Origin of the sequence: Lactiplantibacillus daoliensis, from assembly GCF_005405005.1 — a bacterium.
GTDB classification, from domain to species: domain Bacteria; phylum Bacillota; class Bacilli; order Lactobacillales; family Lactobacillaceae; genus Lactiplantibacillus; species Lactiplantibacillus daoliensis.
Genome location: NZ_BJDH01000010.1, coordinates 1 through 57,671, shown reverse-complemented (window position 1 = coordinate 57,671; position 57,671 = coordinate 1). Strand labels below are relative to the sequence as shown.

Genomic DNA, 57,671 nt, shown 5'->3' with positions numbered 1-57,671 from the left:
ATCAACTATCGAAGCTAACGCACGTTTCTTTGCTAGCGAAAATGATGTTCCTAAGCAAGCCTTCTCAATGGGCTTAGCTTCAATCATGAAGAGCAAGCATTTGATTCTCGAAGCTTTTGGCGACAACAAGGCTGACGCAGTTAAGGGTATGATCGAAGGGCCTGACACAGTTGATTGCCCAGCTTCAATTTTGCAAAATCATCCTGATGTTACGGTTATCATTGATGAAGCCGCAGCCAGCAAGTTAAGCAAAAAATACTAGAATTTAAACTTAAGCAAATTAATGACTCTAAAAAGCCAATTTGAAATCCGACGATTTCAAATTGGCTTTTTTTCGTTTCCTGAGGGTATTTCCATGCTAGCTACGAATTTATGTGGTACTTATAGGATATGAAACGGAATTAATTAATATATTTTGCTGAAATAACCGCGTTTAATTTTTTTCATTGAAATTCAGTTGACTGTAACGTTAGGACATAGTTTAAACTGGAGGGATACTGAAACAAAGCGATATAAAAAAGTGTAGAAGAAGGAATTTGAAATGTCACATCTTAATAAGAAGTTTAATAATGTGCAAGAATGGCTCGGAGTCCCTTATGGTACTGCTGATCGGTTTCAAAAAGCTCAAATTGTTCCGTTTGACCCTAACCACGACTATAGTCAAAGTGGACCAGCATCAATGCAATTCACGGATCCTGCTTTTTTAAGTTCCGACAAAGGTGAAAGTGAAGATTGCTTAAATCTTAATATTTGGGCGCCAGATAATGTTCAAGAAAAACTGCCTGTGGTTGTGTATATCCATGGGGGTGGTTGGACTTATGGGGCTAATTCTCAAGATACTTCTGATCTATCTGGGTTGGTTGCTAGCGGTAAGGTAGTCGGTGTTTCCATTAATTATCGTCTAGGAGCGCTGGGGTGGCTTGAACTATCTCAATATGGCGGGAAATTTAAGGATGCCAGTAATTTAGGACTGCAAGATATGGTCCTAGCTTTAAAGTGGATTCACCAATATATTGGGTCATTTGGTGGCGACGCCAATCAAGTGACACTTACGGGTCATAGTGCCGGTTCATTTTCACTTTTAACACTTTTAGCGGTACCAGAAGCTGATGGATTATATCGCAAACTAGCAGCGTTCTCTGGCTATGCTGCCCGTTATATTCCAGCATGGTGGGCTGAAGAATTAGCGGATAAAGTTTTAAAAACACTAGAACTAACGTCACCAGAGCAGTTGTTAACGGTTGATGCTAAATCACTAACGGCTGCGGTTAATCAAGTTTTACCAACTGACGTTTTGAAACGTGGCAATCTAAATACCATTTCAATTGGCATTGTCGAAGATGAATTTTTACCAAATGGCGTTTTGAAGGCCAATCCTGCTGATGTGATTAAAAGTGGGGAACATAAAGATGTTGATTTAATCATCACTTCAACAACGGCCGAAGCAAGCTGGTATGCAGCTAATGTTCCAGATAATGTTGATCCCAAAACCATTGAAGCTGTGGTTGATGAAATGGTTTATGATTGCCATATTCCACGCAAACAAGCCGAGGCAATTGCATTACATTGTGGTGCTGGCAAAGCGTCACCGCTTGATGTTAGAACCCGCTTCTTTACAGATTATAATTTTACCTTACCAGCGATTCGGGAAGCCCACGATCATGCTCAAGCAGGTGGCCACGTTTATCAACTAAGTGTCGGTCCAGTCGAAGGTTCTCCCGCTTATCATGGGACTGATATGTACGGTATTGTCGGCCAAGTTGCACCTGATGCGAGTCAAGAACAACTCGAACGTGATGGGTTTATTAGTCGAACATTACTCGATTTTGCGACTGATCAACATGAAAAGTTATGGTCACCAGTGAAACCAGATCAAATAATCATCAAAGATATTGGTCAGAGACCTTATAACGGAGTTGAACATGCCAAAACTGTGCTACAGTTATTCAAAGGCATTGCTCGGCCATAGTAAATATAAGAAAGGTGGTTATAGCCGCCTTTTTTATTTGGTTTAAACAAATTTTAAAGGAGCAGAATTTGACAAAGAAATTTTCATTTTTTTCAAAAGATATTGTTTGCGTGATGTTAGCAACCTTTTTTTACCAGTTTAGTATTCAAGCGGTCAACCCTCTAATGAACGGCTATGCTCGTAATTTAGGGATTAGTAGCACTTTTGCCGGTATTATTGTGGGCATTATGAGTCTGACGTCAATGGTATTAAGACCTTTTGCCGGCAATTTAACTGATCGAATTTCTAAATATCGATTAGCACTAATCGGTGGTAGCTTATGCGCGATTAGTGATTTTGGTTACCTTTTTTCCTTAGGTGCACCCTGGTTATTATTTTTCAGAATCATCAATGGGTTAGGCTTCGTCCTATGTACCGTTTGTTTAGCGACTTGGATGGCTTATTTAGTGCCACGACAACATCTTGGCGCCGCGATGGGATATTATGGCTTATTAAACGCGCTGGCAATGGCGATTGCGCCAGCGCTAGCAATTAGTATCTATCAACTTTTAGGCTATAAATTCATTATCGGCTTGGCAGCCTTGAGCGCTGTAGCAATGGTAGTTGTCATACAATTGATCGATAATCGTGCCAAACCGTCAGTCGACTTAAAAGACCAACATTTTAAGATTATTCAACGCGATGCCTTGCCGGTAGCCATGATTTTTTCACTATTGTCTATTCCTTATTTTGTGACTCAAGCTGATATCGTCATGTATGTTCAAGAACGTCATTTAACTATTACTGTCAGTCTATTCTTCCTATGTTACTCACTTGTTTTAATCGTTATTCGGATGCTGTTAAAAAATTATTTTGATACAATTTCATTTGGCATTTGGTTTGCTATCTGCATAATGGCAACGATTGGTTATATCATCCTATTAACGATCATGCAAAATAACTTCGAGATGATCTTGGCAGCCGGGTTAATGGCGGTTGGTTTTGGGGTGATGGTTTCTGTTTCTCAATCAACAGAGCTCTTGTTAGCTCCCATGAAAGAACAGGGACTCGCTAATGCGACTTATTATTTGGGAAGCGATATTGGGATGTCGATTGGACCGATCATTGGTGGTATTCTATCGACTATTTTGCCACTAAAGTTCTTTTACCCAGTGATGTTACTCGTCGTTCCTTTAACAGCAATTATCTATTTATTTAATCGTCGTAAACTCAACGCCGCAGTGCAATACAATTAAAGTGGCATTGTGATGAAATTGCTTGGCAGTGCTTAAAGTAAACACAAAAAATAGGTCACTGTCATCGTTAAACTCACGATGACGGTGGCCTATTTGCTAAATAAACATTTTGACACCAAAGTAAATAATCAGTAGACCAAGAAATGGCGTTAATACCCGATTGACTTTGTCTAAGTCCAATCGACGGATGACTAGCGGCGTGATGACTGCGCCAATAATGGCACCAATCATCAATAGCCAACCCGCTTGCCAAGCAAAGGTACTGGTGAATAGGTGACTGACCAGACTAATTGCCGACATAGTTGTCAGCACGTAGGTGGCAGTACCAGCTGCTTCGACTGCGGTTAATCCTAAAATAGTCAGCCCGGCCGCCGTTGTGGCCCCACCACTTAGGCCACCGATACCGACCATTAGGCCACTGAGTAGGCCAAAGCCGCGGGCAATCCAGATTTGCTGAGTCGTTTCACGAGATTTCTTTTGACGCCGGATGGCTTTAAGCAACACCATGCCACCCATCACGATAAAGATTGTGCCAACGATCCAGTTATACAATTTTTGTGGAATAAATTGGGCACTGATTGTTCCCACCAAGATGCCAGGAATAGCAGCGAGTATCATTTGATTACCAACGTGAAAATTAACATTCTTAATCCGAGTTTGCGTTAAAAAGCCGAAAAACAACGCGGGTAGTGCAACTAGTAGCGAAGTCGGAACAGCCACTGCGGTTGCTAAACCAATCTGACTAGTGAGGACACCGAGATAAAGGGCAGCACCGCCCCCGCCGATTAGGCTGACAAAAATACCGATAATTAAACCATAGCTGAAAATGAGCATATCCTTGACCTTCTTCACAGAGTAAAAGCATGTTAACTATAAACGGAGCATGCTCCACTTGTCAAGAAGGCATGGTTAGCGTAAGCTGATAGCAAAGCTGGAAGCGGGTGTAAGAAATGCGTAAAGATGCAGAACAAAATCGTGCCAAAATCTTGGCTGCGGCCGGGCAGTTGTTTGAACAACGATCAGTTCAGGTGGTTAGCATGAAGGACATTGCCAGTGCGGCCCAGATTGGTACCGGCACCCTGTATCGCAACTACCCTAATAAGAGCGAGTTGTGCCTAGCTCTAGCAGTAGACTTTATTCAGCAGTTCATCACGACAAGTCAACAGTATTTAGCTCAAACGACGGCAACGCCAGTGGAACAATTTCAGCAGATCTTAGCGCAGTATTTGACTTTTCGGGAACGACGCCTGCAGTTGCTAACGGCATTTGAAAATGGGCCAACGGTCATGGCGACTTATTATCAAAGTGCCTTGTATCAGCAATTAGTCGACCTATTCAAACAAGTTTTGACACCGGTTAATGAGAAAATTGATGAAACAGAACTTACTTTTCGGGCGGATATGCTGATTGCCATGTTAAAAAGTGATAGTTATGCCCATCAGCGACAACAGCAGGGATTGTCGTCGCAACAAATTGCGCAGTTGATTAGTCATTTAATGATTCGTGGTTGAGTCAAGCTAGTCAGACAAAAAGCGTGTGTTTACTCGAGATTAATGAGTAAGCACACGCTTTTATTGATGAAATGGTATCATAATTTAATTATAGATTTTGGCCTTTTTCCCAACTTGTTTTTGATAGTAACAAGCCGTGTTTAACGAGTTCGTCAAATAATGCATAGGTCCGCTTGGAAATTTCACCGGCAGTTTCAGCGTTGGCTTTCGTTAAATAGTCGGTCACATCACCAGTCACATTGACATCAGTTGCCGCGACACGACCGCGAGCATAAGATTGACAGCCGTTGCGATAAGCGTTGACGGCTTCGGCAAATTCATGCCAATGTGGTTCGATCAACGTTGATAACGTTTTGTTGAGCCAGTAAACATTATGCACATCGACGGTTGCCGTCGTATTGCGGTAATCAAGTGGGGTGTCGTTGATGTTGGTAAAGAATGGCACTGATGGCGCATAGGCAAAGAAACCCATCGCAACCCATTGGATGGCAGCTTGTTCAGCAGGCACATCGTTACGTATCTGCAAAATCGATTGACATTGGTTACGATCCATGGCGATCGACCGGTATTTCTTTTGGTCATTGGCAGTGCCGGAAGCATAGGTGTCAAATGGATCATAGGGTGTGCCATTATAATGGGAAGCTAAGAAGAATTGCACGTCTTCGATGGCTAATAACTTGCTAGGCTTGCGGCACATCGGCATCGTTTGATCGGTCGGCTGTTGGTCTCCAATTTCGGGATTGAACAATTTCTGACCGTACCAAGTCCGCGGCGTGTTGTAATAAGCATCGTCTTCGCCGTGCGTGCCAAAGATTTCACGGAAATTAAATTGGCCTGGTGTGGGATTTAAATGATACTTTTCGACAAATTCTGCTAGGTCAGTTGCACCAAGATAGTTGTCAGCGTCGCTCAAATCTAGGTCTTCGACAACAGTCTGGTTAGGTACAATTGCATAAGTGTCGTCAGGTAAGCGCATAGCGCCCCAATGATGACCACCAGCAGTTTCTAGAATCCAGATGTCGTTATGGTCGTTAAAGGCGATACTGTTACTTTCACCAGTCCCATATTTTTCAATCAAAGCACCAAGTCGTTGGACGCCTTCTTTGGCAGTCTTAATATAGGGAAGAACGAGTGTTAGCATTGCTTCTTCATTAACGCCGTCATCGACTAATGGATCGTAGCCAAGAACACGTGCATTTGTCGCGGTGGTTTCGGTTGCGCTCATGCCGACGTTTAACTCATTAATGCCGGCTTCCTCATATTGGCCATCGCTCTGGTCAGCCTGTGGTGTCGCCGTGTAGCGGTAAGCGTGATCTGGTAATGGGACAGTCACGCCAGTGGTTACAGATTTAAATTCAGCTTTGGTTTGATCCTTGGCTGGATGAACCACGAATTTAATTGGATTAATTGGGCCGTAACCATCTTCGTTACGAGCCACGATCGTCGAGCCATCAATGGTAGCAGCTTTGCCGACGAGAATTTCGGTACAATCAGAACTTTTTTTCAACATTAGTTCTGCCCCCTTTGTACTTCCAGTATAAGAGTCCACTGAGGGAATACAATGTCGAATCACCACAATCGGTCTAAACCGCTTGTGAAATTACCGACAGATTCAGTATAAAATTAGTTATTGAGATGTTTTAAATCTTAATATAACAATATTTATGCGCGTTGTGCCAAAAGATTGATTTGTGAATCGGTGAGTTTAATTTTGGCACAACTTCCTGTGCCACGGGTCTGCCTAGAACTTCTTGAAACCGTTTTCTTTAGCCGATATGATAGAGACGTTAAGAAAACGGAAGGAGCTTTGATCATGAGTGAAGCAAATGTAAATAAAAATACGACGTCACCCGCACCAAAGAAGAAAGTGGGACTGAAAGCCCGCGTTCAAAAATTTGGTAGCGCTTTAAGTAATATGGTGATGCCAAATATCGGCGCCTTCATCGCTTGGGGGTTAATTACCGCGATCTTTATGGCCGGTGGTTGGTTCCCAAATGCTGATTTAGCCAAAATGATTCAACCAATGGTGCACTACTTACTACCATTATTAATCGCGTTTACCGGTGGGAATATGATTGCCGGTCATCGTGGTGGGGTTGTTGGGGCCATTGCCACGATGGGTGTCATCGTGGGGTCATCCATTCCAATGTTTATCGGTGCCATGATTATGGGACCTTTAGGCGGCTGGGCAATCAAGAAATGGGATGACGCCATTTCTGATAAAGTCCACAGTGGTTTTGAAATGTTAGTTAATAACTTCTCCGCTGGGATTATGGGGATGTTATTAGCAATTATTGGTTACTTTGGAATCGGCCCATTAGTTGCCGGTGCCAGTGCTGCTATGGCTGTAGGTGTTAACTGGATTATCAAAGTTAACTTATTACCATTAGCCAATGTCTTCATTGAACCAGCTAAGATTTTGTTCTTGAACAATGCGATTAACCAAGGTATTTTGACGCCACTTGGGATTCAAGCGGCGGCTAGTGCCGGCAAGTCAATTCTGTTCTTGCTTGAACCAGATCCAGGTCCAGGTCTTGGGTTACTATTAGCCTTTGCCTTGTTTGGTAAAGGAACTGCCAAGGCTTCTGCACCAAGTGCGATGATTATCCATTTCTTCGGTGGGATTCATGAAATTTACTTCCCATACGTTTTAATGAAACCAGCTTTGTTCTTAGCTGTTATCGCCGGTGGTGTTACTGGGACAGCAACGTTTAGTTTGTTAGATGTCGGTTTGAAATCAACCCCATCACCTGGTTCAATCATCATGTTATTTGTTATGTCACCACGTAGCGTTTCTAACTACTTGGGCTTGCTCTTAGGGGTTACCTTAGCGACCTTGGTTTCATTCTTGGTTGCCGCGGTTATCTTGAAGCGTGACAAGACCATGGTTGACGACTCATTAGCCGCTGCCCAAGGTCAAATGAGTAATATGAAGAATGGCGGTGCCACCGTTGAAACGAGTGACGCTGAACCAGCTGATGTGATTGCTTCTTATAAAGATGTTGACCATATTATCTTCGCTTGTGACGCTGGGATGGGATCATCCGCAATGGGTGCTTCCTTACTTCGTGACAAGGTCAAGAAGGCTGGCATCGATATGTCTGTTACCAATACCGCGATTAGCAACTTGAAAGATGAACCAGGGTTGTTGGTCATTACGCAAAATGAACTCGCTGACCGAGCAGAACAAAAAGCACCACATGCCTTACGTTTAGCAGTTGATAACTTCTTGAGCAGTCCAAAATATGATCAAGTTGTTGTGAACTTGAAGGCTCGTGACCAAGTTAGTTCTGAACCGGCACCAGCTTCTGCCGCACCACAAGCACCAGCAGCCGATGCCACTGATTTGCCAGCCGGCTTGAATTTATCAGTTGTTAACCAAATTGTCTTTGTTCATCACGATGGTCATTTAGGAACTGCCACAATGGCAACTTCTCTGATGAAAGATCGGATCAAGAAAGCCAATAAGCAAGTCACCGTTAAGAATGTTGGTATCGATGAACTTCAAGACGAAAATAGCTTGTTAGTTGTTTCTAGTCCAGAAGCTGCCAAGAATCTCCGTACTCGTTATACCCAGGTCCAAGTGCTAGTCACCGACGACCTTCTGAACTCACCTAAATATGATAAGATGGTATTAGCGCTAAAATAAACCGTTATCATACGAGGTGGCCCCATGGTTAAGTTCACACAACGTCAAGACGACCTATTACAACTATTACTGGCAACGCCAGCTGGCTTGAGCATGAGTCAGATTGAAACCGCCATCAATAGCAGTCGTCGGACGATTTACCGCGAATTTAGTAACTTGGAATTAGTCTTAGCTAATGCCAAATTACAGATTGTCAATCAAGATCATCGTTTTCAATTAAGCGGAACAGCCACCGATTTGGTTGACTTTCAAGCTCAATTGTCAGACAGTCATGGCATTGCGCCGGCGTTTGATTCGCAAACGCGACAGAATGCCCTGGCTTGTCGGATCTTGATGGCGAATCGATCCATGAAGCTCAAAGAATTGGCATTGGATTTCGATGTCAGTATTGCCACCATCTCTAACGACTTGACTACCTTAGCGGCGCCGTTTGCCGATTACGATTTATCGATTGAACGGCTCAAGTCGCGGGGAATTCAAGTTGCCGGCACCGAAAGCAATGTTCGCAGTCTCTTCGCTACTATTTTGAATAACGCAATCAATGATTACGAATTCTTCAAAACGATTGGTAAGCTACAGCGGGGACTCGCGATTGCGGCGACGGATGAACAATCCTACTTCTTACAACAGTTAGATCCGACGGTGTTATTACATTGTTATCTGGCTGTGCGCAGTTTAAAAAAGAAGTATTTTTCATCGGTACCGGATGGGCAACTACAACAGTTGATCATTACGTTAACTACCGCAGTCATGCGCATCCAGCATGGTCAGCAAGTGACATACTTGCGCGGGATTAACCGCGATGATTTCTTGAAGTATCAACGCTTGGCCTTAGCCATCTTGACACAGTTGCCTGATACGATTAAAAGTCAGATTACTGGTGCCGAAATTGATTTTCTTGCCCAACAAATTAAAGGATTGACGTTTCGAATTGAGCAAGAGTCAGCGTTATCTAATTATGATTTACAACTCACATACCGCGTGAAAAAGTTGATTGACGCGGTTGCGACGAACTTTGATTGGTCATTTGGAACGGATGATCAGTTGTTGAATAATTTAACGGCCCACATGCAAGTTGCGCTACAACGTAATGGCATGCCAGGACCAGTGCCACCAAGTCCAGAGTTACAAGCGGTCCGCTCACAATATCCAAAGTTATATGCGGCCGTAGTACGAGGCTTTGCGGCAACGTTCCCCGATCAGAACTTTCAAATTGATGAGTTAACGTATCTGTTGATTCATTTTGCCAGTACCTATGAGCAACAGTTGAGTCATCAAACGTTGAAAGTTTTGGTCCTTTGTCCCAACGGGATGACGACCGCTCGTATTTTAAAAATGCGACTAGCACGGTTGTTACCAGAAATTACCACGATTGAAGTTGCTCGAATTGGTAGTCTTGGGCAGATTGACTTACAACAATTTGACATGATTCTTTCGACGACTCAGTTGCCAGGTTTCAAATTGAACTATCGGGTGGTTAGCCCGTTGTTACTTGAAAATGAAGTCAGTTCGTTACGTGAGTACATTCATCAGTATTTTCCAAGTACGCAAATGAATGACCCACAACCGGCCCCCCAGCCGGTTACGACACTGGATTTCGACACGGTGTATCAACGGATGACGATTGCCAAGCAGATTTTAAATCGTTTCACGATTTCTGCAATCAATAATGAACATGAAACGATGGCGGAAACGCTAGTCAAAATCACGCGGCATATTGATCCAAACTTGATTCGCGATCCCCTAGAAGTTGCGGGTAAGTTATTACACCGGATTGGCCTAGCCCCGGTTGGAATTCCGAATACCAACTTGGCGTTAGTCCATACCTTGAGTCAACAGGTGACCGCACCGTATTGCGCAATCTTTGAACTGGCAGTGCCAATCGAGTTTAAAAGTATGGATGCTAAGACGATCCGTTTACAACGAATTGTTTTGATGCTTGGTCCTGCAGACATTAGCGATTATGAAAATCGACTAATGGGTAAGTTGAGTGCGTTAGTCATCGAGAGTCAAGAAAATACTGAGACTTTCATGGCCGGCAGTCACCAACAGCTTTATCAGTTAATTAGCAGTGCGTTTTTGAACGAACTAACGAAATAGCGTAGGTGAATAAAATGGAAGCTTTAGATAAGAAAATGATTGCGTTAAACCAACAAGTGGCAACGCAGGCAGAAGGCATCCGCTTAGCCGGTCAGTTATTGGTCGACGGCGGTTGTGTTGAACCGGAATACATTGATGCGATGCAAGCACGGAACAAAGATGTTTCTGTTTATATGGGTAATTTCATTGCCATCCCCCATGGTACTGAAGATGGCATGAAGTATATTAAGAAGACTGGTATCTCAGTCGTCCAAGTACCAATGGGTGTGAGCTGGGGTGACCCAGAAAATGATGATGACGATAAGACCGTTACCGTGATTTTCGGGATTGCCGGCTTGAATGGTGAGCACTTGAACCTTTTGTCTCAGATTGCAATATACTGCAGTGACGTGGCAAACGTTGCTAAGTTGGCGGACGCTCAATCTGAAGATGAAATTATTAATCTATTAAAGGAAGTTGATTAGCATGTTAGACGTACATTTTGGTGCAGGTAATATTGGTCGGGGTTTCATTGGCGAAACTTTGGCTGACAATGGCTTTAAGATTACTTTCGTTGATGTTAACGAAACGTTGATCGATGAATTGAACAAACGCAATGGTTATACCATTGAATTGGCTGCAGAAGGTCAAAAGCATATCGAAGTTCATGATGTCAAAGGGATTAACAATGGTAAGGATCCAAAAGCAGTCGCAGCAGAAATTGCTAACGCTGATATGGTGACAACCGCTATTGGTCCTAAGATCTTAAAGTTCATTGCACCCTTAATTGCTGACGGGATTAAGTTACGCCAAGCTAACAACAATACTACGCCGATTGACGTGATTGCTTGTGAAAATATGATTGGCGGGAGTCAATCATTGAAGAAGTCTGTTTATGAAGCTTTGAATGACGATGAAAAAACTTGGGCTGACCAATATATTGGTTTCCCTAACGCCGCAGTTGACCGCATCGTGCCTTTACAAAAGCATGACGATCCATTGTTCGTTTCCGTAGAACCATTTAAAGAATGGGTTATCGACAAGTCACAAATGAAAAATCCTAAGATTGAACTCAAGGGTGTCGACTATGCGGAAGACTTGGAACCTTATATCGAACGGAAGTTATTCTCCGTTAACACTGGGCATGCGACCGTTGCCTACACTGGTAATATGAAGGGTTACAAGACTATCGGTGAAGCGGTCAAAGATGACAGCGTCGTTGAACAAGCTAAGCATGTCTTGGCTGAAACGGGTGACTTACTCATTCAAAAGTGGGGCTTTGATCCCGAAGTTCACCACGCTTACCAAAAGAAGATTTTGAGCCGGTTTGAAAACCCTTATATCTCAGATGATATTGAACGGGTTGGCCGGACCCCAATTCGGAAGTTGGGATTTGACGAACGTTTCATTCGCCCAATTCGCGAATTGAAGGAACGTGGTCGTGACTACAGTGCCTTGGTTGACACTGCTGGTATGATGTTCTTCTTCAACTATCCAAACGATAGCGAAAGCGTTAAGTTACAACAAATGCTTAAGGATGAACCAATTGACCAAGTGATTCGTGAAACCACTGGGTTGAAAGATGAAGATTTGATCAAAGAAATTAAAGCCGCTTACGAAAAGCACTTAGCTGAAAAGTAAGGCTGGTTAACAAAAGGACTGATTAGCGATTTGCGCTAATCAGTCCTTTTGTGTCTATCTGCTGGTTTTGTCGATCCCAAATGGTTCTTAGTAGCGCCAGAATTGCCACCATGGATGCTGTGGCTTAGGAGCCGCCTGTTGGTCTAGTTTGATTAGAACTTGATTTAGACGCTGGCTCAGGGAGTCTAGACGCCGAATTATAATCTGTTGTTGCTTGTAAAGTTCTTCGTTAGACGGTTCAGTTGATTGCGGCACTTTGACCGTTGTCTGTGGTTTTGATGAAGCCGCCGGTTTACTTGGCATGGTATGTTCAACGAGGACTTTAGGCTGTGGCTGATCAAAACTTTGTTGTAGCGCCTCAGCCAAGGTTGTGCCTTGTTCAGTTAAGACAATTGCAGCTTTAAAAGCCGCTAAATCTGCGGCAGTATAGAGTCGGTGACTGGTCCCGTTCGTTCTAAATAAATCCTCATTGTTGAGCTGCTTTTCAATCATCGTGCTATATTTTCGCAATGTCACGGCCTTGATACCAAGTTGTTCCGCGGCCACGGAAGCGACTAGTTTAGTGTGTTGTTCTGGTTGCATGGTTGTGGTTGGCAATTTAAATTCCTCCTTGCAAATATCGTTTCTATAACGTTATTATAGCGAACTTTTGTCTGCTTGCGTAGGGAATTGATTGCTACAGGTCATTATCCGTCGTTGATGAAAACTTTAAGTATGCGGTGGTTGGGAAAAACGTGCTATCATAAAACCTAAATAGCGTTGAAATGAGGAATTACAATGATTGAACCAGTCAATGGGGCTGAATTTGATAAGGTGGCTGAAGGCACCGACTTAACTGTCGTTGATTTTTGGGCGGATTGGTGTGGCCCTTGTAAGATGCAGACGCCTGCGTTGGAAGCTTTAGACGAAGAATACGACGGTAAGATTAAATTTGCGTCACTGGACGTAGATGCTAATAAAGCCATTGCCGAGCATTTCGAAATTATGAGTATTCCGGCGTTAGTCGTTTTCAAACATGGCAAACCGGCTGAAAAAGTAGTTGGGTTCCACCCCCAAAGTGCGTTAAAAAAATATTTAGATCAAAAATTAGTCGAAGTGACGGCTGATTAAGTGGAAGAGACTGCCAGGCTGGCGGTCTCTTTTATTATTAATTCCGTAATAAGATAGATAAATGCGAGTTACTGTCAAATTAAATTCCAGTGAAATGGTGAAACATTATGGCTTGATTGAATGGCCTTTAACCTGGAGCTGTTATTAATAATTAAACCCGTTCCCAATGACTAAATATAAATCAAAATTCGATGGTATCCTTAATTAACTTGTGGACGATTGGGTTTGAATAGAGGGGGACACATGAAGCGATTGATGTTAGCGGTTGGTGTTGGGATTGTCGGCTTGAGTGCGATTTTAATGTATCAGCAGCGGCAAGCTTCTATTGTGCTAGTTGAACAGGCACAAGTTGCGCATGACGTGCCAGGCACAAAAAACGGTGAACAGGCTCGTTTGACTGAGGGATTACCGGTGGTGGCGCCATTACCAGAGAATAAACTTGTCCAACTAGCTGGATAGTAATCATTAAAAATCGCTCCTAGTCAAGGGTTGCTTACATTGACTAGGAGCGATTTAGTTTTGTCAGATAATGTTTTAAAACTAACGGTAACTGGTTTAAATTATAGATGGGTATACAAGGCTTCAATTAAATCATCGCTATTAGTAATTAACTGTCGATTTAAGGAAATCAAGTAGCTCGGTTGGAGCGGATTCAAGATGTTGTGGAAGCTGTCTTGAATAATCGTGCCAGTTATCATAAAAGTGGTTTCGTGGGATTGAACGATAATTGTAAAAGTTTGGTGATCATTGGTGACGACAACATCCGCACCGATTAAATAGGTCAAATTGAGACCTAACGTTGCAGCCGAGTCGGTTAGTCCTAGAACACCAGTCTTAGTGATCAGGCGTAAGCACTCATCAACGCGTTCTGAGGCGGCGTACATTGAATAGTGATTAGCTGATTGTTCGTGTGGTTTGCGTAAAAACGGTCCGACAACTAAGTTCATCATGATCCCCCCAAATCTTTATTTGATAACTTAATCATACGGACTTAGCGTGTTGGACACGAACATTGCGACTTTTCTAGCAAGTTAGTTACGTCACTTTACGGGAGGGCTTTGTAAGACTGATTAACAAGAGCGTGTTGATTAAAGGTTACTGTGAACACCGTCTATGTCAGTTACCGCGGTTGTTTCTGAAAGTACTCCATCAGTCAAAATCGGTGTGCTGTGGGGGACGGTGCCAGCCAAAGTACGGTCTGGCGCCTCACTTCAAAGCCGAAAAACCACGTCTTTGAATTGCCCCGCGAGAATAGTCAGCCAAGAATGCCGACTATTCTCGCCGACACTGCACACCGATTTTGACTGACTCCGCTAAGTGTAATTAAATGATTTATCCCCTCAAAACCACTGATTAGTTGGAGCTTGTTGCTGGTAGCATCGGACGTGCAGGTGGCGTTTGCCCGGCGTTTCTTTGCCGGACTTACACCACGGACGGTTCGGGAGATTTGCGGTTTTTGCAAAGCTTTCGGGCGAGGCGCAAGACGTCCCTAAGGCTTGCGCCGGTCCCTCGTCCGCATGTTATCGGCAACAACAGGAAACGGCAGTAAGCGACTAGTTTTCATTACCTGATTGTTGCCGTCCTCGTGCAGACCAGTATTTTTTAACTTTCAACCTTTAGTGTTAACTAAAAAAACACATTGGCCAGTAAAGCACCAATGTGTCTGATAGGTTATTTTTTAGCAGCCTTAGTGGCTTCATCTTTGCGCGCTTTTACCGCTAGTTCGGGGAACCAAATTGCGATTTCGTGGTGCGCATTTTCACGACTGTCGGAAGTATGAATAATGTTACGCAAGATACCATCTGGATATTCATGAGCAAAGTCGCCTCGAATCGTTCCAGGTTGCGCATCATTTGGTCTGGTTTTGCCGGCCAAGTTATGGACAGACTTAACAACGCCAGTGCCACTCACAATAATGGCAACAAGTGGGCCTTCCGTCATGTAAGTTTCAATTTCGGCAAAGTAAGGTTTTTCAACCTTTTCACGATAATGTTGCCGTAGTTGCTCAGGGGTTGCGGTGATAACTTTCAAAGCGGTAATCTGATAACTTTTACGTTCTAAACGGGAAATGATATCCCCAATATGTCCTTCAGCGACACCATCGGGTTTAACTAGTACTAAAGTTTTTTCTGAATTTGCCATAGTATGAAATTCCTCCTTAGTTTTAGAAAACGCTTCCATTCCTTGATAACTTAAATTGTAGCTGAATCCGCGACGGGCGTCAATGGAAGACCGGTTTAATTGATGACTGCTGACAATTAATTTAATGAAATTGTCGGCGTAATCCTTTCGTTTTGACAACATAAATCGTTATAATGGAAACAGTTTAAAACAAAGGATTGATGTTCATGCCACCACTTGATTTATCACATATTCGCCAACATCATACCGTGGCCGAACTGATTGCGTTAGGCAAAGCACGCCGGTTAGTCACGTCGTTTGAACAGCTCGGGACTTTCAAGCCAGTAGAACGAGACGCGGCGGGCTATTTAAAACGGGTCCGTGAGATGTTAGTGCCAGAATTATTACCACTACGCCAAGAACGGATGTCCACGTCTGCGTTTGCCTTTTTTCGTGGCTCCGTTGAATTAATGGATTATGATTTAGATTATCAAAACTCAACTGAAATTCCCGCCGTTGTGTGCGGCGACGCGCACATTGGGAACTTTGGCTTCTATGCCTCACCAGAACGTCGCTTAGTTTTCGATTTGAATGATTTTGATGAAGCAGGTGTACATCCATGGGAATGGGATCTACGGCGGCTACTAGTCAGTGTTATTCTAGCGGCTCGAAATTCTGATTTTAAGCCGAAAAAAGTCGATGCCCTGGTCCACGAAGCCAGCGCAAGCTACCGTGAAGCCATCAAGCGGATGTTTAATCAGACGACGCTTGAACGTTTTTATCGGGATAATGAAGTTCAAGCAGTCTTGAACTTTGGTGGTGAACCGGCAGATACAGCTGATTTCATTGCTGATTTAGTTAAAAAAGCGACGAAGCGAAACTCGGAACAAGTGGTCCGGAAGTTTACTTGGACGAATAGCCAAGGCGAGCGTCAATTTAAGGATAACGCGCCACGATCGGTGCATATTGATGAAAAGACTTATCAAGCCTTGAAGCAAGGAATTACCCAGTATCTTCAGACGGTACGGACGGATGTCGCCTTACTTTTGTCACAATATGAAGTCACAGATATTATCCGCCATAGTGTGGGGGTAGGAAGTTTTGGATCGCTGTGCTATTTAGTCCTACTTACCAGTACAGATGGTAGTCACATGGTGCTTCAAATCAAGGAAGCTTTGCCCACTCGTAAAGTCGGGAGTCAAGCACGGCAAGCCTTAACTGCGGCAATGGAACTCACCGAAGGCCAACGAATTGTCAGTTCACAGCGAATTTTACAATCGACCTCAGATGTCTTTTTAGGCTATTTCCAGATGGCCGACAAGAGTTTTTATGTTCGGCAGTTCCGTGATATGAAAGAATCAATTGATATTCCAACGTTGTCATGGGGACGGTTCCAAGCTTATGCTAATACTTGTGCAATGATTTTGGCACAGGCGCATGCACAAAGTCCAACTGCTGCAATGATTCGCGGCTATATTGGTAGTTCTGCTAAGTTTGACGATGCCATGGCTAACTGGGCCGAGGCTTACGTGACCCAGGTGGAGAAGGATTATCAGACTTTTTTGGAATTAATTTAAATACAGTGTTTGTCTCACAATTGCCAGGCGTTTAACACAAAAAAGTTCCGTTGACATCAATTGTCAGCGGAACTTTTTGGTTTTATTTCAATAAATATTTAGCATCAAAATCATGATCGTAAGAGGATAAAATCTTAGGACCATCATCTGTGACGACTAAAGTATGTTCATATTGGCAGCTTAAACTACCGTCCATCGTGCGAACCGTCCAACCATCATCGGCGGTTTCGCCAGAACGCCAGTCACCAACGTTAACCATTGGTTCAATGGTGATGGTCATGCCGGCCTTTAAGCGTGTCCCATGACCAGCTTCGCCGTAATGAGGAACGTCAGGCTTTTCGTGCATCGTCGGTCCGATACCATGACCGATGTATTCGCGAACCACGCCATAACCCATTTGGTTTTCAGCGTAGTTTTGAATGGCCCAGCCAATGTCACCGATCCGGTTGCCAACAACGGCTTGGTCGATGCCAAGGTATAAGGCTTTCAAGGTCACGTCCATTAATTTTTGAACTTCTGGTGAGGTCTTACCAGCAACAAAGGCGTGGCAAGAGTCGCTTAAGTAGCCGTGATAGTTAATGACGGTATCGACTTTCAACAAGTCACCGTCTTTAATTAAGATGTCTTTACTTGGGCAACCGTGACAAATCATGTCATTAACGCTGACACAAGTTGAGTATTTGTAGCCTTCAAAGTTGAGTTCACCAGGAGTGGCATCGTGTGCAATGATGTATTCATAGGCAAAGTGATCAACATCCCAGGTCGTCAACCCAGGCTTAATGTAATCTTCGAGTGCATGGAACAAACCGACCATGATGTCGCCGGCTGCTTGCATGCCCTTAATCTCTCGATCTGATTTAAGAGTTATCATATTTCCTCCAAAAAAATTTGAATATTGTAAGTAAAAAAGTTTCCATATCTAGTATACTCCAGGCGACTAGTTCCGACAAAAGGCAATGTTTGCGAGCGGCGATTAGTCAGAATAAGTCCCAATTTGAGTCTTGGTGGTAACGGCGGTTAATTTGAAAAAAATTCAAAAAAATTCGTCCGCACAAAACCACCGTGCTGACGGGAAGTAACCGGATTCGTTGCTTACAACTGAATTAATATTTGAAAATTAGTCCTTTCCATCCAAAAAGATAATGATACAATATATAGTGTTGTTTCAAACAGAAAACACTATATATTGTGGTGTGAAACGTGATAGTTGGCCAACTATGATGACGCAACGTTATCTTGATAGACGGAAAGAGGAAGTTGATTTTGAGTAATTATTTTAAATTTTTATCGCACCAATTAAAAGGTTGGCCACAACAAAACTACTATTTGTTCTACTTTAGCTTAGGTTGCCAAGTGATGACTTTGGTCAGTGCACCAATCACGGCGTTATCTATTCTAACATTTATTGGGACCACTTTGGGGGTTCTATGTGTTTTAGCAATCAATGCTGCAAAATCAGTTAACGGTTTATTAGGGGTTATCTCGGCAGCTTGCTTTATTGTGGTGGGCTTTTCAGCTAAAAACTATTTAAGCATTGGTGAACAATTGGCCTATGTGGTTACTTTGGATATTCCAGTGTTACTGAGTGCTAGCTGGAATGTCAACATGGTTTCAAAAATCCGGAAATTCACTGGTAAAACTTGGATTGTTGCCATTGTCTCAACGCTAGTTGTTTATGGTATTTCTGGTTACTTAATCGGGGCGCTAACTGATGATCCACGGCCATGGGTCGATGCGATTAGTTTTGCGATCTGTTTAACGGCGGGGGTTATTTGCTTCTTACGCTACAACAATCAGTACTTCTGGTGGATTGCTTCAGGATTAGCACAAATGGTGCTCTGGTTCATTTCATTCCGTCAGGGTTCCGCAACGTTAGCAATGTTCATCAACAGTTCAGTTTATTTGATGAATGATGTGTTAGCTTTCACCGTTTCACCTTGGTATAACAAGCACGAACGGGCCCGGTTAATTGCAGAAGAAAAGGCTAGTGCGGCAGCTGAGAAATCAACTGAAGCTAATGTTTATGGCCTAAATCACCAAGCCTAAAAATAAATCACTCGGAATCAACTTTCCGGCAGTTGGACCAAGTCAAGCAGACTTGGTCTTTTTTGTCGCGTTTTTATGTCAACCTGTATAGACTTGTTATACAAGTCAAAAGATTTGACGAATCGTTGTGATAGCGCAGTTTTAAGCGGTTAAAATTCAAATATTGACAACTTGTCTAAACAAGTTTAAAATGAATCCTGTAAGCGATTACTGAATGCTAAGGAGGCTAGTTTGAATGGTGAATAAATCAGCACTAGTTTATGATGACTTGCGACAAAAAATTGATCGAGATGTTTATCAGCCTGGCACGTATTTGCCAAGTGAAAATCAGCTCTGTCAGCTCTATGGCATCTCGCGTGAAACTGGCCGTAAAGCCTTGGCGGAATTAGCTGAGGATGGCTATATTCAAAAAATTCGTGGCAAAGGGTCGATCGTTATTGAACATCGACAATACGAATTTCCCGTCTCAGGCATTGTGAGTTACAAGGAATTAGCAGAAAAGATGAATGTAACCACTGAAAATGTGGTGTATGGATTTGAAGAACACGTCAGTTTGCCCGTTCAGATGTTTACTTCGTTGAGGGTGGAGATGACGGCAGAACCAGTCACGGCAGTTAAACGGCTACGGGTCATTGATGGTGAACCAGATATTATTGATAAAGATTATATTTTAACAGCAATCGTCCCGAAATTACCTAAGGCGGCAGCGCAAGATTCTTTATATGCTTATTTTGAAAATGATTTAGGCTTAGAAATTGCGTATGCGACGAAGGAAATTACGATGGAACCGGCGAATGACGAAGACCGTGAGCAGCTCCACCTCGATCCTGGCGCCTATGTTGCGGTGGTTCGTAGTGTTACGAGCTTGGCAGATGCCACGCCGTTTCAATTTACCGAATCACGGCATCGCGCCGATAAATTCCGCTTTCGTGATTTTGCACGCCGGACTAAAAAGTAACGAGCAGAGAGGGAAAGAGACATGAAATTATCGCAACAAGTGATTTATCAGATTTATCCAAAATCTTTTTACGATAGTGATGGTGATGGTATTGGTGATCTGCGCGGGATCATTGATAAGATTCCGTATATTCAAAAGCTCAATGTCGATATGATCTGGTTTAATCCATTCTTCGTTTCGCCACAAAATGATAGCGGTTACGACATTGCCGATTATTACCGGATTGATCCAACTTTTGGCACCATGAGTGATTTTGAAGAATTAGTCGCCAAGTTGAAGGCGGTTGGTATCGGGGTCATGCTAGACATGGTATTTAATCATACTTCGACCGAACACGCTTGGTTCCAAAAAGCATTGGCCGGTGACCAGAAATATCAACAATTTTATTACTTGCGACACGCCAAGCCAGATGGCAGTCTCCCGACTAATTGGGAATCTAAATTTGGCGGGCCAGCCTGGAGTCCGTTTGGCGAGACGGATCTGTACTATTTACATTTATATGATCCGACGCAAGCCGATTTGGATTGGCATAATCCAGCGGTACGAGCAGCCTGCGCTGAAGTGGTGAATTATTGGCGGGGGAAAGGTGTCAAAGGCTTCCGTTTTGACGTCATAAATGTCACTGGGAAAGCTGATCAGTTGGTCGATGCGCCTAAAGGTGTTGCTAGCAAGACACTTTATACTGATACGCCGATCGTTCAAGATTATTTAAAAGAATTGAATGCTAACAGTTTTGGTCAGGATGCAGCTAGTGTCACGGTCGGTGAAATGTCATCGACGACGATTAAAAATAGTATTGGCTACACGAATCCAGCCAATCACGAATTGTCGATGGTCTTCAATTTCCATCATCTGAAGACGGATTATGTTGATGGGCGTAAATGGTCGCGAACCGCCTTTGATTTTCCACGCTTGAAACATTTGCTGGATGGTTGGGCGACTGGAATGGCGGCTGGCGATGGGTGGCAAGCCTTGTTCTGGAATAATCATGACCAACCACGAGCGCTCAATCGCTTTGGTGATGTTGGTCATTATCGGGTTAAATCCGCAGAGATGTTGGCTACAGTGATTCATTTATTACGTGGCACGCCGTTCATCTATATGGGTGAAGAAATTGGGATGACTGATCCTGATTATGACTCAATGGCAGATTACGTAGATGTTGAGGCACTGAATGCCTACCGTGCCCTGGTTAGAAGCGGTTACAGTCATGCCGACGCGTTTACGATCGTTAAAACGAAGGCCCGCGATAATTCCCGGACGCCGATGCAATGGGATGCGAGTGCGACCGCTGGCTTTACGACTGGGCGACCATGGTTACGGCCAACGAATCAGGCCAAGATTAATGTGGCGGCTGAATTAGCACATGGCGAAATTTTTAAGTATTATCAGCAATTAATTAAATTACGTCAGACGATGCCAATTGTGGCGGATGGCAGTTACCAGACTTGGCGTTTAGATGATGATCAAGTCTTCGGTTATTGGCGTGAGCTCGGAACCCAACGACTACTCGTTTTAAATAATTTTTACGCCACGACAACCACCGTTGAGTTGCCGGCAGAGATGCTAGATGCAACCGTCTTATTATCAAATTATGATGACGTTAAGGTTCAACCGAAGTTGGTACTTAAACCCTACCAATCGGTGGCCTTGCTACTTGAGCAAAAGTAAGAGGAGGAAATCAGGACAAGCATTTTCAACTTGCAGCCTTTAGGCAATGATTAAAAGGAGGTCGAGACTTGATGGTCTCAACCTCCTTTTTTGTGTGCCTGCATTAGGCTTGATTTTGAATAGATGCCGATTTAACGTTTCGCGGCTGTGTCAGACTAGCTGAGCTAAAAAGCTGGTCAATTAAGGCAGCGGGCAATAAATTTTCTTTTAATAAAAGGGCTTTGACGGATTGGTGCTGTGCCACGGCCTGTTTGATTAATTTGGTCGTTGCCATGTAGCCTAAATAAGGTGTCAATACGGTAGCAGTGATGGCTGACTGCTCAACTGCAGTGGCACAAGCAGTCTCGTTAACCGTCAAATCACGAAGACAGTTCTTAACGAGGGTGTGCATGGCTTGCTGCAAATAGCGTTCATTGGCAAGTAAGTCACGAAGCATGATTGGCTCGAAGGCATTCAATTCTAGTTGACCAGCTTCAGCGGCCATGGTCACGGTAACATCATTGCCGATGACTTCGAAGCAAACTTGATTGACGACTTCGGGAATAACCGGATTGACTTTGCCTGGCATGATTGAAGAGCCGGCTTGTTTGGCTGGCAGATTGAGTTCACCTAAACCAGCTTGAGGGCCACTCGACAATAAACGTAAGTCATTACTGAACTTCGATAAGTTGACAGCGAGCGTCTTCATGGCGCCTGAAAATTCAACGAAATTGTCACAGTTTTGTGTGGCATCGATCAGATCGGGGGCTGTTTGCAAATTAAGCTTGGTATTTTGATTAAGCACAGTTAAGATATGCGTTTGATAGTAGCGGGTGGCATTAACACCAGTGCCAATTGCTGTTCCGCCTAAATTAACAATCTGTAGGTGTTCGCCGGCCGTTTGAAGCCGAGTTAAATCTCGTTTGAATAAATGGTAATAAGCCAGGAAGGTGCGGCCATAGGTTGTTGGCACAGCGTCTTGAAGTTGTGTTCGGCCCACCTTAATTGTTTCACGATAACGGTTGGATTGGACGAGTAAGGTTTGAACCAGCTGACCAACAGCGCCTAATAAACCGGGTAATTGCTGAAGCAAGGCCATCTTACCAGCGGTTGGAAAGGTGTCATTAGTCGATTGTGATTGATTAACGTCGTCATTGGGTTGCAACTTGACTGCTGGATTTAACCGATGTCCCAAGTTAGCAACGACTTCATTGACATTCATGTTTGCTGAAGTTCCGGCGCCACCTTGAATCGCGGGAACGATAAAGCTATCGGCATGGCGGCCAATTAATAATTGGTTGCAGGCTGCAACGATGGCAACCTGCTTTTCAGCTGACAACGTTCCGGCGGCTTGATTCGTCATCGCCGCAGCTTTCTTGATCTGAATTAAGCTTTGAATGATCAATGGATCCAGTGGCTCGTGACTAATTGGAAAATTTCGTACCGCCCGCACCGTGTGAATACCGTATAACGCCTGTTCATCAATTGGTAATTTGCCAATGCAATCCTCTTCAATCCGCATGTCATAACCTTCTTATTTAGATTTCATGTTAGAACTTCTTACATGAATGACTAGAGTTTAGACCATTACGGTTTTAATACAATACTTGATCACTAACTCTGAATAATATTAAGTTATCGAGATAAATGACTGAATTATTGATTGTCAAAGCCAATCCAAACTAACTTTTATATTGTAAAAAGCAAATGAGTTAACATAGACCAATTGACGATTGTGATGGCAGTTTATCAACTGGGTGCATATTTAGGCCATAAAAAAGACGCTTGAGTTTAATTGACCAACTCAGGTGTCTTCTAAGTCTTAAATCGCCTGTAACTGTGCCTGTTGCTGAATGGCCTCTACATAAATACGGACAAAATCGGTGCCATACGTGGCTGCGAGTTGCTGTTCCAAATGTGGCGTTGGTGGTAACTGGCGCAACAACGGTCGAATCCATTGATTTGTCGGTAATAAACGTAACAACTGGTGACTCGTGAACTGTGAAAATAGCAAGTTGCGGCCAAAATATTGACCCAACCTGGCTTGAAATGCTGATTGCTTAACTGGCACCAGCTGTAAACTGCTATTATTCATATTTCCTAACAATAATTTAGCGCTGGGAAAGTCATCATGCAAATCCAATCGCTGATTTTTGTAAGCTTTAGCAATGTTTGGCGAGAGCTGAACTAACCAAATCAATTGATGTTGTTCCAAATGTAAAATAAGACGCAAGGTGACAATATCAAGATTGCCTAACTCGTAGCTGTATTGACGTAACGTGGCTGGTGTCAAGCGCTGGCGTAACGTCTGTTGAATCGTCGTGAAGTTGCCGGCTTCCCAAGTAACCGCTAACTGGTCATGATTGCTCAGCCATAAGCTATGGTCGGCGATACGTAAGGTTAGAAACCGTGGCATTGTTCCTTTGATTGGGTCAAGCATTAAGAGCCAATAGGAACTGGCGCTAGAGCGGGCAAAGTTACGGGCCAAGACATGCACGTTTGTCGGCAACGCCGTTTGGACTGCAAGTTGCAGCTGTCGGCGATGGTCGTCAGTATTTACGAATTGATTTGGATCATGATTAATTCGTCGTTTTGCCATTGGCCGTCCCTCCTTCAATGATAAACTGCCTTAATTATAGGTCAAAATCGTGTTGGCAACACAGATTAGTTCCAAATCGACTATGATTTTAGGGAATCGGTGGTGAAAGGCGATATTGAGCCGGTTTTCGGGGTATAATTAAAAGTAACTGTTAGCGCTTTTAAAGCTAATTGTAAACGGAAACAAAAATCAATGAGGGGGTCCAGCATGGATTTATGGAAAATTACCGCCACGCAACCAACGCATGAGTTAGCGTCTAAGCTAACGGTCAGCAATGGTTTGGTAGGCGTCAAGGATTTGACCGAAGTCCCACAATTACAAGAGGGGCCACAAACGGCATCGGTGGTTTATGTCAACGGCTTCTATGATTATGAACCAATTCAGTACGGCGAGGCACAATTTGGTTTTCCGCAACGCAACCAAACGATGATTCCATTGCCTGCACCAACGCGTTTTGATTTGTGGCTGGATGATGTCCCAGTTGACTTGGAACAAGGCAAGCTAGTTTCACAAGACTATGCGTTGTCGATGCAGACAGGTCAGTACACCCATAATTTAGTCTGGGAAGAAACGGCTACTGGTCGACAGTTAGCCATTACGATTACGCGGTTGACCAGTTTGAAAACGGCAGCGTTATTGATGCAACAAGTTGCCGTCACGGCGCTTAACTTTAAAACGGGGAAACTTCGGGTGATTTCTGGAATGCAGACACCGGTGACCCACAAGTCCGCTGACTTTGACCCCCGATTAACACATTATGATGCTGCAGAAATTTTAGACAATCAGCAAGTGACACAATTATCACCAACCGTTCGCAGCCTGACTTTTAAAGCACCACAAAGCGAGCAGCAATTAAGTCTATTGACGAGTTATGATCAGGCCGGTGATTGGGTCGCTGATGGCAACTGGATGGGTGAATTCGACTTAAGTTCAACGCCGGTGGCAGTGACGAAGAAGATTTGGGCCGAATTAGGTGCTGCTGAGCTGAACGTGGATGCGCAAACTAATTTGACGGCAACTTTCGATACGATTACGACAGCTCAATCGGCAGCCTTAGCTGACTTTTGGGCGACAAGTGATATTGAAATTACCGGTGATGCTGAATCACAACTTGGCATTCGATTCTCCCAATTTGGTTTGTTACAAGCAGTTGGTCTGCACGCCGGTGGTCGCGGTATCGCCGCCAAAGGGCTGACTGGTAGTGGCTATAATGGTCATTACTTCTGGGATACCGAGATTTATGAAGCACCATTCTTCTATTGGAATCATCCAGAATTAGCCAAACGGCTTTTAATGGTCCGGTATCAACAATTGTCTCATGCCAAGGCTTATGCCCAATCACTTGGATTAGATGGGGCATTGTTCCCTTGGCGGACGATTAACGGGGAAGAAGCTTCGGCCTATTTCCCAGCTAGCACCGCGGCCATCCATATTGACGCTGATATTGCTTATTTGGTCATTCGCTACTATCAGATCACGCATGATGCGACCTTTATGCGAGACTATGGACAGGAGTTACTAGTTGAAACGAGCCGTTTTTATCTGAGTTACGGGAACTTTGATGATGATAAAGGGTTCGTTTTAAATACGGTTACTGGTCCTGACGAATATACGGCTTTGGTTAATAATAATGCCTATACGAATTATTTGGTTCAATTTGAATTACGTTATTTGACGGATCATTTCACGCAAAAAGATATTGGTCGTTTCAAGGTCTCACAACGGGAATGGACGAGTTTCAAAGCCGCTGCGGATCAGATGTACTTTGAAACGCACGGTGAGTTGATTGCGCAAGACGATAGTTTCTTATCCAAAAAACGGCTTGACTTGAGTCGGATTCCCAAAGACCAGTTTCCATTACTGACTCATTTTCATCCATTAGTGCTTTATCGTTTACAAGTTTTGAAGCAGGCGGACTTGCTCTTAGCCATGGTCTTATTGTCAGAACAATTTAGTGATGCGCAAGTCCAGACGAACTACGATTACTATGAACCACTGACAACGCATGACTCTTCGTTGTCGCCAGCGATCTATGCGATTGCGGCAGCACGTTTGGGCAAACATGACGGCGCCATTGATTTCTTCAAGCGGACAATTAATACTGACTTGAAGAACAAACAAGGCAATACCGCTGATGGGCTTCATTTGGCCGCGATGGGTGGCAGTTGGATTACGTTTGCTTGGGGAATGATGGGATTAATGGTGAATGATGATGCCGCTGAACTCAAGCCTTATCTGCCAACTGGTTGGACGCAATGTCGCTTTAAGCTTTGCTATCGCGGCACGATTTATACCATCAATGTGACTGCAACCGAGTTAACAGTTACCGGTGCGATTGATGATGAAGTGACGATTGATCAGGAACAACGAACAATTATCATTAAAGCAGCGAAATAACTGAAACCCAGTAAGTGACTTGCCAGGGATTAACTGGTGATGACTTGCTGGGTTTTAAATTAGATTGAAAAGTTATTGTCAAAATTTATTAGTCCTAAAAGGAATAATACTCAGTCTGAATATGAGTTGTTCGGCCTAATGGTTGTCGCTAGAATGGGATTAAACATGCTGATGACTGTTAAAAAGTGAGGGTGACAAAATGAAGCGACTTATTGTTGGAATTACAGGAGCGTCCGGAACTGTTTATGCAGTTGATTTGTTGAAAAAATTGCACGAAATACCAACAGTCGAGGTCCATTTAGTAATGAGTACTTGGGCTAAGAAAAATTTAGAATTGGAAACGACCATGACACTCAAACAGTTACAGGCGTTGGCTGATTATACTTATCATATCAATGATCAAGGGGCGACCATTGCGAGTGGGTCCTTTTTAAATGATGGTATGGTGATTGTTCCCGCCAGTATGAAGACTGTGGCTGGGATTGCCTATGGTTTTGGAGATAATTTAATTTCCCGAGCTGCGGATGTGACCATTAAAGAACAGCGTAAGCTAGTGATTGTGCCACGTGAAACTCCGTTAAGCGTCATTCATCTGGAAAATCTGACGAAGTTAGCTAAATTAGGCGCACAAATTATTCCGCCAATCCCGGCTTTTTATAATCACCCACAGACGATTCAGGATTTGGTTGATCATCAAACAATGAAGGTTTTGGATGCTTTCCACATGCCAACTAAAAATGACCGACGTTGGGAAGGGGATTAGCCGATGCCGACTTTTAAAACTGAACAGGCTGGGTATGCGATGACTGCCGTGTTACAAGTGATCGGACGTGATTTATTGATCGTCGTGACCGGCGGAACGAATCCACACATTGGCGATGTGACAATGGTAACAGCTAAGACCAGTGCCCAGACGGTAAGATTTCCTAGTCATGATGGACGGCTGCATAAAGATAATTTTATTTCCGAGCGTATGGCGGCGGCCTTGAAGCCATACTTACTTGGTAGTTGTACGATTACGGCGGGTATTCATGTTAATCAAATTACTAAGGCTCAAATTGCGGCCGCTGCGCCGATGACCATGACATTGAGTCAACAAATTATTGAGTGGTTGACTGCAAACCCAATTATTGTCCCTAAGCCAGAATATTATGGCAATGATGAAAGCCCAAAATAAAATAAGCGTTGTAATTGACCTTAAAAAATCAATTACGACGCTTATTTAGTTAACTAAAGATTGAAAGGCTCAAAGAAACGGTACGAACCAAATACCCTTTACGTCTAAACCGAGCACTCCGTCAGTCAAAATCGGTGTGCTGTGGGGGACGGCGCCAGCCGAAGAACGGTCTGGGAGATTTGTGGTTTTGGCAAAACTTCCAGGCTTGAACCGGTCCCTCGTCCGCATGTTATCGGCAACAACCGGAAGCGACACAAATATACCAGTAACCGAAATAGACTGGTTCAAATTTAGCACGCTGTCGGTGGATAATTCCTGTAATTCAACTTTAGTCAGTAGCGCACTGATATTAGTGAATGGCGTCTTTTTTCGCTTGTTCGACGAGCAGATTATCCACGATATCTTGCAAACTGGTTTTGGCTAATCGTGCCTCTGCGGCAGTCTGGGCGTCTTGATAGTATTGTTGTAAGACGGTTTGGATGTTGCCACCTACAATGCAGTCCGGATTGGTTTTTGGATCAACCGCGAATAATGATTTGTCACCTTCGACGGCGTAGAAAACGGTCAAGAGTGAGATTTCATTCAACGGTTTGGCTAGAATCGGTTGGGCTGTCCCTGGTGTTGTCGTAATAAGTCCGGCATGACGGAGCTTACCCATTAACCGCCGGACAACGACTGGACTGGTTTCGATGCTGCTAGCAATTAAGTCACTAGTCAGATGCGCGCCAGCATAAATTTTTATGAAGGCGAGTAAATGAATTGAATCACTGAACCGAGTAGAAACACGCATGTCAATCACTTCCTGTAACTAGATTAATTACCGTGATTATATCTGATTCTTTTAATTAAAGCAATTATCCCCTTTTACCCGAAATATCATGTAACTTTTCATCAATAATAATTGCTTATTATCATAAAATCGGTTATCTTAGTGATGATGAATTGAGCAGTTACTTCAAAAAGGAGCTAGTGACATGAGTGAAATTGAAACCATCCAGGCGTATTATGCCGCCTCATTGGGGAAGGATGGCCAAATAACTAAAACGCAACAAAAGATTTTAGCGGCTGCTTTGGCACTGTTTGCTGAGAAGAGCTACGAAGAAGTTGGAACACGTGAAATTGCGGATCGGGCCGGGGTAGCCGAGGGGACGCTCTTCCATAATTTTGTTAATAAGAATGGAATTTTGGATGCGATTATGCAACCAATCATGCAGAATATTTTACCCACGATGCTGAATACTTTAGATCAAGCAGTCTTAGATGGTGACAGTCAAACGTTAGATGCGTTCATTGTTGCGCTAGTCACGGACCGAGTGGCTTTCGCGGCGCGTAACCAAGAATCGCTGGCCGTGATTTTGTCACAATTTTTTAATAATGAAAAAGATCGCGCAGCCGTCATGGGAATGGTCTCCCCAGAAATTTTGACCCAAGCCAATGTGGTGATGGATCGCTTGAAAACTGCTGGTGAGCTAGTAGATTGGCCCAATCGAATGATTTTGCAATTATTATTTTCAACACTTGGGGGCTATTTAGTTGAAAAAGTGCTGTATCCGGATTTAAATCAACTTGATACCAAACAAACTGTCCGTTATCTCAGTGATTTCTTAGTAAATGGATTGAGCCCACGTCGAATGCCCTTACATGTGGATTAAATCAGCGGTGACACAGGTTTAGGACTGCCAAACAATAAAATAAAAATAGTTGACTATTATCTCATGGATGATATACTACCAATTGGAATTGAAGCAAGCGCTCAATCAGCAAGAACGAGTGTTGGCTGTTGAGGATCACACAGTAGTCCACAACCTGAATTCTAAACCAATAGAAGAGAGGGTTTCATTATGAAACTAGCAAAAACGAAGGACCGTTCAGCGATGTTAGCCACCAAAGGGAGTACCGGTAGTGGGATACATTCGACTGGGACCGATAGTAAAAGCTTGGACGAAGTGAATGGGAGTGTTCGGGTTCCGAAAAATGCGAGTTTCTGGCGTACGCTAATCGCATATACGGGACCGGGTGCTTTAGTCGCAGTCGGGTACATGGATCCGGGTAACTGGATTACATCGATTGCTGGGGGTTCACAGTATAAGTACGCGTTGCTATCTGTAATCTTACTTTCAAGTTTGATTGCGATGCTGTTACAAGCCATGGCGGCGCGGTTGGGAATTGTCACTGGGAAAGATTTAGCCCAATTGACCCGGGAACGGACGTCAAAGAGAATGGGTATCTTCCTCTGGATTATTACTGAATTAGCCATTATGGCGACTGATGTGGCTGAAATTATTGGTTCTGGGATTGCGTTGAAACTGTTATTCGGTTTCCCGCTGATTGTCGGTATCTTGATTACGACCGCTGATGTATTGATTTTATTGTTATTAATGAAGCTAGGTTTCCGTAAAATTGAAGCCATTGTTGCAACGTTGGTGGCTGTGATCTTATTCGTCTTCTTATACGAAGTGATTATTTCACAACCGAACGTCCCTGAAATGTTAAAGGGGTATGTGCCAACAACTCAAATCGTCAGCAATCAGTCCATGCTCTACTTAGCATTGGGGATTGTTGGAGCGACGGTTATGCCACATAATTTGTACTTAGGTTCTTCCATTTCACAAACTCGGGCCGTTGACCGGAGTGATGAAAAAGAAGTTGCCAAAGCCGTTAAATTTACCACGATTGATTCTAATATTCAATTGTCCGTGGCCTTCGTCGTTAACAGCTTGCTTTTGATCTTGGGGGCAGCGTTATTCTTCGGGACGAAAGGTGACTTGGGTCGATTCGTTGACTTGTATAATGCCTTAGGGGATAGCAAGATTGTTGGCTCGATTGCGAGTCCAGTCTTGAGTATGTTATTCGCTGTTGCCTTGTTATCTTCCGGTCAAAGTTCAACGATTACTGGGACGTTATCTGGTCAAATTATCATGGAAGGTTTCATTCGGTTGAAGATGCCATTGTGGGCACAACGGTTATTGACCCGTTTGATCTCGGTCGCGCCAGTGCTAGCTTTTGCGATCTATTACCATGGTAATGAAGCGAAGATTGAAAGTCTCTTAACCTTCTCGCAAGTCTTCTTGAGTATCGCGTTACCATTTGCAATGATTCCACTGGTTAAGTTTACCAGTGATTCAAAACTGATGGGGAACTTCAAGAACCGACGCTGGGTTGAATGGACAGCTTGGATTATTACGGCTGTCTTGATCATCTTGAACATTTATCTTATTTTACAAACGGTCGGCTTAGTTTAAATTGAATTGAAATAGTAAAAAAGTGCTGAATTAATTTTCAGCACTTTTTTTGTTGTTTAGATGGCTGTTGCTAGTGAAAAAGGGGTGGGGTTAAGTAGATTTGCGAGTAGCGGCAGAATGCCGTTTTTTAAATCATATAAATTGCTAATCGTGGCTGGCCAAGTTTGAGCAGTGACTGCCGTGAGTAAGTCGTCTTGTGAAAGTCTGGCCTGATGGTGTGGCAGGATTAGGGCTGTTGGCGATGTCATCATAGCGGTTGGCGCTAGATCATGGACGAAATAAGCAAAGTCTGGTGCTGTGTTTAGTAGTAACGTGAGGTGGCTCACTTGTTGTGGATCAATCTGCTGCATGAGTCGCAGCGTTTGTGGTACGGAATACACCATCGCGGCATAGCGTTTCAATGGCAGCTTGGGCTCTTCAGTTGTTGGTGGTGTCAGGGTTATGGTTAGTCCTAGTTGCCAACTAGCGAGTAAGAGGAGGGGAATGGGCGCCAGATTAGTCGTACTGATTAAGATGGACTGCCCAGGTTTAAGGGCTTGTTGCTGTAAGCTTGTCCGACATAGCGGCAGGTCTTCCAGAAGGTCGGCACCCGTGTACCAGATGCCCTGACTTTGGTTTTGCAGCAGGGGTTGTTGGTAGCTTCGGCGTAGTTGGGCTTCAATTTTTTCGGTCAGTGTCGACATCTGGTCACACTCCTTTCGATCACATCAGTATTGGCTATTTAGTTGGTTGGTAGCGCAACTTGTCTAAATTTTGACTACTGGTGTCAATCGTGTCGATCACCTGATTTTGCATCGTTTTGGTAACTAATTTAGTTGCGTGGGGGGTTAGGTCATTGGCAGGATTCGGTTGTGTTGGCCGCGTCGCCAAGCTCGTACCTTTGTTTACATGGCTAACTAAGGCGGTTGAAGTGGGGGTGGGTTTAGCGGCGGTCGTGTCTGCGAGGGCCGTTCCAGTAGTTGCGAATAAGGTTCCGGCGGCCATCAGGGTAATCGTTAATTTTTTTAAAGTGTTTTTCATAATAATCGGACTCCTTTTAGTTGTGTGTTAGTTAGGCGACCGGGACAAGCCAGTCGTTTGAAAGTAGTTGGTGGAATTTACGACCAAGGGGCACCCATAATTCGGATTGGCAAATGTTACGAGCCGTGTCCCAAAACAACGGATCGTTGAGTTGGTCATTACTTAATTTAACCTTGACGTACTCGCCTTGTTCCGTTTTCGCAATGATCAGTGGATAAAAGACTTTCACCAAATGGACTGCGGTAATATTTTTAATTTTAGGATCGGTATCTAATAACATATTTCCAGCTCCTTAGTAACTTGCTTGACTTGAATGACTTTAGTTTACCGGCAAATTGACCGCGTAACTATCGACTTTTTGTAAATCTAATCTAAGAATTTCTTAGAAAGTTACTTATAGTTTTGATAATCGTTGTTTGGAACCCGGGGTTGCTTAAAAATACGTTAAGTCAAAAAAATTTTGAGCGTTAGAATCGTCATAAAGGTTTAAAAATGCTTACAATAGAAAGTAAAGCAAACTGAGGGGGCTTACCAAGATGACCGAACGGGACTTATCACCGTTAAAACAAGGCTTAACGACTGCCGAGGTTCAACAACGGATGGCGGCGGGTCAACACAATGAACCACTACCGCCACTGACGAGAAGTGTGCAGCAAATTTTTCGAGATAACTTATTGACCTTATTTAACTTAATTAATGTCTTGTTAGGTTGCTTGGTCTTCCTGACAGGAAGTTACAAAAATTTACTATTTTTATTTGTTGTGATTATGAATACGGCGATTGGTATTTTTCAGGAAATTCGAGCGAAACGCCAAGTGGATAAATTGACGATTTTGTCAGCGGCCAAGATGAATGTTTGGCGTGATGGGCAGTTGGTTGCTGTCGATCAAGCTGACTTGGTGCAAGATGACTTGATTAGCGTGACTCGTGGGGATCAACTGCCGGTGGATGTTGTCGTTCGCGAAACTACTGGGTTAGAAGTAGACGAATCGCAAATTACCGGTGAGTCTGAACCGATTATCAAAGGCAACGGAGATAATCTGATTTCTGGGAGTGTGCTATTAGGTGGTCATGGAACCGTACAAGCTACGGTGGTGGGCCACGGGAGCTATATTAAGCAATTAGCGCGTTCGGCCAAGTCGGATCATCGGACGCCCAGTCAATTGCTGACGATTATTAATCGGATTATCAAAATATTAACGTTCACCATTATTCCGTTAGGGACCGCCTTATTTATCTCCACCCTAATGCGTGGGGCTGGTCAAAATCGAGCCATTCTTGGAACGGTAGCTGCGATGGTCGGCATGATTCCAGAAGGCTTGGTGTTGTTGACGTCGGTTGCCTTGGCTGCGGGGGCCTTTACGTTGGGGCGTCATCAAGTTTTAGTGCGAGAATTACCTGCAATTGAAGCTTTAGCGCGGGTTGATATTTTATGTCTCGATAAAACGGGGACCATCACGAGTGGTAATTTAAAATTTGAACGGATTGAACCTTGGGCCGATATTGCAGCGGCAACGGTTCAGGACACCCTTGCTAAATTGGTGAGTGCGATTAATGACGATAACGAAACGGCTCAGGCGATTCAGTCGGGATTAGGCAAACCAGTCGTGTCACCGGATGAAGTCATGCCGTTTTCGTCTGGTCGTAAATGGAGCGGTGCGAGTTTTGATGGTCAAGCGTATGTCATGGGCGCTCCTGAATTCATTTTCAGGGAAGTCTCACCAGCTTTAAAACAGCGAATTCACCAACTCGCACAACAGGGGTTTCGTGTCTTAGTACTAGCTAAAGTAGCACAATTGACGACACCCAAGCCGACTGAACCAGAAGCGTTAGGGTTGATCTTAATTACGGATGAGTTGCGGCCAAATGCGCAAGCAACTTTTGGCTTTTTTGCCAAACAAGACGTTGCGTTGAAGGTCATTTCGGGTGATAATCCCGTCACGGTTGCAAGTATCGCTAAGCGTGCGGGCATTGCTGGCGCGGATCAGTTAATTGATATGAGTCAGGTCGGGACAACACCAGACTATGATCAGTTGGTCGCAACCTATAATGTTTTTGGCCGAGTGACACCCCAGCAAAAGGCTGGCTTGATCAAAGCCTACCAAACTGCGGGCCATACGGTAGCGATGACTGGCGATGGGGTGAATGATTTGTTGGCCATGCGTCAATCTGATTGTAGTATCGCGATGGCCAGTGGGAGTGAAGCGACAAAGAGCTTGGCTGATTTCGTGCTATTGGATTCTAATTTTGATGCGATGATTCAGGTTTTGAACGAAGGTCGCCGAGTAATTAATAATATCGAACGGGTTGCCGCGTTATATTTGATTAAAACCATGTATTCCGTCGCATTGACGGTCATCTTTATTTTTATGCCCCACAGTTATCCATTTGAGCCCATTCAGCTGACACCAATCTCGTCACTAATGGTTGGGATTCCAACGTTCTTCTTAGCACTGCAACCGGACTATACGCGAATTACCAGTCGTTTTATGAAGCAAGTGATGGAAATTGCGGTACCGGCCGCGATTGCTGTTGTTGGTTATATCGTCGTAATTGATTTGCTTGGCGCAGAATTCCAGTTGGATTTTGCAACGACCTCAACGCTGAACGTTTTACTGACCGGAATTATTAGCTTAAATGCACTTTTGATTGCGGCGCGGCCATTAAATCGATTTAAGATTGGTCTCGTTTCGTTGATGGCAACGTTGTTCGTTCTCGCTTTTCTGTTTGGTGGGCGAATCTTCTCATTAGTCAATTTGCTGGATTGGCATTTGGCGATGATTTATCTCCCGTTAATGTTAAGTGCTTATCCGGTCTTCATTCTGTTACAAAATGGTCTTGGTCACCGCGTGCTGAGTCGGATTCGATGGAAATGATCACTAAACGTTGAAAATAGGAAAAACATCACAAATGTCCCAGTACCAGTGACCGTCACATCTAAAGTAGACTTACCAACTTTAGCGCGCCGTCAGTCAAAATCGGTGTGCTGTGGGGGATGGCGCCAGCCAAGGTACGGTCTGGTGCCTCAATTCAAAGCCGGAAAAACACGTCTTTGAATTGCCCCGCAAGCTTAGTCAGCTAAAAACGCCGACTAATCTTACCGACACTGCACACCGATTCCGACTGACTCCGCTAAACGTAAATAACGAATTTAGCCAAAAAAACCACTGACTTAGCTGGAGGTTGTTACTGATAGCATCGGACGTGCAGGTGGCGTTTGACCGACGTTCTTTGCCGGCCTTACACCACGGACGGTTCGGGAGATTTGCGATCTTAGCAAAGCTTTCGGGCGAGGTTCAAGACGTTCCTAAGGCTTGAACCGGTCCCTCATCTGCATGTTATCAGTAACAACTGGAAGCGGCGGTATTCGACTAGTTTTCATTACCTGATTATTGACGTAGTGTTGTAGGTCGCAATTTTCTACTTGCAACTTTTAGATGATAACTTAATAAATGACAAAACAACCGTGTTCAAGTTTAGCCCGAATTGGGTGAACTTGAACACGGTTGTTTTACTTTTTCCAAATCAAAGTAAAGACGCTCCCTTGGGGGTTGTTATCAGTCACTTCAATTTTGGCATGATTCAAAGTGACCAGTTGTTGCACAATGGCTAATCCTAAACCACTGCCTTCAACTTCTTGCGAGCGTGATTGATCGACTCGATAGAACCGTTGGAAAATGGCAGCTTTTTGGTCGTCGGGAATGCCTTCGCCAAGATCGGCTACTGCTAAACGTACTTCCTGTTCGGTTGCATGGAGACTCAACGTGATTAGTTGATCAGCTGGCGAGTATTTGTGAGCGTTATCCAGCAGGGCAACTACGATTTGCTGCAACATTTCGGCATTACCCGCGACGTGAATGTCTGGGTCAATGGCTAATTTGAGTGGCTGTGATAGTGATGGCTGGTAATGTTCACCAAGTTGCAACATTAGGAATGATAAATCCTGATCGGTGAGGGTTAATTTGGCACGATCTGCGCGCGATAAATGGAGCAAATTTTCAATTAAATGCTGCATACGTAAGGATTCTTCGTCGATAAAGTTTAGTGATTCTGGAATGACTTCTGGATGAGCCGTCCCACGACGGCGGATTAAACTCAAATTGCCACGAATTGCGGCAATCGGCGTACGGAGTTCATGGGAAGCATCAGAAATAAATTGCCGTTCATGTTGTAATCGTTGATTTTGTGCGACCAGTAATTCATTGAAGGCTTGGCCGAGATCGTTAATTTCTCGTGGACTTGTGGGCACTGTCAGCGTTGGTTGATCCGTATCGGGATTATTGGACGTGTATTTCGTTTCGTGAAGCAGACTAATGGTTGGGGCACTAAGACTTGCAGCCAAGCGGTGCGCCCACCAAGTACCGGCAGCTAATGTCAGCAGGGTCACGAAAATAATGAGACAAATCAAGATGACTAGGCTATTTATCAGGCGCCGGAGACTAACCCATAATTGATAAGTGTTTTGCCCATCGGTTTGTGTATAGGATAGAAAGAAACCAAAGCCCCGTACGTGGACTAGGGCGCCTAAAACGTGGGTTTGTGGACGTGCGAAGAAGGCTTTCGACGATGGCGATGTCAAAATCGTCTGTTTAGTTTTGGTGGCCGTCGTCAGGGTCGCCTTTTTAGTGGTTACCCGGATAAAAGCCGGTTGCTTGCTGTTGCGAGTCGTGGTGTTGTTCCATTGAATAAAGCTAGGGACATCTTTAATGTTTGCTTGATGCAGACTACTCATCAAGGAACGAGCCTCATGCGACGTGTTCACCGTTTGCTGCGTGCCAACGACAATCAAAATAACAGCACTGATGGTCAGCGTGATAGTCAGTACTAACCGTTTGATAGCTTGGTTGATGAGCTGTTCATACGTTGGAATCGCCTTATTTTTCGCCATTCGCAATCGACTCCCTTAATTTGTAACCGACGCCGCGGACGGTTTGAATCAGTGGTCCCGCGTTCGGAGTGGCTAATTTATTGCGCAAATAACCGACATAAACGTCAACGACATTTTGTTGTCCGAGAAAATCGGCGCCCCAAACTTGGTCAAGGAGATCGTCGCGCGTGAAGACTTCGTCAGGATGAGCTAAGAAAAATTGTAACAAGTCATATTCACGGTGGGTCAGTTGGACTTCAGCATCAGCGTTCGTGACGCGATGGGCTTTGGTATCCAGCGTGATGTCATCTAGTTGATAGATCTGATTCGGGTCAAGTTGGTTTTCAGCACGTCGTTGAATAACACGAATTCGTGCCAGCAGTTCCTCAATTTCAAATGGTTTAGTGATGTAGTCGTCGGCGCCGTTATCTAATCCGGCGACCTTGTCACCAATATAGTCGCGGGCGGTCATGATAATTACGGGAACCTGATCGTGTTTGCGGATGCGTCGCAAGACTTCCATCCCGTCTAATTTAGGTAACATCCAGTCGAGTAAGATTAGAAGTAGTTCGTTTTGATGTTCAGCGTACATGTCCATTGCGGCGAGACCGTCATTGGCCACGAGCACATTGAAATCTTCAAATTGGAGTTCTTTCGTGAGATAGCCAGAGAGGCTTAGTTCGTCTTCAACAATCAGAATCGTCTTTTTCATAATGAAAATAATCCCTTCTATATAATCTAAGTTATGACTATTATAGCCAATAGTTGTGAAAGGTTGACGATAAAAGGTGTTATTTTTACAAATTCATCTCGTAAATGTAAGCGCCTTAGCGAAATATGGTAAACTTGGGTTAACAAATTTGAGGAAGTAGGGATAAGCATGGGAATCTTTAATGACGCGATGCAAGCGATGTATCACAGTGGGCACTATGGTTACTCAATTAACGTGAAAAAAACGGCGGCAAAGGTTGATCCCAAAGATGTACCTGCGATTGTGGCTTTGGGAACGGTGAGTCGGACCCCGAGTTTTCGAACTTGGCATATTGATTCACCATACAAAACTAAAGAATTTATGGCGAAGTTTACGACCGCTTTGGCTGATTGTTCACTCGAAATGACTGATTTAGACGTTAAACCAGAAATGGATGGTCGTTGGGGCGATCGTTAATTGGAATTTGTTCCTACAAATTATGGTTGTAGTCATCAATTTATGATTAGACCAATTTAAAAGTTTGGGAGGTGTGCCGCGATGTTTTCATATGATCAAGTTCAGCAACTGAATCGCCTAGAAATTGAGATTTATAAGTATATCATGGGGCATCCGGCCGAAGTCAGTACGATGACGATTCGGCAACTGGCAAGTCAAAGTCATGTTTCCGCCACGACAATTTTGAGATTTCTGAAACGGATGGGGTATGACGGTTACGCGGAATTCAAGTTCACACTAAAGGAACAATTGCGTAAGGATGCGGCCCAACCGGTTTCACAAACCGTCGTTTCAATGCGAACCTTTTTTGATCGGATGGATGTGCCGACTGTCACAAGTGATATTCGGGCCGCTACGGCGTTGATTCGCCAAGCGAAAACGGTCGTCTTGATTGGGGCTGGGACAAGCAAAGGTCTCGCCAGTTATGGCACCCATTTATTAGCCAACTTTGGTGTTTATGCCTTGCAGATCAATGAAACGGCGCAGCCCTTGCCAGTAACTGCAGTTGATTTATCAGATACTGCGTTGCTATTATTATCTGCTTCGGGAGAATCTGAAGATGTGATGCAACAGGGCATTTTCTATCAACAGAATGGGGCGAAATTAGTTGTGATTACGGCTAGCAGTCATTCAACGGCCGCCGGAATTGGCGATGTGGTGCTGACATATGATACCCCAGAAGTCCAGGCAATTACTGGTGGTAGCACACTTTCACAGTTACCGGTCATTTATTTTTTGGAGCAAATGGCTATGGGCGTTCAGAAATTGGGTTAGACCTTTTTACTAAAATAACCAGGAATATGTTCCTTAAATGGAACATGTTTCTTTATAGGAAACACTACACAATATGTTTTGAAAGGGTATACATTACCACAATGATGGGTATAATAGAATTTATAGAAAGCGCATTCAGTTGTTGCGTGAGCTAGAACAGCCACTGACAAGAAACATGCTATTATTCAATCAATTGCATTAGCGTCAAATAATTGGCCATTATTGAAGTGGGCGTTGATGCAGTTGGTCTTGCGATATCCAAGACGTTGATTTTAGAGCAATGCGTTTTTAAATTATTCTAGGGGGTCAACGACATGAGCGAAGACAATAAATCTAGTTTCGTTAATGACCGACTCGTCCCATTATTTGGTAAGATTGCTGGTTCTCGTCACTTAATCGCGTTACGTGATGGGATGACATTAGCCGTACCAATGATCATCATCGGGTCAGTCTTCATGATCATTGCTCAATTCCCAATCCAAGGTTATCAAAACTTTATGTTAAATACCTTTGGTAAGAACTGGGCAACCATTGTTCAATATCCAACCAACGCATCATTCCATGTCATGGGGTTAATTGCCGTTATTGGGATTTCTTATAACATGGCTAAGAGTTACAAAGTCGATCCAATCTCAGCGTCCATTGTTGCTATGAGTGCTTGGTTATTAACAATTCCGCTAAACACTGATAAGGCAGGGGCCTTATGGGTACCATTAACACAACTTGATTCGGCTGGTTTGTTTACTGCTCTTCTTATTGGTTTATTTATTACCGACCTGTATGTGTTCATGGTTCATCGCAATTGGACGATTAAGATGCCTGAAAGTGTGCCACCGGCAGTCAGCAACTCATTTGCTGCCTTAGTCCCTGGTGCCATTATCTTAGTTTTGATCTGGGTATTACGTTTACTGGTTGAAGCTACCCCAATGGGCAGTATTCCTAACGTGATCTCATTTGTCTTAGCTAAACCATTAGGCTTATTGAGTAACACCTTACCAGGTGCCTTAGTTGCTGAATTCTTGATCTGTTTACTTTGGATCTTCGGGATTCATGGTGCCAACGTCGTTTCCGGCGTTATGTCACCAATCTGGTTATCAGCAATGTCACAAAACGCGCACGCTGTTAGTGCTGGTAAAGCTATTCCTAACATCGTTACGTCACAATTCTTCGATAACTTCATCCACATGGGTGGTTCTGGTGCGACCCTTGGGTTAGCATTTATGATTGCCTTTGTTTCACGGAGTGCTGAATTTAAGACTTTAGGTAAATTGATTATTGGACCTGCAATCTTTAACATTAACGAACCAATCGTCTTTGGTTTGCCAATTGTTATGAACTACCGGATGGCGATTCCATTTATCTTGGCCCCATTAACCAACGTTGTTACAACTTATGTTGCGATGTCGACTGGCTTGGTTGCTAAGACAATGGGTGTCATGGTTCCTTGGACCACGCCGCCAATTATCTCTGGTTACTTGGCAACTGGTCACGTTTCCGGTGCCGTAATGCAAATCGTTAACATCGTTCTTGATGGCGCGATTTACTACTTCTTCTTCAAGGCTTTGGATCGTGATAAAGTTAAAGAAGAAAAGACTTTCGCTGCAAAAGAAGCTGCTGCTGCAGCCCAAACTGCTAAAGCTTAAGTTGAACTTTGAAAGGACTCACTTCGGTGGGTTCTTTTTTTGCCGATTTTAGATTGGCAAAACCAAGATAATATAATAGAATGGCTAAAAGATTAAAATAAAATTAGAACGAGGCATGTCAATGGAAAAACCAGTAGCGTTAAAACGTGGGGATCGAGTTGCAATTGTGAGTTTGTCTAGTGGAGTATTAGGAGAGTCGAGCAGTGAACATCAATTGAACCGCGGGTTGGCACGCTTACAACAGTTGGGCTTAAAACCAGTAATCATGCCGAATGCGTTGCAAGGTTTGGCGGCGTTAAAGACGCATCCCGAGGATAGAGCTGCCGATTTGAAACGTGCTTTTTTAGATGATCGCATTAAAGGAATTATTTGTGCAATCGGTGGCGATGATACTTATCGGCTTGTACCAACGTTGATGGCTGATCCCGAGTTCGTTCAAGCGGTACGGCAGCATCCCAAGCTGTTTACTGGTTTTTCAGATACAACCGTTGACCATTTGATGTTTTACCAACTAGGCTTGCAGACCTTTTATGGCCCAAACTTTTTAAATGACTTCGCTGAATTAGGACCCATGTTGTTACCTTACACAGCGACCACGATTTCCCATTATTTTGAGAATCCGGCAACTACGGCTATCAAAAGTAGTCCAACTTGGTATGATGAACGTACTGACTTTAGCTCAGCCGCGCTAGATCAGGAACGTGTCAGTCATGTAGAAAGGCGGCATTACGAGGTGTTACGTGGTAGTGGTCAGGTGACTGGTCGTTTACTTGGTGGTTGCTTAGATAGCATTTACGATTTACTCACGACGACGCGTTATCCAGATGAAGCTCGGGTGGCGCAACAATATGGGCTGGTACCGGCGGCAAAAGACTGGCGTGGACACCTCTTATTCATCGAAACTAGTGATGAACAGCCTAGTCCGGAACTTTTCTCAACCATGTTGACCAAGCTAAAAGCAGTTGGTATTTTGGATGCGGTTGCTGGAATCATTGTCGGAAAGCCACAAAATGAGCGCTTTTATGAAGAATACCGGTTGTTATTATTGCAGGCGACGGCGGATGCACAGATCCCAATTTTAATGAATGTTAATTTTGGTCATGCCTATCCAAGAACTGCACCGCCTTATGGAGCAGCCACAACGATAAATTTTGACGTGGGAACGATTACGATTAATGAACCGTATTTTAGCGGACCAGTGACCCCATAATCAGTTGGCGAAGTTTCCTTACAAATCGGCGATTAAAAAAGGAACTCTAAAATCGAGTTCCGTTGCTATCTTCATTATTAAATTGATGATCAACTTAGCGTGTGTGGAAACGTGGGTGTAACATCGTTGGATGTTGGTGATCCGTGCCAATGTATTGAATTAACCAATAATCATTCTGCGGCAGTGAGTACCGGGCAATCACGTGTGAGACTACATAGCGAATGGTGTCGGCATTTTCGTCAGACCAGAGACGCCAAGTTGGCAGTTTGGCGGAATAAACGCGTTCCCAATCGCCCAGTTTTTGCTCATCAGCCGAGAGTGAGGCGAGTAAATCAGTATGGATATCACCGGTTAATTCAATTAGGTAGCAAAATTTCTGCTGATGAACTGGTTCAGTCTTAATCATGGTGGGCAACTCCTTTAACTTGAGATAACTTGCACGATTAGCAAGCCAGTGAATTAACATTTAAGTATATAGTACAACCATTTGACTAATAAGCCTAGTACTTTAAGTAAGTGTTATTAAAGTGTAACAATTAAAATTTCAGTTTAAATTTTTTAATCGTTTTTGCTTGACCTGAAATGCGTTTCATCCCTTATCCTAATAATAGGAATTAAAGGAAATGGGGCGTGCGTGATGGAAACGGGTATTTTAAAACAGACTGATCTAAAAACGGCACTGACACAGTACTTTTACGTTGTCGCTGACCATCGTGCGAATTGGATCAAGGTTAGGTCAACTCAAACTTTCAAACCGTTTGAGCTGACGCTACGGATGAGCGATTTACGAATTAAACATGATTCGGCTATTGCCGCCACGAAAAATAAAAAATATGAGTTTAATGATAACACGGGCGGTTTAATTACATTATTCAAAAATTGGCAAGGATCGTTAATTGCTTGAGCGTGGCTTCGATCGGCTGCCTTGAACTTCAAAAATAACTATGTCTGTTTTGAAACAGATACGGTCAGCGGGCCACTTTAACTTAATTGAGAATACAAAAACACACGTTCCAACATTGTGACTGCTAAACAATGTTGGAACGTGTATTTTGATTAATAATTGCCGGTCTGTGCCACTATGTCAATAATCAGGCGTTGAAAACTAGTCGATTACTGCCGCTTCTGGTTGTTGTTGATAATATGTGAACGAAGGACCGGTTCAACCCTTAGTTAATAAGTGCCGTCTGTATAGGTAATCGTGTCTAAACCATTGGTATTGTAATTCTGATTGTTGATGCCGTCGTAAGTTGGATTGAGTTTATTGAGCTTTGTTTCCATGTTACTCAAGGATTCTGTTGATAGTCCTAATTGTGTGCGCATGTCATCGGATGCCGTTTGAAGCTTTTTCGTGCTTAGAATCTGATAGGAACTCGTATTGATCCAGGCACCAGTTCCGACGACTTGGGTCGATTTGATATTTTTCATATTTGCACGATCATGAGTAGCCAATGTGACTAAATCGTCAAAGCTAAGGTCGGTTTTAAGGTTTCCTTTGAGTGAACTTAACAGCTCACTGTAATGCGAAACGGTGCTCGTTTTAGCCAATTTAGTTAAAACGGCACGCATGACTTGTTGCTGCCGAAGCTGGCGACCATAATCGCCACGGGGATCTTGATACCGCATTCGTGTATAGCTCAATGCTTGTGTCCCGTTTAAATGATGAGTTCCTTTGGTCGTGGTGATGTGGTCAAAGGTAACGTCCATGTCACTCGTAATAGTGACACCACCCACGGCATCCACGATTTGTTTTAAACCGCCCATGTTAATGGTGGCGTAATAGTTGATCGGAACGTTGAATAACTTGCTTACGCTAGCCTTCGCCATCTTAGAGCCACCAATATTATAAGCTGCGTTTAGTTTTTGGACGTTGGTTTCTTTCGTGCCCACCATTTCGGCCAACGTGTCACGCGGAATACTGGTAATCACGGTCTTTTCAGTCTTAGGATTGATGGTGACAATCATGATAGTATCTGAATTGCCTTTGTCAATACGACCATCAGCCCCAGTGTCGACACCTAGCAATAAGAGACTGATTGGTTGGTTGGCCTTAATCGTCTGGCTGGCATCTGACCCCGTATAGACAGACTGGTAGCGTGCCTGGGCTTGACGAATAATGACTCCCACGGTAATGAGTGCAATGAGCGCGATTAAGCCCCCTGCGATCACCCACGGTCGTACTCTTGAATGTCCCATATGTCGCATAGTGTCCTCCTTTTGAATCTACAGCTGTAAGCATACCTTTTTAGCGGCCGACTTAAAAATACCTATTTTGAGTGTACTTAATTCAAAAAATAGATACCATCACGAACACTTTGAAAGGAAAGTGTGCAAATGGATTTGAAGACATATATGCAGCTAATTATAAAAAGTTAGCTTATACTAATCACGTAGAATAATTTGATGAATTGGAGATGTTAGTTTGACAACATTTAAAGCGTTTTCGGACGCGGATATTTTGGCGGATTTAACCGCAGCAGTGCCAGTTGAGCATGTTTTTACTGATCAAGACACGTTAAATAAATTTTCTTTTAGCAAACGGCTTACGGATGATGATAGTGGTTTGGCGTTAGCGTATATTGAAGCACATTCCACCGCAGACATTCAGGGAACTTTGAAGATTGCTCGTAAATATCATTTGCCAGTGATTCCGCAATCACAAACGACCAGCACTGTCATTGGATCAGATGGTATTACGGGTGGGTTGATTCTATCGACCGCTAAAATGAACCACATCTTGGAAATCAGTAAAGCTGATTCTTTGGCTGTCGTGGAGCCCGGTGTTATTAATGGTGACTTGGATCAAGCTGCGCGTAAAGAAGGCATGTTCTATGCGCCAGATCCTGGCTCGAAGCCAATTTCTGGTATTGGCGGCAATGTCATGACTAATGCCGGTGGTATGAGTACGGTGAAGTATGGTGCCACTAAAGATAACGTCCTCGGTTTGAAGGCTGTGCTGGCAGATGGCCGTGAAATCAAACTCGGTGGTCGAACGTTGAAGCAAGCATTTGGCTATGATTTGACACAGTTGATGGTTGGTTCTGAAGGAACGCTGGGCATTATCACGGAAGTTATCGTCAAATTAATGCCAATTCCACTTGGAACACCAGTCATGGGCATGGCGTTCTTTGATAACATGACTAAGCTAGCTAAAGCTGTTGCGGCAATTCGGATTTCTGGCGTTTATCCAACCATGCTGGAAGCATTGGACGGTCAAACCGTGGCTGCATTGGATCGCTATGAAGACACCCACTATGCGTCAGATAGTGCCGCCATGTTAATCTTCAAGCTCGACAATGGCGGTGAAGCTAGCATGCAACTTGTGCGTAAATTGTTGGCGGAAAATGATGCCAGCAACGTCACGATAACGACTAAGCCGGAAGAGCAAGCTCAATTAGAAAAATTGCGGCGCGATATGCTACCAGCTGTCTTTGCCGGCCAAAATCATATTATGGAAGACATGGCCGTGCCGTTGTCACAGTTGGCGCCATTAATGGATTACATTTCAGATTTGGCAAAACGGTTAGACGTTAAGATTTACACGGCGGGGCATGCCGGTGACGGAAATGTGCATCCAACGTTGGTTTGGCCAAAGGAGGCCACCAAAGTGCCAGATAACGTGATCGTTGCCTTGCAAGAAATGTTCCACAAGACTTTAGCACTCGGTGGGACGATTACCGGTGAACACGCCGTTGGAATGTTAAAAAATCAATGGAACAACGCTGAGTTAGGTGAAGACGTCGATCAATTACAACATCAGATCAAAGCGTTATTTGATCCAATGGGTATTTTAAATCCTAAACGGAAAATTAATTAAGTGAAAAAGGAAAGTTCGAGACTAGATGCTCGAACTTTTTTTAATTTCCGGTTAAGGCCGACCTGATTCACGAGTTAATGATTGCACCATGACATGATTATGCTTATGATTGAAGTATTAAGAATAATTGGAGGAAACGCAATTGACACCAAAAAGTTCGAATGTTCGGCTTGAATTTGATGCCGAAGTTTTGCGCAATGAGGTTTTTGACGTCGTTGATTTTGCAAGCTTTCAACGTTTCTGGCACCGATTTGAGCATTTTTCAAAAGATCGGATGGTCGTGGGGCATTTGAAGGTACTCGAAAGTCACGGCTTAATTCCGAGTGAGTTTAAAGACGTTAGTGGTCGTCTAGGTTACAGTGCTGGCGAAGCACAATACCAAATCGATTATGATCAGATTGTCCGTGAATGGGTCGTCACCACTCAATAGTGTGGGTCTAAACAGGCCTGCAAAAGTCATTGGAGCGATACGCAAAGTGAGTAAGACAGAGTCTCAAGCAGATGAACCAGATGTACTATTACCAGCACAGCCGGAGTTATTACAAGCGGTCGATCAATTGAGAGCGTATTCATTACGTTATGAAGTTGCGATGAAACTTGTTCTAGACAAGCTGGATTATATTAGTCGGGAATATGAATTACGTTATGGCTACGCCTTGATCGACAGCAAGCAGTCACGAATTAAGTCACCGGAGAGCATTATTGGCAAGATGCAACGTAAGCAATTGCCATTGACTTTGGAAGCTGTTTTTAATAATTTACATGATATTGCGGGCATTCGCCTAATTGTCCGGTTTTTAAGTGATGTTAAAACGGTGGAAGACTTATTAGCGACGCAAGCGGATTTAAAAGTGTTGAAGGTAAAGGATTATATTAACCACCCTAAAGCGAATGGGTATCAAAGCTTACATTTGATTCTTGGTGTGCCAATTTATACGGTGGATGGTCCAAACATCATTGAAGTTGAATTACAGATTCGAACGATTGCCATGAATTTCTGGGCGTCGTTGGAACATGAATTGAATTATAAGAAGAATGTTCCTAATCAGGCGGCGCTGCGCCATTCCTTAACCGAAAAGGCTCACTTGATTACGCAATTAGATCAAGAAATGGACGACATTAAGGAACGGATGTATGATCAGCAACCACCAAAACGTGCCCGTTAGAAAAGTCCTACAAACCGATGATGGTTTTGTAGGACTTTTTTGGTGACCTTGATGTGAGTCAAGGTCGCAGCAAGTTTAGTTTGTTAGATTTAGGATGGTTATCAATTAGTTGAGCAATCTGACATCGGGTTGAGGTAAAAGTCAATCATCTGCCAACAATTGATGAAAATGACGGCCGATTGGCACCCAGAGCTGGGCCCGCCAAATATCTTGGACTGTTTCCCAGAAAAGTGAGTCACTCAATTCAGATCCGCTGACATTAACTGGAAAGTATTGGCCTGATTCAGTTTTCACAATGATTTGAGGATAGAATACTTTCACTATTTTAGCCGCCATGATATTTTTAATGCGTGGGTTATTATCCAGTAACATATGGAACACTTCACTTTCAGTATGACCTTATCAATAATACAAGGATTATCATACTGATAAAATGTGAATGCTTTGCGGACCGAACCATGATGATTTTGTTAGTTATTGTTTTAGGTTGTTTAAGAAAGGTTGTGATTGACTAACAATCGTTAAGATTTGTTTGGAATATCTTTGAACGGTTTGCCACGATACCACCAATCATTAATGTAATTGGCCAACTGTTCAGGTGATTCTTCTAGACCAGTCTTGAGCCAGTAGCGAACAACCCCGACGATGCCATTTAAGTAATATTCAAACATGTACTCGCCTTCACGAGGGTCAATATTGGCAATCTTGATGCGGTCATCTTCGAGAATTTCTCGTTTGGTAATGGCGATGAATCGCATTAAGAAGTCTTGATCAGTGGTGAGGATAAATGAGGTGACCGCATGGCGTTTCTTCACGATTTCGAAGATTCCCGTTAAAATGGCGTGCAATGAATTGGGATCAGTGTGTTCATTAATGACGGCAAGTAACTCTGCCGTGGCGTCTTCTTCGATCGTGTGGACGCAATCTTTCACATCTTCATAATGGGCATAGAAGGTCCCACGATTAATGTCTGCTAATTTGCAGACGGCAGTCACTGTAATTTCATTAATTGGTTGGTTTTGTAACAATTCAATCAGGCTGTTTTGGATGAGCCGTTCCGTCATTTTGGCGCGGCGATTATTTTTTGTTCCTACCATTAATTATTTCACCTCATTAAGTAAACAATTTCGCCACTGTTGTTTATTTAATGACGAAATTATGAAAATTGTTGCTTGAATTTTCTGTAATTTTCAACTAACATGTTGTTATTATTTAAACACATTGTTGATTAAATGTCACGATGTCGTTTTAGAATCTGAATTAGGGAAGGGATATAACATTGAAAGGGAGCCGTAGACAATTTACCATTCAGGCTGTTGTTTGGTTAGTAGTGATGGTGGCGGCCATCATCTTCTTGCCAAATGTCAGCGGTTTGGTCCGTGATAAGGGCCAGACACAGTTGCCAAGTAGCGCGAAGAGTCAGGTCGCGTCTGTTATTCAAAACCATTGGGGGCGTCATCAAAATAATACGCGCCAAGTGGTCGTTGTGTTTAGTAACGGTGATAAACCGCTAACTGCGACTCAGAAGCAAGAAATCGATGGGACGATTCAACGTTTCAAGGTCCAGAAGTCAAAATATCATGTGAAATCAATGACCGCAGCGAGCGATAATGCCGCTGCGAAAAAGCAATTGATCTCTAAGGATAAATCGACGCAATTATTACAACTAATGGTCGGTGAAAATCAGACTGTTACTAATATGACGAAAAATATTACCGACGGTGCCAAGACTAGTGGCGTTAAAACGTACGTCACTGGGAGTGACATCTTAAATGATGATTTCACGCAAGAAACGGAAACTGGGTTACAGAAGACTGAAATTATTACCGTCATTTTCATTTTCATTGTGTTGACATTAGTCTTCAAATCACCAATTACGCCAATTGTGTCGTTATTGTCAGTTGGTCTATCGTTCATTATTTCGTTAAGTATTGTGATGAATTTAGTTGAGAAATTCAATTTCCCACTATCTAACTTTACGCAAGTCTTTATGGTCGTGGTCCTCTTTGGGATTGGGACGGACTACAACATTTTGATGTTTGATCAGTTCAAAGAAGAACTCAGTCATGGCGATAGTCCAGTCGCTGCGACTGGGCGGGCGTTGAGAATAGCTGGCCGGACAATTCTGTATAGTGGTTCCTCACTGTTAATTGGGTTTAGTGCCCTGGGATTAGCTAACTTCTCGATTTATCGTTCCGCTGTTGGGGTCGCCGTAGCGGTAGCCATTCTGTTGTTAGTTTTGTTAACTTTAAATCCATTTTTCATGGCATTACTCGGACCGAAGTTATTCTGGCCATCTAAGAATTTCGCGGGTGGTAGTACTAGCAAGATGTGGCATGGCATTTCGAAGAATGCCGTTCGCTATCCTTTGATTGCGCTAGTCGTTGTCTTAGGTGTCGCGGCACCATTCGTCTTTACCTATAGTAATCAATTAAATTATGATACTTTGGCAGAACTGAATGATTCAATTCCTGCTAAACAAGGGTTCAAAGTGGTTCAAGCGCATTTCTCGAAAGGGACGGCGGAACCATCAACGCTCTATATCAAATCAGATCATGCGTTAAATAATGAAAAAGATATCAAAACTATTGACAACTTAACCCGTCAATTGAAGAAGGTTAAGGGTGTCAAGACGGTTGCTTCTGTGAGTCAACCGGGTGGTGCAGAAATCGGTGACCTATATGTTAAGAAGCAATTAGGGACAGTTACCACTGGGATGGACTCAGCAAGCAAGGGCTTAACGAAGATTAGTAGTGGCTTGGATAGTGCTAGCAGTCAACTGAAGGGCTCAAATATGTCATCCGGTGTCAGTGGTGCTAAAACTTTAGCTGATGGCGCCAAGACCCTTTCAACTGGATTGGTCACTTACACAAATGGTGTTTATACCGTGAATAATGGCTTGAATCAGTTGAATGGCTCGACTGGCACATTGGCTAGTGGGGTAAATAAATTAACTGCGGGTTCACAGCAAGTTACAACTGGTTTGAATACTTTGAATAGTAAAACCGGTGCCTTATCGAGTGCCACGGGCCAATTGGCGAGTGGTTCGAACACGTTAGCTAAAGGCGTCGTCACTTACACAAATGGTGTTTATACTGTAAATAATGGCTTGAATGAGTTAAATGGTCAGACGGGAACGCTGAGTTCTAAAGTTGGCGAATTATTCGATGGGACTTCTAATCTCTCTTCAAGTTTAGACAGTTTAGCAAGTCAAAATGGCACAGTTGCTGACAAGCAAAATGAATTGATTGGCAGTATTGGTCAACTTCAAAGTGGTTCAGCGGAGATTGCCAACCAATTAACTACCATGCAGACGGAAATTAATGACGGTAACACTACTCAGTCTAAAACGGATCTAGCTAAGTTGACCGCAGGACTTAGTGAGTTAAATTCAAGTATGGATGAATTGCAGCAACTCTCTAGTTCGATGGGTTCTGCTAAAGATGATGCCGATAATTTTAAGACTGTTTTTTCAACAGCTCAAACACCGATTAAATCGGATATGGGAACCATCCAAAGTGCATTAGAAAGTGCATCTAGTGCAGATAATGTCAAAACTGGTGCAACCAATGCTAGTGTCGATGCAAATGCGGTTGCTTCTGCAGCAATTGCTGCAGCTGGTTCAGCAGCGACTTCAGAACAAAAAGCTGCGATTAGTTCGGCGGTAACCTCACAAGTGAACGCACAAAATAGTGCCAATAACAGTTCAAGTACTGCGACGACTAAAGCTGGCAGTTCAACCGATGCCAGTGCTGGTTTAAAGGCGCTGTCGGATTTACAAACGCAATTGAATAACATCAGTACGGCTGCAGCTAAATTGCAAGACTTGAGTACTAATATGGATAAGTTATCCAAATTAACAACGCTTGCAACCGATTCAAAGACTGCTAATACAAAAGCAATTGAAGCAATTACCAAGCTAGAAGGTTCAATTACTGACGTACAAAATGCGCTTAATGGTAATGGAACGGCTGCAAATCCAGGCTTTGTTCCTAGCATGAACAGTTTGAGCTCTAACTTGAGTAAATTGCAGACTGGTGCTGCGACACTTGCTTCAAGCATTAATGGATATACTGGTTATGTTTCACAGGCAGCTACGGGTGCTAATAAGATTAATAATGGTGTAGGTACATTGAATGCATCAATTCCAACGTTGACTAATGCAATCGGTGCATTGACGGCTGGAACCAATCAATTGGCAGCTAATTCCTCTTCATTAAATAGCGGTGCTGCACAGCTTGCTTCTGGGAATAGCCAATTAAATGCACAAGTACCAGCATTAGCTAGTGGCGTGAGTCAATTGGCTTCGGGCTCTAGTCAAGTTACATCTGGCTTAACAACCTTACAAGGTCAATTACCAACGCTAGTGAGTGCTATCGGTGCCCTAGATGCTGGGACTAACAAGTTAGTTGCCAACTCTGCGGCCTTAACCTCAGGCGCTTCACAAATTGCCGCTGGGAACCAAACGATGTATACGACATTACAAAGTTTAGTTGGCCAGATGGATACGTTACAAAAAGGGTTAGTCACGGCTAGCGACGGGACCAAGACTATCAACAAAGGTGTTGGTTCAGCGAATAGCTACTTGGTTGGTTTGAAGAAGTCTGATGCGGCGAATACCTACTATGTACCAAAGAGTACGTTGAAAGGTAAGACGTATAAGACAGCTTTGAACACTTACATGTCTGATAATTACCATGCGACGAAGTTGACGATTGTCTTAAAGGATAATCCTAGCTCAAAGGCTGCGATGAACAAGATTTCAGCCATCCAGACGCAAGCACAAAACACCTTGAAAGGGACTTCGTTAGGCGGTTCCACGATTGCTATTGGTGGTCAAACGTCTGAAACGAACGATACTCAAGCTATCGCGTCGAGTGACTTCATTCGGACCGCAGCAATCATGTTAGTCGGAATCTTGTTGGCCTTGATGGTCATCACGCGTTCTGTCTTACAACCGTTTTACATCTTAGGGACCTTGTTATTGGCTTACATTATGTCCTTGAGTATCACGCGGATGTTGAGTAGTTGGTTAATGGGCCAAGATATGTTGACTTGGAACACGCCATTCTTCGGTTTCATCATGTTAATTGCCCTCGGGGTCGATTACAGTATCTTCTTGATGATGAAATACCGTGAGTTTGATAATACGGCGGCCACGCCAAGTACTCGAATTGTGCGGGCTTCTTCCGTAATTGGGGCTGTGGTCTTATCCGCCGCCTTGATTCTAAGTGGGACGTTCGCGGCCTTGATGCCATCTGGTGTCTTGACTTTGATTCAAGTGGCGATGGTTGTGATTATCGGGTTAATTATCCTGGTATTTGCCATTCCAACAGTTATTCCAGCACTGATTCGTTTAACCTATCCTTTGACGGATAATATGGAAGACGACTCAACTACGGATGACTCTACGAAACGGTCACACAAGTAAGTTTTTGAATTAAAGTGTTTATTTAAATGATGTCCGTTAGCTTGGTCAGTAGACTAAGCTACGGACATTATTTTTTAGTTAAACAAGAACATACGTTTGTGCTCTTGTGGTATGCTGTAATCAATCAAAGATGAAACGTTGGAGGTAGGACAGATGAAAAGATGCGATTGGGCAAATTCGACACCATTAATGCAGGAATATCATGATAACGAGTGGGGACGACCACAACACGATCAACAAAAGTTATTTGAACTGTTGTCACTAGAGACTTATCAGGCTGGGTTAAGTTGGCAGACGGTTTTAAATAAGCGGGCGGCTTTCAAGGAAGACTTTTATAATTATGATATTGCGCGTGTTGCCGCGATGACTGATGCGGATCTTGACCGTTTACTGCAAGATGAGCGTATTATTCGCCATCGTCAAAAGTTAGCGGCGACAATTAATAATGCTAAAGTGATTCAGAAGTGGTCAGCGAGTTCGTCTTATGCTGACTGGCTTTGGTCATTTGTCGATGACCAGCCGATTCGTCAGGCTTGGCAAACTTCGGCTGAAATACCAGCGACTAATGACTTAGCTAAACGGCTTTCCAAGGCATTGAAAAAGCGCGGTTTCAAGTTTGTCGGGCCAACGACCATTTATTCGTATTTGCAAGGTGCTGGTCTGATTAATGATCATTTGGCTGACTGTGATTGGGCACCTGAGAATGAGGGGCGCTGATTTGAGAGATTCAGAATCTGACGAGTTAGTGGCGATAAAAAGTGCCCGTTTAGACTTGGGGGTCAAGGTTCGTGATCTTCGTGAGAAACTTGGAATGAGTCAACGCGAATTGGCTGCACTGATTGTGCAACCACCGGCGACAGTTGTTGAAATCGAAAACGGTTCAATAAATGTGTCACTGAATCGCTTGTCTGATATCGCCACTGCAATGAATCGGCGATTGACGATTCAGTTTATCTAAATAGCATTCTAAAGCCAGCGACGTTCTTTCGTTGGTTTTTTTGACCACAACCCCGCTCATCACTGCATTAGCAATGCCTTATCAAAAATATTCGGTAACTAACCACCGAAAGACCCCAAGAAGTTCATAGTTTAATCCTTTTTGCCCTGTAAATTGAGGACTGTTCAGTTCAAAGCAATACTAATACTTAATTTTGAGGAGGGCCAAACGTGAATTTTTTCAAACGGGCATGGCTTAATTTAACGGCGAAGAAAGGTCGTTCAATCTTATTAATTCTGGTCACGTCAGCAATTATGTTGTTTGTCTTAGCTGGCCTATTGATTCGAAATGCCGCGGATACGGCAACGAGTAATGCGAAGCAGCGTGTTGGTGCAACACTGACGCTCTCAGCCAATCGAGAAGCAGCATTCAAGAAGATGCGAAGTGGGTCATCGACGAGCAAGACTAGTCGGCCCAAACTGACGACATCACCGGTTAAATTAAGTGATGCTAAGAAGATCGCAAAACTCAGTAATATCGCCAGTTACACGGCGACAGTTTCTACGTCAGCTAATGCGAAAGGGTTTAGTGCAATTTCAACCTCTGGCAGTAGTTCAGCTGGTGGCATGAAAGGCATGGGTGGCAGTACCACGAGTTCTGGCGACATTGCAATTTCCGGCGTCACTTCGACGAGCACCACTTCTGCTTTTGAAAATAGTTCTAGCAAAATCACCAAAGGCCGCGGGATTACCATAGCTGATGAAGGGACTAATAATGTCGTCATCGAAAGTGAGTTAGCCAAGGAAGATGGCTTAAAAGTTGGTGACTCGATAAAGTTGAAAGCCACAACTGGGACGAAGCAAACATATACGTTGAAGGTCGTTGGGATTTATAAAGCTAGTGCTAGTGCAAGTACGCAACAAGGTCCTGGCGCAACTGATCCGTCAAACAGTGTTTATACTTCATATACTTTTGCCAACACGGTCAAGGGTACTAAGTATAAAAATACTGCTGATTCAGTTACTTTCAATGTTTCTGATCCGGCCAAAGTCAGCGCAGCCAAAAAGGCTGGGAAGGCTTTGATTAATACGTCGAGATATTCTTTGACGACGGATGATAGTAGTTATCAAACCGTCAAAGCTTCAATGGCGAACGTGAAGTCATTTGCGGATAAGATCGTTTGGTTAGTCGCCATTGCTGGAACGATTATCTTAGCATTGATTGTGATTTTAATGATTCGTGAACGTCGTTATGAAATTGGTGTGCTCCTGTCATTGGGTGAAGCTCGCTGGAAAATCGTTGCGCAATTCTTTGTCGAAATGGTAATGGTCTTAGTTGTTTCCATTGCGATTGCGGGTGCTGGCGGTAAATTTGTCGGGAATCAACTTGGCAAACAGCTCGTTTCACAACAAACGACCACCGGTACCATGAGTACGCAACAGGGCCCTGGCGGCGGGGCTCCTGGTGGTAACACTTCTGACACAAAACCGGCTGGCAATATGCAAGGTGGCGGTGCGCCAGGCAGCAACAGTTCAATGTCATCACAAAAACAAGCAGAATTAGCAATCAATGTAACGGCGCTGGATTTAGTTGAACTCGGCGGTTTCGGGTTAGCGATTATGTTCTTGTCCATTATGTTAGCCTCGGGCGGAATTCTGCGACTGCAGCCGAAGAAAGTCTTGATTGAATAGGAGGAATTTGAACATGTTAAAAGCAAATGATATTGGTTATTGGTATGATCGCCAAGAAAACAGCCTGTTTGAGCATGTGAACCTTGAATTTAAATCGGGACACTCATACGCAATTGTAGGGCAAAGTGGTTCTGGTAAAACGACATTTTTGTCGCTGCTAGCTGGCTTAGATAAGCCACGGGCCGGTCAAATCGAGTTGAACGGTGAGCCGATTAATCAACTTGGATTAACAAATTATCGCCGCTCACATGTCGCGATTGTGTTCCAATCGTATAATTTATTGACCTATATGTCGCCATTAAATAACCTGTTAACGGCAATGGCGGTGACGAATTCAAGTCATCGCGGTGATAAAGCTTTTGCGATGGACATGTTACGCAAGCTGGGAATTACAGATGAGCAGATGACGAAAAATGTTCAGAAGTTATCCGGTGGTCAGCAGCAGCGCGTGGCGATTGCTCGGACGATGGTGTGTGACGCTAAAATCGTGGTTGCAGATGAACCAACTGGGAATTTAGATGAGGAAAATACGCAATATGTCATTGAACAATTTCAAAAAATTGCTCACGAACAACATAAATGTGTGATTATCGTCACTCATGAACCAGATGTTGCGGCAGCCTGCGATCAATCGTATCGCTTAGCAAAACACGAATTTACTGTCGAAGCTTAGACTTAATAGGACGCTCAACATAGCCAAAATGGCCGTGTTGAGCGTTTTTTTGACCATTGAACTGGTAAAGACTGGCTGAGATAACCGATTAATATTACAAAGTATTACGAAATCGGCCGTTTATTACAATGAACCCTCAAAAATGTAACGTCCCATTGATACCAGTGCAACATCCACCCGGTATACTAGATTTTGTTGATTAGTTATGACTGATCAAGAGAATCATAGGAATTTAACCGATAGAAACTAAGCCAAACTAATAGGAGTGTTGTATTTTAATGAAAGCAAAAAATCTTGTTTTATCAACTGTTGCCGCTTTAGGTTTGTTCGCCGTCGCTTCAACGACTGCTAACGCCGATACTGTTACTGTTAAATCTGGTGACACGGTCGCTAAGATTGCTAGCGAACATCAAACCACTGTTAACGCCATCGAAAAGGCTAATAACTTGAAAAACGTTAACTTGATTTTCGTCGGTGACCAACTTGAAGTTAACGGTTCAACGACCGCAACAACAACTTCAACTAACACAGCTGCTGCAAGTACAACTGCAACGACTACTGATACGACAAGCGAAAATGTTGCTTCATCAACAAGTCAAGATACGACAACGACTGCAACGACTACCAATGATAGTGACAGTGCTGCTAAAGCATGGATCGCTAACAAAGAATCTGGTGGCTCATATACAGCCACTAACGGCCAATTTATTGGTAAGTATCAATTAAGTGCCTCATATCTTAATGGTGATTACTCAGCTGCCAACCAAGAAAAGGTTGCTGACAGCTATGTTGCCTCCCGTTATGGTTCATGGAGTGCTGCTAAGGCACATTGGTTAGCTAATAACTGGTACTAAAATTTAAAATAGCAAATCGATCCGACTTACTGACATGGTGAGTCGGATTTTTTTATCATCCGAAACTAACATGATAATCCGTTATATAGTGTTATACTTGGAAACAATCATTTGTAAACTGTGGTAATCAGTTATCTGGACGTTGACGCTGGTTATAAACCAGAAAGGATTAATAAGTGCAATTTATTATTTTAAGCTTGATGATGTGGGGGCTACTTTTGTGGCTTTCAGTGGAGATTCGGTCAATTAGTTTATGACGCTTACCGTGGCTGCATTTAAAAGCGACTAACGATGGCTTTTTTAAAAGGAGTCGAACCCGACGTTATTTTTTATTTGAACCGGTCCATCATAACGGCACATATGCGCGTCAATTTCTGGTTGTGTTTTGGATGATAATCGTTTTAGGACTGGGGTATAGTATTGTTGGTTTGTTCATCACAGGCCATTTTTTTGATCTTTTAGTCGGCCTGGTTATTTTCTTGCTTGGGTATATGTGTGGATTATGGCAGTATGAGCGACTATTGTTCGCTGCTACAAAATATTGGCAATCGGAAGGGACGGCAGAAGCGCCATTTACGCTGTCACTAACTGACACGAGCTTGCCAGAATTAAAGCATTATTTTAACAAGGTATTGATGATTACAATTTTATTGAGCGTTGTCATGCTGTTATTGATTTTAGGGTCATAGTTCCTGATAAAGTGACTATTGTATTTGATAATGATAAAAGAATACGCTAGAACTGATCATCGTTAAATGATTAGTTCTGGCGTATTTAAGTTATTGACTAAAGTTAAAAATTGACGGTCTGCACCACTACGTCAACAATCAGGTCATGAAAACTAGTCGATTACTACCGTTTCCGGTTGTTGCCGATAACATGCGGGCGAGGTTCAAGCCTTAGAAACGTCTTGAACCTCGCCCAGCAGCTTTGCTAAAACCACAAATCTCCCAGACTGTCCGTGGTGTAAGGTCGGCAAAGAACGCCGGTCAAACGCCACCTGTACGTCCGATGCTATCAGTAACAGCCTCCAACTAAATTAGTAGTTATTTTTTGGATAAATTCGTTATTTACGCTTAGTGGAGTCAGTCAGAATCGGTGTGCGGTGTGTTGGCAAGATTAGTCAGCGTTCTTGGCTGACTAATCTCGTGGGGCAATTCAAAGACGTGTTTTATCTGCTTTGAATTGAGGCACCAGACCGTACTGTGGCTGGTACCGTCCCCCACAGCACACCGGTTTTGATTGACGGAGCGCTGAATTTAGATAAGTCTACTTTAGACGTAAAGCTCACTGGTACTTCGACATTTGTGATGTTTTTGAGTCTTTCAACCTGTAGTGGTTCCAATAAAAAAATACTAAGCTTAGAGGCATAGAAGTTACCCGACGGGGTGCTCCTATGCCTCTATTACTTTATAGTGGT

53 protein-coding genes (1 of these 53 running past the window's edge) are annotated in these 57,671 nt (G+C 43.5%); 35 read left to right on the top strand and 18 right to left on the bottom strand.

From position 1 onward, the window contains the following. The 3 genes from FFM64_RS10595 to FFM64_RS10585 form a co-directional block, all read left to right on the top strand. Positions 1-262: the 3' portion of a glucosamine-6-phosphate deaminase gene (locus FFM64_RS10595; RefSeq protein WP_137607996.1), read on the top strand. Its footprint begins 452 nt before the window's first position; only the last 262 of its 714 coding nucleotides appear in the window; the start codon falls outside the window, past its left edge; it ends in the stop codon at positions 260-262. 279 nt (positions 263-541) lie between these two features. Beyond that, a complete protein-coding gene (locus FFM64_RS10590; RefSeq protein ID WP_137607995.1) occupies positions 542-1,969 on the top strand; it encodes a carboxylesterase family protein in 1,428 nt (475 codons plus the stop codon). Between the two features lie 68 nt (positions 1,970-2,037). Continuing rightward, positions 2,038-3,204, top strand: coding sequence for an MFS transporter (locus FFM64_RS10585; protein ID WP_137607994.1), 1,167 nt, complete (start codon positions 2,038-2,040; stop codon positions 3,202-3,204). Positions 3,205-3,300: 96 nt separating this feature from the next. Here FFM64_RS10585 and FFM64_RS10580 read toward each other — a convergent pair whose 3' ends face one another. After that, a complete protein-coding gene (locus FFM64_RS10580) occupies positions 3,301-4,038 on the bottom strand; it encodes a sulfite exporter TauE/SafE family protein (protein ID WP_137608077.1) in 738 nt (245 codons plus the stop codon). 116 nt (positions 4,039-4,154) lie between these two features. Here FFM64_RS10580 and FFM64_RS10575 point away from each other — a divergent pair, with 116 nt between their 5' ends. Continuing rightward, positions 4,155-4,715 (top strand): TetR/AcrR family transcriptional regulator, encoded by a 561-nt coding sequence (locus FFM64_RS10575; RefSeq protein WP_137607993.1) that lies wholly within the window; start codon positions 4,155-4,157, stop codon positions 4,713-4,715. Between the two features lie 88 nt (positions 4,716-4,803). Here FFM64_RS10575 and FFM64_RS10570 read toward each other — a convergent pair whose 3' ends face one another. Next, on the bottom strand, positions 4,804-6,222 hold the full coding sequence (locus tag FFM64_RS10570; protein WP_137608076.1) for a C69 family dipeptidase: 1,419 nt from the start codon (positions 6,220-6,222) through the stop codon (positions 4,804-4,806). Between the two features lie 306 nt (positions 6,223-6,528). Here FFM64_RS10570 and FFM64_RS10565 point away from each other — a divergent pair, with 306 nt between their 5' ends. Genes FFM64_RS10565 through FFM64_RS10550 form a run of 4 tightly spaced genes read left to right on the top strand, consistent with a single transcriptional unit; the run spans position 6,529 to position 12,084 of the window. Then, positions 6,529-8,364 carry a PTS mannitol transporter subunit IIBC gene (locus FFM64_RS10565; protein WP_137607992.1) on the top strand — a complete coding sequence of 612 codons (1,836 nt, stop codon included), beginning with the start codon at positions 6,529-6,531 and terminating at the stop codon, positions 8,362-8,364. Between the two features lie 24 nt (positions 8,365-8,388). Next, positions 8,389-10,464: a BglG family transcription antiterminator gene (locus FFM64_RS10560; RefSeq protein WP_137607991.1), complete on the top strand. Its 2,076-nt coding sequence runs from the start codon at positions 8,389-8,391 to the stop codon at positions 10,462-10,464. 14 nt (positions 10,465-10,478) lie between these two features. Next, on the top strand, positions 10,479-10,928 hold the full coding sequence (locus FFM64_RS10555; RefSeq protein ID WP_137607990.1) for a PTS mannitol transporter subunit IIA: 450 nt from the start codon (positions 10,479-10,481) through the stop codon (positions 10,926-10,928). A 1-nt stretch (position 10,929) separates the two neighbouring features. Next, on the top strand, positions 10,930-12,084 hold the full coding sequence (locus FFM64_RS10550) for a mannitol-1-phosphate 5-dehydrogenase (RefSeq protein ID WP_137607989.1): 1,155 nt from the start codon (positions 10,930-10,932) through the stop codon (positions 12,082-12,084). A gap of 87 nt (positions 12,085-12,171) precedes the next feature. Here FFM64_RS10550 and FFM64_RS10545 read toward each other — a convergent pair whose 3' ends face one another. Continuing rightward, positions 12,172-12,681 (bottom strand): MerR family transcriptional regulator, encoded by a 510-nt coding sequence (locus FFM64_RS10545; RefSeq protein WP_137607988.1) that lies wholly within the window; start codon positions 12,679-12,681, stop codon positions 12,172-12,174. Between the two features lie 180 nt (positions 12,682-12,861). On the opposite strand from FFM64_RS10545, the gene trxA reads away from it, so the two are divergent. Both trxA and FFM64_RS10535 read left to right on the top strand, forming a co-directional pair. Continuing rightward, positions 12,862-13,194 (top strand): thioredoxin, encoded by a 333-nt coding sequence (trxA, locus tag FFM64_RS10540; RefSeq protein WP_137607987.1) that lies wholly within the window; start codon positions 12,862-12,864, stop codon positions 13,192-13,194. 243 nt (positions 13,195-13,437) lie between these two features. Further along, complete coding sequence (locus FFM64_RS10535; protein WP_137607986.1) at positions 13,438-13,653, top strand: hypothetical protein; 216 nt, start codon at positions 13,438-13,440, stop codon at positions 13,651-13,653. A gap of 101 nt (positions 13,654-13,754) precedes the next feature. On the opposite strand, the gene FFM64_RS10530 is transcribed toward FFM64_RS10535, so the two are convergent. Continuing rightward, positions 13,755-14,141, bottom strand: a complete 387-nt coding sequence (locus FFM64_RS10530) for a hypothetical protein (protein ID WP_137607985.1) — start codon at positions 14,139-14,141, stop codon at positions 13,755-13,757. Positions 14,142-14,865: 724 nt separating this feature from the next. After that, the gene (ndk, locus tag FFM64_RS10525) at positions 14,866-15,336 is read right to left on the bottom strand and encodes a nucleoside-diphosphate kinase (protein WP_137607984.1); all 471 of its coding nucleotides are present in this window, start codon (positions 15,334-15,336) and stop codon (positions 14,866-14,868) included. Positions 15,337-15,542: 206 nt separating this feature from the next. Between ndk and FFM64_RS10520 the strand changes: the two genes are divergently transcribed. Continuing rightward, on the top strand, positions 15,543-16,892 hold the full coding sequence (locus tag FFM64_RS10520; RefSeq protein ID WP_137607983.1) for a DUF2252 domain-containing protein: 1,350 nt from the start codon (positions 15,543-15,545) through the stop codon (positions 16,890-16,892). 82 nt (positions 16,893-16,974) lie between these two features. Here the strand turns inward: FFM64_RS10520 and map are convergent, their stop codons facing one another. Then, on the bottom strand, positions 16,975-17,763 hold the full coding sequence (gene map / locus FFM64_RS10515) for a type I methionyl aminopeptidase (RefSeq protein WP_137607982.1): 789 nt from the start codon (positions 17,761-17,763) through the stop codon (positions 16,975-16,977). 386 nt (positions 17,764-18,149) lie between these two features. On the opposite strand from map, the gene pnuC reads away from it, so the two are divergent. From pnuC to treC, 3 genes are all read left to right on the top strand, one after another. Next, positions 18,150-18,938 carry a nicotinamide riboside transporter PnuC gene (pnuC, locus tag FFM64_RS10510; RefSeq protein WP_137607981.1) on the top strand — a complete coding sequence of 263 codons (789 nt, stop codon included), beginning with the start codon at positions 18,150-18,152 and terminating at the stop codon, positions 18,936-18,938. A 238-nt stretch (positions 18,939-19,176) separates the two neighbouring features. Then, positions 19,177-19,896 carry a trehalose operon repressor gene (gene treR / locus FFM64_RS10505; RefSeq protein ID WP_137608075.1) on the top strand — a complete coding sequence of 240 codons (720 nt, stop codon included), beginning with the start codon at positions 19,177-19,179 and terminating at the stop codon, positions 19,894-19,896. Positions 19,897-19,917: 21 nt separating this feature from the next. Then, a complete protein-coding gene (treC, locus tag FFM64_RS10500) occupies positions 19,918-21,567 on the top strand; it encodes an alpha,alpha-phosphotrehalase (protein WP_137607980.1) in 1,650 nt (549 codons plus the stop codon). A 103-nt stretch (positions 21,568-21,670) separates the two neighbouring features. Here treC and FFM64_RS10495 read toward each other — a convergent pair whose 3' ends face one another. Continuing rightward, complete coding sequence (locus FFM64_RS10495) at positions 21,671-23,068, bottom strand: aspartate ammonia-lyase (RefSeq protein WP_137607979.1); 1,398 nt, start codon at positions 23,066-23,068, stop codon at positions 21,671-21,673. Between the two features lie 300 nt (positions 23,069-23,368). Beyond that, positions 23,369-24,145, bottom strand: coding sequence for a hypothetical protein (locus FFM64_RS10490; protein ID WP_137607978.1), 777 nt, complete (start codon positions 24,143-24,145; stop codon positions 23,369-23,371). A 207-nt stretch (positions 24,146-24,352) separates the two neighbouring features. Between FFM64_RS10490 and FFM64_RS10485 the strand changes: the two genes are divergently transcribed. The 3 genes from FFM64_RS10485 (at position 24,353) to lpdD (ending at position 27,719) form a co-directional block, all read left to right on the top strand. Continuing rightward, entirely contained in the window at positions 24,353-26,542 is a 2,190-nt protein-coding gene (locus FFM64_RS10485) for a glycoside hydrolase family 65 protein (RefSeq protein ID WP_171000389.1), read from the top strand. A gap of 199 nt (positions 26,543-26,741) precedes the next feature. Further along, positions 26,742-27,305: a UbiX family flavin prenyltransferase gene (locus tag FFM64_RS10480; protein ID WP_137607976.1), complete on the top strand. Its 564-nt coding sequence runs from the start codon at positions 26,742-26,744 to the stop codon at positions 27,303-27,305. Between the two features lie 3 nt (positions 27,306-27,308). Beyond that, complete coding sequence (gene lpdD, locus FFM64_RS10475) at positions 27,309-27,719, top strand: prenylated flavin chaperone LpdD (protein WP_137607975.1); 411 nt, start codon at positions 27,309-27,311, stop codon at positions 27,717-27,719. A gap of 349 nt (positions 27,720-28,068) precedes the next feature. Here lpdD and FFM64_RS10470 read toward each other — a convergent pair whose 3' ends face one another. Continuing rightward, the gene (locus FFM64_RS10470; RefSeq protein ID WP_137607974.1) at positions 28,069-28,509 is read right to left on the bottom strand and encodes an Rrf2 family transcriptional regulator; all 441 of its coding nucleotides are present in this window, start codon (positions 28,507-28,509) and stop codon (positions 28,069-28,071) included. Positions 28,510-28,693: 184 nt separating this feature from the next. Here FFM64_RS10470 and FFM64_RS10465 point away from each other — a divergent pair, with 184 nt between their 5' ends. Both FFM64_RS10465 and FFM64_RS10460 read left to right on the top strand, forming a co-directional pair. Then, on the top strand, positions 28,694-29,371 hold the full coding sequence (locus FFM64_RS10465) for a TetR/AcrR family transcriptional regulator (RefSeq protein WP_137607973.1): 678 nt from the start codon (positions 28,694-28,696) through the stop codon (positions 29,369-29,371). Positions 29,372-29,593: 222 nt separating this feature from the next. Then, positions 29,594-30,961 (top strand): Nramp family divalent metal transporter, encoded by a 1,368-nt coding sequence (locus FFM64_RS10460; protein ID WP_171000392.1) that lies wholly within the window; start codon positions 29,594-29,596, stop codon positions 30,959-30,961. 56 nt (positions 30,962-31,017) lie between these two features. On the opposite strand, the gene FFM64_RS10455 is transcribed toward FFM64_RS10460, so the two are convergent. From FFM64_RS10455 to FFM64_RS10445, 3 genes are read right to left on the bottom strand one after another with little or no spacing between them, the layout of a single operon-like run. Continuing rightward, complete coding sequence (locus tag FFM64_RS10455) at positions 31,018-31,644, bottom strand: hypothetical protein (protein WP_137607971.1); 627 nt, start codon at positions 31,642-31,644, stop codon at positions 31,018-31,020. Positions 31,645-31,678: 34 nt separating this feature from the next. Further along, the gene (locus tag FFM64_RS10450) at positions 31,679-31,981 is read right to left on the bottom strand and encodes a hypothetical protein (protein WP_137607970.1); all 303 of its coding nucleotides are present in this window, start codon (positions 31,979-31,981) and stop codon (positions 31,679-31,681) included. 31 nt (positions 31,982-32,012) lie between these two features. Further along, the gene (locus tag FFM64_RS10445) at positions 32,013-32,261 is read right to left on the bottom strand and encodes a hypothetical protein (protein WP_137607969.1); all 249 of its coding nucleotides are present in this window, start codon (positions 32,259-32,261) and stop codon (positions 32,013-32,015) included. A gap of 256 nt (positions 32,262-32,517) precedes the next feature. Here FFM64_RS10445 and FFM64_RS10440 point away from each other — a divergent pair, with 256 nt between their 5' ends. After that, the gene (locus tag FFM64_RS10440) at positions 32,518-34,857 is read left to right on the top strand and encodes a cation-translocating P-type ATPase (RefSeq protein ID WP_137607968.1); all 2,340 of its coding nucleotides are present in this window, start codon (positions 32,518-32,520) and stop codon (positions 34,855-34,857) included. Between the two features lie 635 nt (positions 34,858-35,492). On the opposite strand, the gene FFM64_RS10435 is transcribed toward FFM64_RS10440, so the two are convergent. Together FFM64_RS10435 and FFM64_RS10430 are read right to left on the bottom strand one after the other, a co-directional pair. Further along, entirely contained in the window at positions 35,493-36,869 is a 1,377-nt protein-coding gene (locus FFM64_RS10435) for a sensor histidine kinase (protein WP_137607967.1), read from the bottom strand. Continuing rightward, entirely contained in the window at positions 36,856-37,560 is a 705-nt protein-coding gene (locus FFM64_RS10430; RefSeq protein WP_137607966.1) for a response regulator transcription factor, read from the bottom strand. Before FFM64_RS10430 ends, FFM64_RS10435 begins: the two co-directional genes overlap by 14 nt. Positions 37,561-37,728: 168 nt before the next feature. Here FFM64_RS10430 and FFM64_RS10425 point away from each other — a divergent pair, with 168 nt between their 5' ends. The 4 genes from FFM64_RS10425 (at position 37,729) to FFM64_RS10410 (ending at position 41,682) form a co-directional block, all read left to right on the top strand. Beyond that, positions 37,729-38,016: a hypothetical protein gene (locus tag FFM64_RS10425; protein ID WP_137607965.1), complete on the top strand. Its 288-nt coding sequence runs from the start codon at positions 37,729-37,731 to the stop codon at positions 38,014-38,016. An 81-nt stretch (positions 38,017-38,097) separates the two neighbouring features. Further along, positions 38,098-38,829 (top strand): MurR/RpiR family transcriptional regulator, encoded by a 732-nt coding sequence (locus FFM64_RS10420; protein WP_137607964.1) that lies wholly within the window; start codon positions 38,098-38,100, stop codon positions 38,827-38,829. A 314-nt stretch (positions 38,830-39,143) separates the two neighbouring features. Beyond that, positions 39,144-40,472: a PTS cellobiose transporter subunit IIC gene (gene celB / locus FFM64_RS10415; protein ID WP_137607963.1), complete on the top strand. Its 1,329-nt coding sequence runs from the start codon at positions 39,144-39,146 to the stop codon at positions 40,470-40,472. A 121-nt stretch (positions 40,473-40,593) separates the two neighbouring features. After that, positions 40,594-41,682: a S66 family peptidase gene (locus FFM64_RS10410; RefSeq protein WP_137607962.1), complete on the top strand. Its 1,089-nt coding sequence runs from the start codon at positions 40,594-40,596 to the stop codon at positions 41,680-41,682. Between the two features lie 94 nt (positions 41,683-41,776). Here FFM64_RS10410 and FFM64_RS10405 read toward each other — a convergent pair whose 3' ends face one another. Then, a complete protein-coding gene (locus FFM64_RS10405) occupies positions 41,777-42,088 on the bottom strand; it encodes a hypothetical protein (protein ID WP_137607961.1) in 312 nt (103 codons plus the stop codon). A gap of 231 nt (positions 42,089-42,319) precedes the next feature. Here FFM64_RS10405 and FFM64_RS10400 point away from each other — a divergent pair, with 231 nt between their 5' ends. Then, positions 42,320-42,586: a hypothetical protein gene (locus tag FFM64_RS10400; RefSeq protein WP_137607960.1), complete on the top strand. Its 267-nt coding sequence runs from the start codon at positions 42,320-42,322 to the stop codon at positions 42,584-42,586. Between the two features lie 269 nt (positions 42,587-42,855). On the opposite strand, the gene FFM64_RS10395 is transcribed toward FFM64_RS10400, so the two are convergent. Continuing rightward, positions 42,856-43,887 carry an LCP family protein gene (locus FFM64_RS10395; RefSeq protein ID WP_137607959.1) on the bottom strand — a complete coding sequence of 344 codons (1,032 nt, stop codon included), beginning with the start codon at positions 43,885-43,887 and terminating at the stop codon, positions 42,856-42,858. 217 nt (positions 43,888-44,104) lie between these two features. On the opposite strand from FFM64_RS10395, the gene FFM64_RS10390 reads away from it, so the two are divergent. The 3 genes from FFM64_RS10390 (at position 44,105) to FFM64_RS10380 (ending at position 46,665) form a co-directional block, all read left to right on the top strand. Next, on the top strand, positions 44,105-45,499 hold the full coding sequence (locus tag FFM64_RS10390) for an FAD-binding oxidoreductase (protein ID WP_137607958.1): 1,395 nt from the start codon (positions 44,105-44,107) through the stop codon (positions 45,497-45,499). Positions 45,500-45,641: 142 nt separating this feature from the next. After that, positions 45,642-45,929: a hypothetical protein gene (locus FFM64_RS10385; RefSeq protein WP_137607957.1), complete on the top strand. Its 288-nt coding sequence runs from the start codon at positions 45,642-45,644 to the stop codon at positions 45,927-45,929. A gap of 46 nt (positions 45,930-45,975) precedes the next feature. Continuing rightward, positions 45,976-46,665 carry a GTP pyrophosphokinase gene (locus tag FFM64_RS10380; RefSeq protein WP_223876951.1) on the top strand — a complete coding sequence of 230 codons (690 nt, stop codon included), beginning with the start codon at positions 45,976-45,978 and terminating at the stop codon, positions 46,663-46,665. Between the two features lie 141 nt (positions 46,666-46,806). Here FFM64_RS10380 and FFM64_RS10375 read toward each other — a convergent pair whose 3' ends face one another. After that, on the bottom strand, positions 46,807-47,037 hold the full coding sequence (locus FFM64_RS10375; protein ID WP_137607955.1) for a hypothetical protein: 231 nt from the start codon (positions 47,035-47,037) through the stop codon (positions 46,807-46,809). Between the two features lie 149 nt (positions 47,038-47,186). Continuing rightward, a complete protein-coding gene (locus tag FFM64_RS10370; RefSeq protein WP_137607954.1) occupies positions 47,187-47,762 on the bottom strand; it encodes a TetR/AcrR family transcriptional regulator in 576 nt (191 codons plus the stop codon). 182 nt (positions 47,763-47,944) lie between these two features. On the opposite strand from FFM64_RS10370, the gene FFM64_RS10365 reads away from it, so the two are divergent. The 7 genes from FFM64_RS10365 (at position 47,945) to FFM64_RS10335 (ending at position 56,940) form a co-directional block, all read left to right on the top strand. Next, positions 47,945-52,096 carry an MMPL family transporter gene (locus FFM64_RS10365; RefSeq protein ID WP_137607953.1) on the top strand — a complete coding sequence of 1,384 codons (4,152 nt, stop codon included), beginning with the start codon at positions 47,945-47,947 and terminating at the stop codon, positions 52,094-52,096. 153 nt (positions 52,097-52,249) lie between these two features. Then, a complete protein-coding gene (locus FFM64_RS10360; RefSeq protein ID WP_137607952.1) occupies positions 52,250-52,813 on the top strand; it encodes a DNA-3-methyladenine glycosylase I in 564 nt (187 codons plus the stop codon). A gap of 1 nt (position 52,814) precedes the next feature. Further along, positions 52,815-53,054, top strand: coding sequence for a helix-turn-helix domain-containing protein (locus FFM64_RS10355; RefSeq protein WP_263390091.1), 240 nt, complete (start codon positions 52,815-52,817; stop codon positions 53,052-53,054). A 209-nt stretch (positions 53,055-53,263) separates the two neighbouring features. After that, positions 53,264-54,724 (top strand): ABC transporter permease, encoded by a 1,461-nt coding sequence (locus FFM64_RS10350; RefSeq protein WP_137607951.1) that lies wholly within the window; start codon positions 53,264-53,266, stop codon positions 54,722-54,724. Positions 54,725-54,737: 13 nt separating this feature from the next. Then, on the top strand, positions 54,738-55,397 hold the full coding sequence (locus tag FFM64_RS10345; protein ID WP_137607950.1) for an ABC transporter ATP-binding protein: 660 nt from the start codon (positions 54,738-54,740) through the stop codon (positions 55,395-55,397). 278 nt (positions 55,398-55,675) lie between these two features. Then, positions 55,676-56,251, top strand: a complete 576-nt coding sequence (gene apf, locus FFM64_RS10340; RefSeq protein WP_137607949.1) for an aggregation-promoting factor — start codon at positions 55,676-55,678, stop codon at positions 56,249-56,251. Between the two features lie 389 nt (positions 56,252-56,640). Further along, positions 56,641-56,940: a hypothetical protein gene (locus FFM64_RS10335; protein ID WP_137607948.1), complete on the top strand. Its 300-nt coding sequence runs from the start codon at positions 56,641-56,643 to the stop codon at positions 56,938-56,940. Positions 56,941-57,671: the final 731 nt, after the last annotated feature.

What these genes read in the sequence shown, in the direction of transcription:
- FFM64_RS10560 (WP_137607991.1), top strand. Translation starts at nt 8,389, where the DNA reads ATGGTTAAGTTCACACAACGTCAAGACGACCTATTACAACTATTACTG.
- celB (WP_137607963.1), top strand. Translation starts at nt 39,144, where the DNA reads ATGAGCGAAGACAATAAATCTAGTTTCGTTAATGACCGACTCGTCCCA.
- FFM64_RS10580 (WP_137608077.1), bottom strand. Translation starts at nt 4,038, where the DNA reads ATGCTCATTTTCAGCTATGGTTTAATTATCGGTATTTTTGTCAGCCTA.
- apf (WP_137607949.1), top strand. Translation starts at nt 55,676, where the DNA reads ATGAAAGCAAAAAATCTTGTTTTATCAACTGTTGCCGCTTTAGGTTTG.
- FFM64_RS10465 (WP_137607973.1), top strand. Translation starts at nt 28,694, where the DNA reads ATGAGTGAAATTGAAACCATCCAGGCGTATTATGCCGCCTCATTGGGG.
- FFM64_RS10440 (WP_137607968.1), top strand. Translation starts at nt 32,518, where the DNA reads ATGACCGAACGGGACTTATCACCGTTAAAACAAGGCTTAACGACTGCC.
- FFM64_RS10430 (WP_137607966.1), bottom strand. Translation starts at nt 37,560, where the DNA reads ATGAAAAAGACGATTCTGATTGTTGAAGACGAACTAAGCCTCTCTGGC.
- lpdD (WP_137607975.1), top strand. Translation starts at nt 27,309, where the DNA reads ATGCCGACTTTTAAAACTGAACAGGCTGGGTATGCGATGACTGCCGTG.
- FFM64_RS10395 (WP_137607959.1), bottom strand. Translation starts at nt 43,887, where the DNA reads ATGCGACATATGGGACATTCAAGAGTACGACCGTGGGTGATCGCAGGG.
- FFM64_RS10450 (WP_137607970.1), bottom strand. Translation starts at nt 31,981, where the DNA reads ATGAAAAACACTTTAAAAAAATTAACGATTACCCTGATGGCCGCCGGA.
- FFM64_RS10455 (WP_137607971.1), bottom strand. Translation starts at nt 31,644, where the DNA reads ATGTCGACACTGACCGAAAAAATTGAAGCCCAACTACGCCGAAGCTAC.
- FFM64_RS10370 (WP_137607954.1), bottom strand. Translation starts at nt 47,762, where the DNA reads ATGGTAGGAACAAAAAATAATCGCCGCGCCAAAATGACGGAACGGCTC.
- FFM64_RS10565 (WP_137607992.1), top strand. Translation starts at nt 6,529, where the DNA reads ATGAGTGAAGCAAATGTAAATAAAAATACGACGTCACCCGCACCAAAG.
- FFM64_RS10530 (WP_137607985.1), bottom strand. Translation starts at nt 14,141, where the DNA reads ATGAACTTAGTTGTCGGACCGTTTTTACGCAAACCACACGAACAATCA.
- FFM64_RS10490 (WP_137607978.1), bottom strand. Translation starts at nt 24,145, where the DNA reads ATGGCAAAACGACGAATTAATCATGATCCAAATCAATTCGTAAATACT.
- treC (WP_137607980.1), top strand. Translation starts at nt 19,918, where the DNA reads ATGAAATTATCGCAACAAGTGATTTATCAGATTTATCCAAAATCTTTT.
- map (WP_137607982.1), bottom strand. Translation starts at nt 17,763, where the DNA reads ATGATAACTCTTAAATCAGATCGAGAGATTAAGGGCATGCAAGCAGCC.
- FFM64_RS10550 (WP_137607989.1), top strand. Translation starts at nt 10,930, where the DNA reads ATGTTAGACGTACATTTTGGTGCAGGTAATATTGGTCGGGGTTTCATT.
- ndk (WP_137607984.1), bottom strand. Translation starts at nt 15,336, where the DNA reads ATGGCAAATTCAGAAAAAACTTTAGTACTAGTTAAACCCGATGGTGTC.
- FFM64_RS10345 (WP_137607950.1), top strand. Translation starts at nt 54,738, where the DNA reads ATGTTAAAAGCAAATGATATTGGTTATTGGTATGATCGCCAAGAAAAC.
- FFM64_RS10405 (WP_137607961.1), bottom strand. Translation starts at nt 42,088, where the DNA reads ATGATTAAGACTGAACCAGTTCATCAGCAGAAATTTTGCTACCTAATT.
- FFM64_RS10420 (WP_137607964.1), top strand. Translation starts at nt 38,098, where the DNA reads ATGTTTTCATATGATCAAGTTCAGCAACTGAATCGCCTAGAAATTGAG.
- trxA (WP_137607987.1), top strand. Translation starts at nt 12,862, where the DNA reads ATGATTGAACCAGTCAATGGGGCTGAATTTGATAAGGTGGCTGAAGGC.
- FFM64_RS10375 (WP_137607955.1), bottom strand. Translation starts at nt 47,037, where the DNA reads ATGTTACTGGATAATAACCCACGCATTAAAAATATCATGGCGGCTAAA.
- FFM64_RS10410 (WP_137607962.1), top strand. Translation starts at nt 40,594, where the DNA reads ATGGAAAAACCAGTAGCGTTAAAACGTGGGGATCGAGTTGCAATTGTG.
- FFM64_RS10400 (WP_137607960.1), top strand. Translation starts at nt 42,320, where the DNA reads ATGGAAACGGGTATTTTAAAACAGACTGATCTAAAAACGGCACTGACA.
- FFM64_RS10520 (WP_137607983.1), top strand. Translation starts at nt 15,543, where the DNA reads ATGCCACCACTTGATTTATCACATATTCGCCAACATCATACCGTGGCC.
- FFM64_RS10575 (WP_137607993.1), top strand. Translation starts at nt 4,155, where the DNA reads ATGCGTAAAGATGCAGAACAAAATCGTGCCAAAATCTTGGCTGCGGCC.
- FFM64_RS10480 (WP_137607976.1), top strand. Translation starts at nt 26,742, where the DNA reads ATGAAGCGACTTATTGTTGGAATTACAGGAGCGTCCGGAACTGTTTAT.
- FFM64_RS10360 (WP_137607952.1), top strand. Translation starts at nt 52,250, where the DNA reads ATGAAAAGATGCGATTGGGCAAATTCGACACCATTAATGCAGGAATAT.
- FFM64_RS10495 (WP_137607979.1), bottom strand. Translation starts at nt 23,068, where the DNA reads ATGCGGATTGAAGAGGATTGCATTGGCAAATTACCAATTGATGAACAG.
- FFM64_RS10555 (WP_137607990.1), top strand. Translation starts at nt 10,479, where the DNA reads ATGGAAGCTTTAGATAAGAAAATGATTGCGTTAAACCAACAAGTGGCA.
- FFM64_RS10460 (WP_171000392.1), top strand. Translation starts at nt 29,594, where the DNA reads ATGTTAGCCACCAAAGGGAGTACCGGTAGTGGGATACATTCGACTGGG.
- FFM64_RS10445 (WP_137607969.1), bottom strand. Translation starts at nt 32,261, where the DNA reads ATGTTATTAGATACCGATCCTAAAATTAAAAATATTACCGCAGTCCAT.
- FFM64_RS10485 (WP_171000389.1), top strand. Translation starts at nt 24,353, where the DNA reads ATGGATTTATGGAAAATTACCGCCACGCAACCAACGCATGAGTTAGCG.
- FFM64_RS10425 (WP_137607965.1), top strand. Translation starts at nt 37,729, where the DNA reads ATGGGAATCTTTAATGACGCGATGCAAGCGATGTATCACAGTGGGCAC.
- FFM64_RS10470 (WP_137607974.1), bottom strand. Translation starts at nt 28,509, where the DNA reads ATGCGTGTTTCTACTCGGTTCAGTGATTCAATTCATTTACTCGCCTTC.
- FFM64_RS10590 (WP_137607995.1), top strand. Translation starts at nt 542, where the DNA reads ATGTCACATCTTAATAAGAAGTTTAATAATGTGCAAGAATGGCTCGGA.
- FFM64_RS10535 (WP_137607986.1), top strand. Translation starts at nt 13,438, where the DNA reads ATGAAGCGATTGATGTTAGCGGTTGGTGTTGGGATTGTCGGCTTGAGT.
- FFM64_RS10435 (WP_137607967.1), bottom strand. Translation starts at nt 36,869, where the DNA reads ATGGCGAAAAATAAGGCGATTCCAACGTATGAACAGCTCATCAACCAA.
- FFM64_RS10335 (WP_137607948.1), top strand. Translation starts at nt 56,641, where the DNA reads ATGATAATCGTTTTAGGACTGGGGTATAGTATTGTTGGTTTGTTCATC.